The organism is Bacillus luti, assembly GCF_001884105.1.
In the GTDB taxonomy this organism is placed as follows: domain Bacteria; phylum Bacillota; class Bacilli; order Bacillales; family Bacillaceae_G; genus Bacillus_A; species Bacillus_A luti.
In genome coordinates, this window is record NZ_MACI01000094.1 from 56569 (window position 1) to 112561 (window position 55993).

The window sequence follows — 55993 nt, forward strand, 5'->3', positions numbered from 1 at the left end:
GCGTACCAATTTGTGCTTTTGGAACAATTCCATCTAGAAATTTATGTTCTTCCGCATTAGACACAGTAATGATTGTAGCATCTTTTGGTGCTTTCATTTCTTTTAACAGATCTTGTTTTTGTTGTTCAGATAAGTTTTCTCCTAGTGTAACAATTGATTCTCCCTCAATGATGTCTGCAAATGAAGCTGTAGGCATCATAAATACCGTAACAGCTAATAGCAGAGCTAGTAATTTCGTTTTCACGAAAAATCGCTCCCTTTCTCTTTCTGAAATTTTCGGGCAACACAGTTATTATAGTATATATTTCTTATTTGTCACCTAGCTTTTGCCACATTTCAAAAAAGAACGGTGTAGATTGTCGGATTCTTTTTGTTTCTAGTCATGAATGTGGTAATATAATGCTGAGATAGTTGAAAGGAGACATATACGTATGAAAACTTTAGGATACATATTAATGGAAAATGGCGAAAAAATCGATTTAGAATTCTTCCCGGAGGAAGCGCCAAAAACAGTAGAAAACTTTAAAAAATTAGCAGAGCAAGGATTTTATGACGGTGTGACATTCCACCGCGTTATTCCTGGTTTCGTAAGCCAAGGTGGAGACCCAACAGGCACAGGTGCAGGTGGCCCAGGTTACTCTATCCCATGTGAAACTGATGGAAATCCTCATAGACACCTTGTAGGATCACTTTCTATGGCTCATGCTGGCCGTAACACAGGTGGTAGCCAATTCTTTGTTGTTCATGAGCCACAGCCGCATTTAGATGGTGTGCATACTGTATTCGGTAAAGCGACAAGCGGTATTGAAACAGTATTAAACATGCGTCAAGGCGATGTAATGAAAGAAGTTAAAGTTTGGGAAGAATAAGTTATGGGAAAAGAGAGCTTTTGCTCTCTTTTTTATTTTTAAAATAGGAATGGGTATTTCCATTGCGTTACATGATACAAGTAGTACTGTTATTGTTGTTAAAATATATTACTTATGAGAACAAACTTTTAACAAATTACATAGAATACTTTAGATTATATGTTCCAATAAATATTTTTTGTTATATAAATTTTGCTAGAATTACTCTGCTCTAAGGTGAATAGTAATGAAGCGGTAATAAGTAGTGGATGTTTCTTTTAACTTTCATAGAACATTGTCTCTTTTTTTAATTTATTTAGAAAGAAATAGTACTGAAACATATATTTGACTTTCTTCTTTTCACTTTGTATGATTATCAAGTTGTTTTAAGCACTTCTCACTCTGTTGAAAATATTGTAAAATGAATGTGATATGAAAAGAGTGGTTGAGGGGATTAATAGTTTGTAACTTTTGTAAGAAGGGATAAGGGTTATGTTAATTCGTTTTAAAAAAAGTTATGAAAAGATTGCAATGGGGCTTCTCTCATTTATGCCAACAGAAAAAGATGTGAAAACATTACAATTGACTATGAAAGAGTATGAAGCAAAGGATGATTGGCAATTGTATTTGTGGAAACAAAATGAAGATTTTGTTGGGATAATGGGGATTGTAAAAAAAGAGAATCAAGTACTAGAAATTCAGCATTTGAGTGTGAACCCGTCTCACCGTCATATGGGGCTTGGGACGAAGATGGTTCAAGAGTTAAAGAGTAAATTTCTTGAGTTTACAATTTGCGGAAACGAGCAAACAGCAAGTTTTTGCGAAAAGTGTAAAGGGCTTGAACAAAATATACATTCGTGAAAGCAGAGATAAGTATTTTATTATCTCTGCTTTCTTTTTTGTAATTGTTCGTTTCGTTCAGTAATGACTTCTGTTCGATCACGCAATGTATGCTTATGAATGATATATTCACTAGGAGTAGCGTTCACATCTTTCCAAGGAAGGTTTTGTTGCTGACATAATTGCATGCATTCCTTTTCTAATGATGTGTCCGATAAAGGTAAAAATAACGGTGTAAAACTTTCTTTTTTTTGTATAGATTGTACTCTTTCATTGAGTAAGGATAAAAGTTGTGTCTGATTGATTCCTAAACGTTGTAAAGGTGCACTGTTTTTTTCTAAAATTGTGATTGCACTTTTCATCATCTTTGTGGAACCATTCCAGTTAGAGCGTCTTTGATGGTATAAGGAAACTGCAATTTGAATGAGACCAACTAAGTAATGATCACGATTTCCTCTAGGTTTTATTTTCCAATACTCTTCCAGTATTTCATGGCATTCAAAATAATCATAATCTCCGTGAAAATGAATTAAAAATTGTATGTATTCAGTAGGATACATTTTTTTCGCCCCTGTCTAACGGTTATAAATACAAGTGTATCATAGAAATACTAACAATAAACGGCTAGGGGATTTCCCTAGCCGTTATTGTTCATATTAGCAGAAGCAAGCTGCTCCTACAATAATTAGTAAAATAAACAATACAACAAGTAATGCGAACCCACCGCTAAAACCGCAATCAACGTGACCCATAGTTTTTTGACCTCCTACATTGTTCTTACTACACTGTTATCATATGAAGCGATGGGCATGATGACATAGGCATAGGTCTATTTTCAATTAAATTTCTTAAAAAGGTTGGATAGAACATGAGTATGCTCTATACTTATGTTGTTATAGAAAAAATGTGGTGGGATGCTTTGTGCAGTATAATTTTAAAGTAGAGGCTTTTGAAGGGCCTTTAGATTTATTGTTACATTTAATACATCGTTATGAAATTGATATATATAATATTCCTGTAGCGGAAATTACAGAGCAATATTTATCATATGTTCATACGATGAAGGAACTACAATTAGATGTTGCAAGTGAGTATTTAGTAATGGCTGCAACGTTATTACAAATTAAAAGTAAAATGTTGTTGCCGAAACATGAAGAAGATGTACTTGATAACGGTGATGACTTTATAGATGATCCTCGTCAAGAATTGATGGAGAGGTTAATTGAATATAAGAAATATAAGCAAGTTGCTACTGAGTTAAAAGAAAGAGAACAAGAAAGAGCACAGCTATATACACGTCCGCCAATTGATTTTACATCGTTGCAACAAGAAGAGGAGACAAGCTTGCCTCTTGATGTTACGTTATATGATATGCTAGCGGCATTTCAAAAACTAATGCGCCGTAAAAAAGCGAAAAACCCTGTAACGACACGTATAACTCGTCAAGAAATACCAATTGAACAGCGAATGACTGATATTTTAAAGCAGTTAGAAATACAAGGTGGTCGTCAAAGTTTTTATGATTTGTTTGCTGATGATGAACGTGAAATAATGGTTGTAACATTTTTAGCGGTTCTGGAGCTTATGAAAAATCAACAAATCATAATTGAGCAAGAACATAATTTTGATGAAATTTTCGTATCAAGCTCTAATAAATCCGTATAGAGTTGGTATAGAAAAATAAGGTGGAAACATTTTATCTCATGTTACGCTTTAATGTATCGTTTGGAACAAGAAAAGAAATATTGAACCGAACGCATTGACTGTGATTCGGTTTTTTGATGTGTATTTTTATGGAAACCAGGAGAAAGGAGCTTGTAAAATGGATAGAAAAGAACAGAAATCAATTATTGAAGGGCTTTTATTTGTTTCAGGTGATGAAGGGATTTATCCAGAACAAATAGCGAAAGTTCTTGAGATTGAAATGAAAGAAGTAATTGATACTTTAGAAGAGATGCAAAAGGACTGTGAAGAGTCACATCGTGGTTTGCAAATTGTACAGTATGCAAAAGTATATCGTTTTGCAACAAAGAAAGAACATGCTTCGTATTATCAAAAATTAATAGATATTCCAACAGCTGCTTCACTCTCTCAAGCTGCACTTGAAACGTTAGCGATTGTTGCATATCGCCAACCGATTACAAGGACTGAAATGGAAGAGATTAGAGGGGTAAAAACTGATAAGGCGTTACAAACGTTAGTCTCACACTTACTTATAAAAGAAACAGGAAGAGCGGAAGGTCCTGGGCGCCCTATTTTATATGGAACGACGAAAGAATTTTTGGACACATTCGGATTGAAAACATTAGATGATTTACCATCGCTTTCTGAAGAAAACGAGCAAACGAATGAAGCGGATTTATTCTTCGGTTCTTTACAAGAAATATCAAAATAAAAGCTTAGCATTTTGCTAAGCTTTTTTTGTATATCAATTATATCCCGTGCCATACTAAGTGAAAAAAGGAGACGGATTATGAGAGGTATGCGAAGTGTTTTAATATTAGTTGCAGTTTTGTTATGCTTTTCTTTAAATAGTGCATCGGCTAAAAGATATATGATGTCTATTCATGCTGCGTCTCCTTTACATATGCAGCGGCAGCATCTCGGTAAAATGAAAGTGAGTTTTTTAAAAGTTGGGCAAGGGGATGCAACACTTATCACTTTGCCGAATGGACAAACGCTGTTAATAGACGGTGGACCTTATGAAGCAGGAGAGGTCATTATTCAAAAATTAATTGAGAAAGGGATTAATCATTTAGATGTTATTGTCAGTACACATCCTGATATGGACCATATAGGTGGCTTGATTCCGATTGTAGAACAAATGCCAGTTGCACTAATATTAGATAGTGGAAAAACATATAGCTCTTTTACTTATCATACGTATCGGAATCATATTAAAAAAAGAGGAATACCATTTGTATCAGTAAAAGAAGGACAATACATACCGCTAGATCCGCATGTTTCCATACAAGTATTAAACAATGGGACATCAAAAGATGAAAATAATGAATCTTCCATCGTGTTAAAGGTACGATATGGAAAAGCAGATTTTTTATTAATGGGTGATGCAGATGTGCGGACGGAACATGAAATATTAAAGCAATTTGATGTACATGCGGATGTGTTAAAGGTGGGACATCATGGCTCATATACTTCAACAAGTGAAATGTTTATAAAAAAAGTAGAACCACAGTTCGCTATTCTTTCATATGGGAGCAGTAATCCGTATGGACATCCACACCAAAGTGTAGTAAGACGATTAAGACAGCATGGTATAATGATATATGGAACAAATAAACGTACAGTAGAAATGGAAACTGACGGTGAACATATTACAATAGGCTCTAGTGGATTAATGCCTTTACTTAAGTAATTAATATTAATGGTGGATATTGCCCCTTTTTGGAAAAAATGAATAACATATATTATAATTGTGAGACACAAAAGAAGTTTCCTTTTTTGGTAAACAAAGAGGAAATTTCTTTAGAATGTATAGACAACTACTCGTGCATATATTAAGATGGAATTAGGCGAATAAGGTAATAATAACAAGTAGGTATTTAATGGGAAAGGATCGATGAAAATGAAAACGCAAGTTGTCATCAATGCCAAGATTTATACAGGTCAAGAAGTAGTGGAAAACGGATTTATTCGTTACGCAGAAACAATTAAAGAAATTGGTTTGATGGCTCAGTACGTACCACAAGAAAATGAAACTGTTTTTGATGCTACAGGGAAGATTGTTATTCCAGGTATGATTGATGTTCATATTCACGGTGGATACGATATTGATGCGATGGATGCAAATAGCGATGGGTTAGTAACTCTAGGTAAAGAAATGTTAAAAGAAGGAGTTACAACTTACTTCCCAACAACAATGACACAAGCTCCAGAGGCGATCGAAGCGGCGTTAAGTGCTGCGAAGGAAGCGAAAGAAAAAGGAGCACATTTCGAATATATTCACTTAGAAGGCCCATATGTTTCAAAAAAACGTGCAGGTGCACAACCACTTGAACATATTGTTCCTGCGGATATTGAACAATTTAAACAATGGCAGGAAGCAAGCGGGAATCTAATTAAATTAGTAACGTATGCACCAGAAGAAGAAGGCGCATTAGAGTTTGAACAGTATCTTGCTGAAACGGGTGTTGTTGGCACAATGGGCCATACAGATGCAATTGATGCGCAACTAAAAAATAGAAACATTACACATGCAACGCATTTATACAATCAAATGCGTGGATTACATCACCGTGAACCAGGAGTTGTTGGTCATGTGTTATTAAATCCAGATGTAATGGTTGAAGTAATTACAGATGGTATTCACATTCACCCTGATATGGTGAAATTAGCATATAAATTAAAAGGACCGAAAAAAGTAAGTGTTATTACTGACGCAATGCGTGCGAAAGGTCTTGAAGATGGATTATATGAGCTTGGCGGACAGCCAGTACATGTAAAAGATGGTAGTGCTCGATTAGAAGATGGAACGTTAGCTGGTAGTATTCTAAAAATGGATCAAGCTTTCCGAAATGTAATTGAATTTACAGGTTGTTCAATCGAAGATGCAGTGCTGATGACATCAGTGAACCAAGCAGAAGAGTTTGGATTAAATAATAAAGGTGCATTAGCGGTAGGAAAAGATGCAGACTTTGTTGTGATGAATGAAGATTTACATGTATATGATACGGTTCGTTTAGGAATTCATATGAAGGAAGGGAAGTAATTAAATGAATATTCTTGTTGTAAAAACTCCAGAAGAATTAGCAGAAGCAGGTTATAAATTAATTGAAGAAGTTGTAAAAACAAAAGAAAATCCAACATTAGGAATGGCTACAGGAAGCTCTCCATTAGGTATTTATGCAGAAATGCGAAAAAATAAACTTGATACAAGCCATACAACCACTGTAAACTTAGATGAGTACGTAAATTTACCACATGAAGATAAAAACAGCTATCACTATTTCATGCAAGAACAGTTGTTTGATCATCTTCCATTTAAACAAACTTATGTACCAAACGGGATGGCAAGTGATTTAGAGGAAGAGTGCAAACGTTACGAGAGCATTCTAGCTGCTAACCCAGTTGACCTACAGATTCTTGGAATCGGTGAAAACGGTCACATCGGATTTAACGAGCCAGGAACATCGTTTAATTCTCCAACGAACATTGTTGAATTAACAGAATCTACACGCCAAGCAAACCTTCGTTTCTTCGAAAAAGAAGAAGATGTGCCAACTCATGCGATTACAATGGGAATAGGAAGTATTATGAAAGCGAAACAAATTCTACTTGTTGCTATGGGTTCTAAAAAGGCGGAAGCTGTTAAAGAGTTATTACAAGGCGAATATAATGAAGCGTGTCCTGCTACAGTTTTACAACGTCATCCGAATGTAACCGTAATTGCTGATCAAGAAGCTCTATCTTTATGCAGTGAGGCGATTGCTGATGAACATCGACAAGTATTCACCATTTCCGATCTATTATCAGATTCAAGAGTGGGTGAAACAGCTAATTGAGGACGGCGAATGGAAGCCGGGAGATAAAATCCCATCTGAGAATGAACTTTGTGATAAGTTCGAAGTGAGTCGTATGACAATCAGACAGGCGATTAATAATTTAGTGGAACAAGGCTATTTATATCGGAAGCGTGGAATTGGAACGTTTGTTCAACTTCCGAAAGTAGAGCAAAAATTGCAAGGAATGACGGGATTTACAGAAGATATGATTTCTCGCGGGATGAACCCAAGTAGTCAATTACTTAGTTTCCGCCTAGTTCCAGCTACTGCGAAAATAGCAGACCGGCTTAGAATACAGGAGGGAGAATCGGTTTATGAAGTAAGGCGTATTCGCTTAGCTGATGATGAGCCGATTGCTTTTGAGACGACATATTTGTCGCCAGCTCTTGTAAAGGATATTAACGAAGAAATATTGCAACAATCTTTATATGAACATTTAGAGAAAAAACTGGGCTTTAAGCTTGTTAGCGCTACTCAATCAATTGAAGCTTCAATTGCAACGGATAGTGAAGCGGAACATCTGCATATTCCTAAAAAGGCGCCTGTACTTGTAATGCGTCAATGGTCATATTCAGAAGGTGAGATACCGTTAGAGTATGTGAAATGTATTTATCGTGGGGATCGTTATAAATTTATTACAAACATCGCACGTAACAAATAATATATTTCAGTTTGTGAAGTACAGTAAATTTAAAATTGTTAAACATGTAAAGAAATAAAAATACGACTCATCCTTATAAGGAGTGAGTCGTATTTTTATTATGAGCAATCACGTGGTTAACGGCATCTTTAACCGCATCTACTACATAGTGAGCGTGTTTTTTTACTGCGTCATCTGCTTGAGACATAGCAAAACTGTGAGGAGTTAAAGAAAACATTGGAATATCATTGTAAGAATCGCCTATGCAAGCAACTTCCTCTGGTTGTAATTGAAATTCTTTTAATAAAACAGAAATAGCAGAACCTTTACTAATATTTGGTGGCATTACATCTAAACATTGTTCTGCGGAAATGAACGTACTAACTTTTCCATGGAATTTTTCATCAATCTTTTTCTGAAGGAGTTGTAAGCTTTCTTTTGTTCCTCCAACAGAAATTTTATTTGGAAAAATTGTATCATCTATTTTCTGTAATAAATTAGGTTCTTCAACAGAAGTCATAGTTACTTGTTGTTCAAGTTCATGAATAAACGGTGTTTTCTCTTCAATGTAATAATTATGCTCATCACTTACATAACGGAAATAAGGATCTTCATTTGTCATTGCTAGCAAATCAGGTAAAATACTCGAATCGAATGTTGCAGATAATAGTTGCTTATTTTCGTACGTATATACGAAAACACCATTTACACTAATGCGATGGAAATTTGTATTTACAGCTTGCATTAAATTTGCAATTTCATTATCAAGTCGTCCAGAAGCGAAACAAAGAATCACATTTTGCTCAGCTAGACTACGAAGTGCAACGATATCTTGTTCGTCAATTAGCCCTCCGTGTTGCATCATTGTACCATCGATATCACTCACAAACATTTTTATCATATTGCGGTCTCCTTTCTATGTACAGTTGCCCTTACATTATACGCATCATGTACAAACATGTCTAAAAAATGAATTTTTATTAAATGGTAGATGTTTTACATTGACGACAAATAAGAATGTTCTGTAACATAAAAGCAGGCTATTTAAGTACGAGGGTGGTGTTATATGAGTAATTATCTAGAAATTAAAAAAGTTTTAAATAACAATGTTATCATTGCTAGCCATCCCGAACACGAGGAAGTAGTGGTGATTGGTAAAGGGATTGGCTTTGGGAAAAAAGCGAAAGATGTATTGGAGCAAGAACAAATTGAAAAAATGTTTGTTTTAAAAAATGAACGTGATCGTGAACAATATAAATTGTTAGTACCGCATGTGAGTGAAAAATTAATTGAACTAATGAACGACATTATGTTTTATATTCAAGAAAAGGCAAAGTCGCCATTAAATGAACATATTCACATCGCTTTAACAGATCATATTTCTTTTGCGATTAAGCGGTTAAAACAAGGACTCACAATTGATAATCCTTTTTTAGTTGAAACGAAAATGCTATATCCAGAGGAATATGAAATCGCTGAAGGTGTTGTAGACCTTTTAAATTCTCGTTTGCAAATTACATTGCCAGAAGGAGAAATTGGTTTTATTGCACTTCATATTTACAGTTCACTTACAAATTCAGATTTATCTTCAGTTAATCAAAACTCCCGTCTCATTGCACAGCTTGTATCTTTAATTGAGACAAACTTACAAATTACATTAGATCAAGAAAGTATTCATTATTTACGCCTTATTCGTCATTTGCAATATGCTATTGAACGAGTGAAAAAAGGGGAAAAGGTAGAGGAGTCACAAAGTTTTGCAGATTTATTAAAAGCAGAATATCCAATTTGTTATAATTTAGCTTGGAAGCTAGTTAAGGTCATGCAAAAAGAATTACGACTGCCTGTATATGAAGCAGAGAGTATATACTTAACAATGCACTTGCAACGATTAGTGAAAGCGGAGCATGTGTAAAAAGACATATATTCTTGTCTAAAATGAAAACGTTAGAAAAAATCATTGAATCGCTTACAATAGTTATGTATAATAACTATTGCAAAGTTATACATTTTTCGACAAACACATTAAGGTGAGTAACGAAAACGTTTGCCTTAATTATAGTGAAATTATACGTAAACCTATTTTTGACACGTGTTACTGATTCGATCAGGCATGAGTGGAGAAAAGTAAGGAATGTAAGCTAGAGAAAGGGATATACTACCCTTTGTATAGCTATCGTTCTATCTTTTTTTCCTCATGCCTTTTTGGCGTTTGTCGAAAAGTATCAATATAGATAAGAGAGGAAGGGTTTCCATGTTTAAGAAGATCTTTGGTGTTCTTCAAAAAGTCGGAAAAGCGCTTATGCTTCCAGTAGCGATTTTACCGGCAGCAGGTATTTTACTTGGATTTGGTAATGCGTTTCAAAATCCACAGTTAACAAATGTTATTCCTGCTTTAAAAGCAGATTGGTTCGTAATGGTTGCCAAAATTATGGAACAATCTGGTGATATTATTTTCGCTAACCTTGCATTATTATTCGCAGTTGGGGTAGCAATTGGTTTAGCTGGTGGAGACGGAGTAGCAGGTTTAGCAGCGTTCGTCGGCTACTTAATTATGAACAAAACGATGAGTGTGTTCTTAGAAGTAGATAAGTTAGTGAAAGTAACAAGTTCTGGAGCAGATCCAGTGAAGATTGGATTTGCAGATCCTGCATATGCCAATGTATTAGGAATTCCAACACTGCAAACAGGAGTATTTGGTGGTATTATCGTCGGTATAGTAGCGGCATATTGTTACAATAAATACTTCAATATTGAATTACCATCATACTTAGGTTTCTTTGCAGGTAAGCGTTTCGTACCGATCGCAACTGCAACATTCTCATTAGTAGTCGGTATTATCATGTGTTTCGTTTGGCCATACATTCAAGGTGGCTTAAATACGTTCTCACATCAAATGATTGATGCAAATAGAACGTTAGCAGCATTTATTTTCGGTTTAATTGAACGTTCATTAATTCCATTTGGACTACATCACATTTTCTATTCACCATTCTGGTTCGAATTCGGTCAGTATACAAATGCAGCTGGCGAATTAATCCGTGGTGACCAAAAAATCTTTATGGCACAGTTAAAAGATGGTGTAGAATTAACAGCAGGTACATTTACAACTGGTAAGTATCCGTTCATGATGTTCGGTCTTCCAGCAGCAGCTTTAGCAATGTACCATGAAGCACGTCCAGAAAACAAAAAATTAGCAGCTGGTATTTTAGGTTCTGCTGCATTAACATCTTTCTTAACAGGTATTACAGAGCCACTTGAATTTTCATTCTTATTCGTAGCACCAGTACTATTCGGAATTCACGCAGTATTCGCTGGTCTATCATTTATGACAATGCAAATTTTAGGTGTTAAAATTGGTATGACATTCTCTGGTGGTTTAATCGACTTTATGTTATTCGGTGTACTACCAGGCCGTACAGCATGGTGGTGGGTAATTATTGTTGGTCTTGTACTAGCAGTTATTTACTACTTCGGATTCCGCTTTGCAATCCGTAAATGGGATTTAAAAACACCTGGTCGTGAAGTAGCAAATGCAAATGACGGCGCAGGAAAAACAGAAGCTGGTGAACTTCCTCGTGAAGTATTAGTGGCACTTGGTGGTAAAGAAAACATTGCTTCTTTAGACGCTTGTATTACTCGTTTACGTGTTCAAGTTAACGAACAAAAGAATGTAAACAAAGATCGTTTAAAAGAGCTTGGAGCAGCTGGTGTACTTGAAGTTGGAAATAACATTCAAGCAATCTTTGGACCGAAATCTGACACATTAAAATCACAAATTCATGATATTATGTCAGGTCGTACACCTCATGTTGAAAAAGAAGAGCCTGTAAAAGTAGAGGAAGCTCCTCAAAAAGTTGATGAAAACGAAACAATCGTTTCACCAATTGAAGGAAAAATCTTACCGATTACAGAAGTACCTGATCAAGTATTCTCAGGAAAAATGATGGGAGACGGATTCGCAATTGAACCAACGGAAGGAACAGTAGTTTCTCCAGTTAACGGTGAGATTGTTAACGTATTCCCTACAAAGCATGCGATTGGTATTCAATCTGAAGGCGGAAAAGAAATTTTAATCCACTTCGGTATTGATACTGTAAAATTAAATGGTGAAGGTTTTGAAGCACTTGTAGCACAAGGTGATAAAGTGAAACAAGGACAACCATTATTAAAAGTGGATCTTGCATTTGTAAAAGAAAATGCACCATCTATCATTACACCTATTGTCTTTACGAATTTAGAACAAGGACAACAAGTTGAATTGAAAAAAGATGGAAATGTTAAGAAGGGCGAAAACGCTATTATTGACATTCAGTAGGAATTTGACGCAAAATGTTTATAATTATAATAGGCGATGTGGTTGACCGAACATCGCCTATTATATACAATAGATGATGTAGTACTCACGTCTATACAACTAAAAAAATACGTAATTTAAAGGAGATAAATTATCATGGAAAAAATCTTTAAAGTAACTAGCGACTCAGGAATTCATGCTCGTCCAGCAACTCTACTTGTAAACACTGCAAGCAAATTTGGTTCTGACATTAACTTAGAGTATAACGGAAAGAACGTTAACTTAAAATCAATCATGGGCGTTATGTCTTTAGGCATTCAACAAAACGCAGAAATTAAAATCACTGCAAATGGTGATGATGCAGCTCAAGCACTAGCAGCTATCGAAGAAACTATGAAAAACGAAGGATTAGGAGAATAATGACTCTTAACATTCAAGGGATCGCTGCATCAAGTGGGATTGCGATTGCAAAGGCTTTCAGACTTGAGAATCCTGAATTTAACATTGAAAAGAAATCAATTACAAACGAAGCTGCAGAAATTGCACGCTTAGACGCTGCGCTTGAGAAAGCAAAAACTGAATTAGAAGCTATTAAGGACCACGCTTTTGCTGAGCTAGGTGCTGATAAAGCTGCGATCTTTGAAGCACATTTATTAGTGTTAAATGATCCAGAATTAGTAAACCCAGTAAAAGATAAAGTAAATAGTGAAAAAGTAAATGCTGAATTTGCAATGGATGAAGTTGCATCAATGTTCATTTCTATGTTTGAGAACATGGATAACGAATATATGAAAGAACGTGCTGCGGACATTCGTGACGTAACAAAACGCGTTCTTGCACATTTACTAGGAATTAACTTCTCAAATCCTGGTACAATTTCTGAAGAAGTAATCATTATTGCTGAAGATTTAACACCATCTGATACAGCTCAGTTAAACCGTAAGTATGCAAAAGGTTTCACAACTGATATCGGTGGACGTACATCTCACTCTGCAATTATGGCTCGTTCTATGGAAATTCCTGCTGTTGTTGGTACGAAAGTTGTTATGGAGAAAATCCAAAACGGCGATATCGTTATCATTGACGGTTTAGATGGAGAAGTAATTGTAAACCCATCTGAAGAAACTCTTCGTTCTTTTGAAGAAAAGAAAGCGAAATTTGAAGAGCAAAAAACTGAATGGGCTAAATTAAAAGACCAAGCTACTGTAACAAGCGATGGACATCACGTTGAGCTTGTTGCAAATATCGGAACACCAAATGATGTACAAGGTATTATCGATAATGGCGGAGAAGGCGTTGGTTTATACCGTACAGAATTCTTATACATGGGCCGTGACAATCTTCCAACAGAAGAAGAACAGTTCGAAGCGTATAAAGCAGTTCTTGAAGGTGTAAAAGAAGGTCAACCAGTCGTTGTTCGTACACTTGACATCGGTGGAGATAAAGAGCTTCCATACTTACATTTACCAAAAGAAATGAACCCATTCTTAGGATACCGTGCAATTCGCTTATGTCTTGATGAGCAAGATGTGTTCCGTACACAACTTCGTGCATTACTTCGTGCTAGCGTATACGGTAACTTAAAAATTATGTTCCCAATGATTGCAACTCTTGATGAGTTCCGTCAAGCGAAAGCAATCTTATTAGAAGAGAAAGCGAAACTTGTAGAAGCGGGTACTACTGTTTCTGATTCTATTGAAGTTGGTATGATGGTTGAAATCCCAGCTTCAGCAGTATTAGCGGATCAATTCGCAAAAGAAGTTGATTTCTTCTCTATCGGAACGAATGATTTAATCCAGTACACAATGGCTGCAGACCGTATGAACGAACAAGTATCTTACTTATACCAACCATATAACCCATCAATTTTACGTCTTGTAAAAATGGTTATCGATGCTGCTCATAAAGAAGGCAAATGGGCTGGTATGTGTGGTGAGATGGCGGGAGATTCACTTGCTATCCCATTATTATTAGGATTAGGTTTAGATGAGTTCAGTATGAGTGCAACATCTATTCTTCCTGCAAGAACACAACTAAGCAAGTTGTCAAAAGCAGAAATGGAAACATTAGCAGAAAAGGCATTAATGATGTCAACTGCTGAAGAAGTTGTTGAACTAGTTAAAAGCATATAATCAATAAAAAAACCTGAGTCGATTTGAAATCGGTCTCAGGTTTTTTCTATGAGAAAAGTAAATCTTATTTTCTTACTATAGAGGATAAGGGACAGAATTAGATAGCGATAGCAACGATGTCAGTTGGGCATACACGTAAAATACCAGTAAAAGTATTTCGATTTTGGTTGTTCTTATCGTCTTTATTGTTATCTTTGTTATCGTTATTACGAGCTAAAGCAGAGAAAAGAGCAACACCGTTAGCGAAACCTTCAAAAATTACATTGTTGAAAGTGCCGTTACCTCTAATGCTTAAAAGAGAAAGCTCTGTTCCAACTGAAATGCTAGCAAGTACGTTACATACAGCTGGTTGTTGTGGTCTAACTACTTCTTTCTCTTTCTCTTTCTCATGATGTCTGCACTCTCTTTCATGATGATGACAGTCTCTAAAGTTATCACAGCATCCAAATGATCCAAACATAATCCTCATCACCCCCTTCACACTTATAATCTATGTAAGTTCGGTAGTGAGTGACTGGACAGAGAGTGGAATTTTTTCTAGGGTATTTTCTCATTTTAAAAGACTAGCTGGGTATTTAGTACGGAATGATGTTTAAAATAGGACAAATATCATAAAAAAAGTGTAAAGACCACCAAAATGAATGAATTAGTCTTTACACTTTTTTGCTTTTATATAAAACGATAATATATACAGGAAGAGCTAACAGTAATGGTGCAATGGATCGAGCAGTATGTTTTTCTGCTTCTAATTGGAACGCTTCTTCTTTTGGGAATTGTAACACTGATATGTTTGCAGCATCGCCAATAAAATATAGAAGTAGTACAGTCACTATGTAACTTAAAAGTGCGATAAAGCTTCCGTATGAACTCAATGAAAATCCCTCTCTTGTTATCTATTTGTTATCATTGTATCATAATTGTAACAAAAACACACGGTTATATTTCATTGTTTTAACAAATTTCGACATGAAACGCCATATATGTATATAAGAATGGCATAAGTTTTACTGTTTCTATATGTGTAGATGCCGAATAATCCATATTAATATTACGGATGTGTAACAGAATATAAAAAAACGAAGGTAATGAAATTACCTTCGTTTTTATCCCGCTATTTGTTGGGAGATAACTGTCCGATTAGTGAAGACTAATAATTAGTAGGGAACCCCACTGATTAAAGTTTCACTTTATTATTTCGCCCATTCACTCACTTGTTCTACGCTCATTCGTGGGGCAGGATGGCCTTTTAAAGTTGATTCACCAATTGTAATAAGCATAATTGGTACGTATCGAGATGAAACATTGAATTCTTCTGTAAGTGCTTGAGGATTGAACCCACCAATAGCACAAGTATCCCAGCCAGTTGCTTTAGCTGCAAGCATAAGTTGCATTGCTGCTAAAGATGCGTTTGAAAAGGCAGCATCTCTTGGGAATTGTTCACGAGCATATGCAGATTCAATATTATTAGCTAAACGTTCTTTTGCTTCTTCTTTCATAAACCCTTGTTCTACAATTGGACCATACACTGGTTCAACATTTTTATAAGCTTCTAAATCACCTAAAATGGCAACTACTGCAGAAGCATCAAGAATTTGTTGTTGGTTATAAGCAACTGGGTGCAATCGTTTTTGTACATCTTCGCCTTGGAAAACGAGGAATTTCCAGTGTTGTAAATTCCAAGCAGAAGGTGCTTGGGCAGCTGCTTTTAAAATTTCGTGTAACTCTGAAGATGAAATTTCTTTTTCAGGGTTGAATGCACGTGTAGATGTGCGTTCATATAGAACGTTAAAAAAGTTGTCGTTTGTCATTATATATCCTCCGAATTATATATCAAATATATTCTACTTACATTTTGTAAGTTATCGAACTTAAGAATATAATATCTGTATTTTAATTGTCAAGTTTTAAAGGGTAAGCTAGGGCATTCATACAAACGATACAATTCCAATAATCATACACTAAAAAAGGAATTTGTAGAGTCAAAAAAGAAAAGAGAACATTCTCAATTAGCTTGTTAACGTGTATCCCTCATTAATTAATATGTTTGGTATTATAAAATATTTGTGAGGAATTCAGTAGAACAAGATATATGAAGTGAGTGAAGACTAGTGATGAACATACTACATTTTTTATTAGAGAATACGGTTTTCCAAAATGTATTACAAGATCTTCAGTTAAATGTCCTTTATATAGAAAATGGGTGCACACATCAACAAACGATAGAAAATATCCATCCAAAATGTATGTTTATAGCAAATAGTTTTGAAGAAGGAGAAGTATTGTTTCATAAGACTAGGCCGCATATTGTAATTATGTATGTAACGGATTTTTCTCAAATAAAATATATAAAGAATATGTATAATCCGCATAGTACATTCATTGTCATTTGGGATCAACAGATAACAAGCGAGTTTGCAGAGGTGCTTACGTTAGGAATACGTAATATCGTGATAGCCCCTGTGACTCCACAAATGGTGTTAGAGGAAGTAAATAAGAGTTTGTATCAGCTTTCTTTAGTACGACAAGTAAGTTTGCAACAAGAACTACTTCAAACGATGTTTGATTTTCAAAATGACCTATTATTCATAGTAGAAGACGATGAGATTGTTGATTGTAATACGAATTTTTTAGCGTTTTTCGGATATGAAAATTTGTTTGCCTATCGTGAGCAACATTTAGTATTTGCTGAACATTTTATTAGAGAAAATGGATACTATTCGACGACTCATGATATAACATGGCTAGATGATACATTATCATATGATAGAAGAATTAAGATGTCCAATTATGAAGGGATCGTATCAACTTTTTTATTACGTGCGACACCATTGCCAGAAGATTTATCGAGATTTATTGTAAAGTGTACAGAGATTACAGAATTAGATGAAATCTATCAACAACAAGAAAGGCTTGCTATGATAGATTCGTTAACAGAGATTTATAATCGTTTGAAATTCCAACAAATACTAGAGGCAGAATGGGATAATGCGATGCGTAACAATGAAAACATAGCACTTATTTTATTTGATATAGATAATTTTAAAAAAGTAAATGACACGTATGGTCATGATTTTGGTGATTTAGCATTAATTCAGCTTGCAGAACTTATGAAATCTAAAGTGGAGCATCAACATGTATTTGCAAGGTGGGGTGGCGAAGAATTTATTATATTAGTGACAGATACAGTAGAAAAAGAAGCATTTCAAGTTGCGGAGTCACTACGATTTTTCATTGAAACAAAGCAATTCTCTGGAATTTCGAAATTAACAGCGAGTTTTGGAGTTGCGTTATATGAAAAAGGGATTACAAAGGAAGAATTAATGCAAAGAGCGGATATTGCATTATATGAAGCGAAAAAAAATGGAAAGAATCAAGTATGTGTGTATAGAAAAGAAAAAATGTGATTTTTCGCAACAAATTGTTGCGATTTTTTTTTATTGTTTGATAATAGAATATGGGGGCACTTTGAAAGAAGGAATTATGGAGGAACAACATGATAAAAAAAATAATGATAATGGCCTCACTGTCTGCTGTAGTTTGCGGTGGAGTATACTATTTTCTCTATAATCCCAATATAAAGGAAAGCACTTTATTAACCACTAAGGTGAATCCTACTATTGAATCAGAAGTACAAGAGAATATAGAAGAAAAAGAACAACAAATTGATTATGCTAGTATATCTCAAAAGTTAGATCAGTATTTAATAGGAAAGCAATTTAATGGAACAGTTTTAGTAACCGATAAAGAGCGTGTTATATTGAATAAAGGATATGGATATGCTGATATTCAAAATAAAATAGAGAATACGCCTCAAACAAAATATCGTATCGGTTCTATTACGAAAACAGTTGTTGCTACATCTATTTTACAGCTGCAGGAACAAGGAAAGTTAAATATTCAAGATAATGTAAACAAATATATACCTTCTTTTCCAGCAGATAAAAATATCACTTTATATCATTTGTTAACGCACACATCAGGTTTACCAGAAAAAGGGGAAGGGAAAGTGAATGCGTCTTCCCGTATAAACTTAGTAAATTGGATTGGAAGTCAAAAATTAGCGTTTCAGCCAGGGGAAGGTTGGAGATATACAGATTATAATTATATGGTGCTTGCCTATATTATAGAAAGCATATCAAAAAAAACTTTAGGAGATTACATAAAAGAAAATATATTTACTAAAGCCGAAATGCATGAATCTGGTATGGGAAATACGACTCCAGGTGATCAGCATTTTACTAAAGGGTATGTAAAGAAAGACAATGTACTTGAACCTGCACAAAAATTATCAATGGATTGGTTATATGGTTGTGGTGAGATGTATACGACAGTTGGAGATATGAAGAAATTAGACGAAGCGATTATAAATGGGAAACTTCTCTCTGAACAAAGTATACAAGCGATGTTTTCACCTTCAGCAGAACGGAAATATGCATTTAGCTTTTATATATATCCGGATTATTTTCATAATCATGGTGTACTATCTGGTTGGAATACTTTCAATAATTTTAATAAAGAAAAAGGGACTTTTGTTATTTTATTTTCAAATGTGAAAAATAGTATGGATGATGATTTTAATAAAGAGTTTCGGAAGATGGTAAGTGATTTATTAGAGCAAAGGGGATAAGAATATGGAAAACAAAATTTTATCAATAGGTTTTATCGGTATTGGTGTAATGGGAAAAAGTATGGTTCATCATTTAATGCAAGAAGGTCATACAGTATATGTATACAATAGAACAAAAGCGAAGACAGATTCTTTAGTGCAAGATGGTGCTAATTGGTGTGATACACCGAAAGAGTTAGTGAAGCAAGTTGATGTTGTAATGACTATGGTTGGATATCCACATGATGTAGAAGAAGTATATTTTGGGATAGATGGAATTTTAGAGAATGCAAATGAAGGCACGATAGCAATTGATTTTACAACATCTACTCCAACATTGGCAAAACGTATCAATGAAGTGGGTAAAAGAAAGAATGTATATACACTGGATGCACCTGTATCTGGAGGAGATGTTGGTGCTAAAGAGGCTAGACTCGCAATTATGGTCGGTGGAGAGAAAGAAATATATGATAGATGTTTACCGTTATTTGAAAAACTAGGAACAAATATTCAGTTGCAAGGGCCAGCTGGTAGTGGACAACATACAAAAATGTGTAATCAAATTGCGATTGCTTCTAACATGATAGGAGTATGTGAGGCTGTTGCTTACGCGAAAAGGGCTGGACTAGATCCAGATAAAGTATTAGAGAGCATTTCAACGGGTGCAGCAGGTAGTTGGTCATTAAGTAATTTAGCTCCTCGCATGTTAAAGGGAGATTTTGAACCAGGATTTTATGTGAAACATTTTATGAAAGATATGAAGATTGCTTTAGATGAGGCTGAAAAATTACAATTACCAGTACCAGGTTTAAGCTTGGCGAAGGAATTGTATGATGAGTTAATTAAAGATGGAGAAGAGGATAGTGGAACACAAGTGTTATACAAAAAATACATCAGGGGGTAAACAAGATGGACCTTCAAAAGTTTGACGAAATTATTGATACTGTGCAGCGAACAACTTGTGTGCCGATTAATGATAAGCAAAAAGAAGCTTTTAAACAAAAATATGATTTTGAACCAAGTTTCGAATATGGAAGAGATGAGAAGAGCCATTATGTTATACGAACTTCGAAAAAGATGTTAGAGGAAATGGAGTTTTATTTGGCACTGAAATATGATCGGGATGGTATTTCCCTTTATATGCATGCTGAGATTGAAGGGACATGTTATGTATCCGTTAGCTATAGTGAAGATGCGCTTCATTTACAAGAATTATTTCAATTCCTAGAAGAAAATAAATAAAAGTCCTCATTTGAGGACTTTTATTTATTTAGATATATTTAATTTTTATCATTATAAGTTGGAAGCCCGGCGGCATCGCTCAATCGGGAATGGAATCACTTGCGCGAGGTGATTAGGACCAAATTGTTTTGTACGAGCATGGCGTAATATATAAAATGCACACAGAATTGAAACAGGAATAGCGCCGAATAAACCAAAAAATAAAGCGCTTACACAAGATGCCACAAAACCTAAAACGCCAACTTCTAATTCTTCCATAATAGCTCCTAAAATAACAGGAATAGCTCCGCATGAAACTCCTAGTATAAGTGCGATAAGTATACTCATGATTATCCCCCTCTGTTTGCAATATTATTTTCCTTATTAGTAATTGTAGTATATCACACATAAAACAGAATTTTCAGAAAAAGTTCAAAAAAAGTTCAATAAATGTTCGAAAAGTGTTAAAAAATCGAAGAGGGTAATTCCACCTTAAAAAGGAAAGAAAGAGATTTTTGAGTGAATAAAAAATCAGACTTATTTCAAAAAATGAAATAAGTCTGTTCTATAGGAGGATGTATATATGTAGAGTGAATAAAAGGTTGGAAAAGGGGGTCCATGTCCTTTTATTCAACTAGCTACCTTAATAGATTGGAACCCAGCCTTCAGTTGTAACAAAAATACGGATAGCTACAACTTGGCGATCATCTTGCAAGGTAAAATAATGTCTTGCATTTTCAGGAACAGAGATTAGATCGCCTGGCTCAAGTTCAACGTCAAAGAATATCCCATCTTTGCCTTCAATAGCAAAGATGCCATGACCACTGACAATAAAGCGGACTTCATCATCAGTATGATGGTGTTCTTTTTGGAAATTAATTAACAATTCGTCAAGGTTGGGTGTACTACTTGAAAGTGAAATTACATCATGTGCTTTATAACCTCGACGCGCTGAAACATCAGCGATTTCTTTTGAAAACACTGCTAATATTTCAGCTTTGTTTTCATCTGTTAACGAATAATTTTCATTTAAATGAGTAGGAAGTTTAGAAATATTCCATTTCTCATATAAAACGCCTTCTTCTTGTAGAAATTTTGATACTTCCACCTCATTTTCAATGCGAGTATTTACTTCATGAATACGAATTTGCGCCATTAGAAACGCCTCCTTGAATTGATAATAGTTTTATATGAAATTGGAATAAAAACTCATAAGCTTCTAATCTTTTCTTTGCATCAAAGCTATCTCGACCCCATACGGTAATACCATGATTACGGATTAATACTGCTCCCGAATCTCCTTGTATATGCTTTCGGAAATTTTCTCCGAGCGTTGGGATATGGGCATGGTTTTCGATAATAGGAATGTGAATTGTTGCACCTTCTTCCCAAATATCAAGGGCTTTAATAATTTCTTGATTTTGAAGTGTGACTGCATCACTATATAAATTTGTGATGACATTGTTATCAGTTGTATGAACATGAAGTACGCACCCGGCATTCGTATTGTTATAAATATGTGTATGCAATATTGTTTCTGCTGAAGGGCGTAATTCGGTATCTAATACGGGAACCCCTAGATGATCTACTAACAGAAAATCATCTGGAGTAGTTTTTGTTTTATCTTTACCGCTTGCGGTAATAAGAAAAGTAAGTGGCTCATGACTAACTTTTATAGAAATATTCCCACTTGTTGCTGGAAACCAATTTCGTGTTGTTAACTCTTTTTTAATCTCGCTTAAGTCATACCATTGACGAAAAAGTTGTTTCATAATTTCACCTCCAACAAATGTTTTAATTCAGCTAGAACATCGTGAAATGTTCCAAAGGGTGTATAAGCAATATGATTTTCTTCACACTTTGTAATAAGGAAGTCGCGAGCAAACACTTTATCAGCTTGTTTCGCTGCTTGTAAATCAGTAATAGAATCTCCAATTACAATATGAAAATCATTTGTATCACTTAATTTACGGATTAGTGACGATTTACATAACCCGCAATGGTTTTGACAATGCTCATCACAAGGATGAGGCCAATTAACTGTAATAAATTCTGCTGAAAAGTCTGTTTCATTACAGTAAATTTGCTCTTTTGGAATGATCCCTTGTAAGAGTGGATAGACGAAAAAATCCATCCCACCTGATATAACGTAAAAAGAAATATTATTTTCATTTACAAATTGTATAAATTCATGAAATCCAGTACGAATTTCGGCAGTTTCTATTAAAAACTGAATTATTTCATTCTGCAAATTAGTAGGTAGCAATTGAAATAATTGAGAAACACCTTCTTGAATAGTAAGCTCTTGTGATAAAATTCTATTCTTTACTTCTTCTGCTTCTGGTGGTGCGAATTTTTCCATAATGGACATGATATTATCGTTATTTGTAATCGTACCATCGAAATCACAAAACACTTGAATACTCATAATTTCACCTCATGTGAGGGATTTCCCCATATTTGTAGTGCGCTATGCAAATTTATGTCGTCTACTTCATGGAGTGGTTTTCCTTGCAAAGTAGCTTCAATTGCAGTACGGAATGCTTTCCCGCCGCCTTGCGCTCCATTTGGATGTCCGTGTATCCCGCCGCCAGCATTAATAACAACATCTTTACCAAAATCCCGTAGAATAAAGGGAACGAAACCAGGATGAATGCCAGCAGACGGAACAGAAAAACTCTTCTTGAAAAATGCATCATCTTCAGTTAAATGTTTTGAGATGGCAAGAGCCTCTTCTTTTTCTAGCGCAACACTTCCATATGGAGATGGGAATAATGAAAAATCAGCCCCAGCATAACGAAGCAGCTTTCCAAGTAATAATGGAGATGAGATTCCATATAACTGTGAGGCTGAATAAGCACCACTTACAGCAGGGTGTGCCATAATAGGAACTGAAATTTCATCATCTTCTGCAAGTGATTGCAGTACATCTAGTCCATAAGCGAATGCGTTAAATAATAGAATATCAGCCCCAGCTTGCACTGCGCGTTTCGCATTTTCTTTTAAGTCAAAAGTTCGTCCTGTTAAATTTACGGCATATAACGTTTTATGGCCGTGTGTTTCATATACGGATTGTAAAACTTCTTTTCCAGATACAATTCGCTTCGTTAGTGGTGTTAATGCATTCTCAAATAAAATTTCATCATCTTTTACGATATCCACACCACCACTTGCTTGATCACGTAATTGAGTTTTTAAATATCCAATATTTCGCCCAATCATGCCTTTAAAAATACTCATTAAAAGAGGACGGTCATACACTTGTAAAAGGTTTCGAATACCATCTATACCGAACTTAGGACCAGGAAAATGCTTTTTTAACTCATCTGAAAAAGTTAAATCAATCAATTTCACTTCACCATCAAGTGATAGTTTTCCGAATGTAGTTGTTAAAATCGCTGGTAAGTCTGGACTGAAATTTAATAACGGGTATTCGATTTTAATAACCCCGCGTTTTACTTTTTTACCTAGATACGAATTGATATGTTCTTGTTCATCTAATTCCTCAACATGAATGACATTGCCTTTATGCTGCTTTAATTGTTCTTGTAATAAGTGTGGCAAATGAGTCCAAGAGCCAATTGTTAAACCGAGTGCAATTTGCTCAGCTTTTTTTTCTAAGTTATGTGAACCATCATGGATTAAATACGTCGCTATTATTCCGCTCATTGTTATAACCTCCTAGTTAAATAAAAAAACCTCTCAGCTAAGGAGAGGTTTTTTTACAACCAGCTCCTTATCTGTCAGCATAATGCTGCGAGAATTAGCACCGTGTCTACGATTGTAGATCGGTTGCCGGGTTTCGTCGGGCTCGTCCCTCCACCTGCTCTTGATAAGAAGTATTTAGAAATGTTTAAATTTTTAAGATAACTGAATTTTGTCAGATATTTTTTATGTTGTCAATGGCTTTTTGAAAAAATTTAATTTATCAATTCGATTAATGGCTTCTCGTAATCTATCTTCTGTATGCAAGAGACCAACGCGGACATACCCTTCGCCGTGCTCGCCAAACCCAATACCAGGAGCAACTGCGACGTGTGCTTTTTCTAGTAAAATATCAGAAAATTGCTCAGATGTATAACCTTCTGGTACAGGAAGCCATGCAAAGAATGATCCGGTTGGAATATCTACATTCCACCCAATTGAGTGACAAGCTGAAATAAGAGCGTTTCTCCGGGATTCGTAACTATTTACAAGATCTACTACACAAGACTGTGAACTTAATAGTGCTTCACGAGCAGCATCTTGAACTGCACCAAAAATACTAACATACATATGATCTTGTAATAAGTTAATTGTTTCGATAACACTTTCATTCCCTACTGCAAAAGCAATACGCCATCCAGCCATATTGAAAGTTTTTGATAAAGTATAAATTTCAATTCCTGTATCTTTGGCACCGTCTGCTTGTAAGAAACTAACCGGCTTTTGACCATCAAACCCAATAGCGCCGTAAGCAAAATCATGAACAACTAATATATTATGTTTATTAGCAAAATGAATGGTTTCATCAAAAAAATCTTTTGATGCAGTAGCACCAGTAGGATTGTTTGGATAGTTTAAAAACATTAACTTTGCACGCTCAGCGATAGTATCATCAATTTTCGTGTAATCTGGTAAAAATTTATTTTCTGCAATAAGCGGCATTGTTTTAAATTGTGCTTTTGCTAAAGCAACTCCTGATAAATAATCTGGATAGCCTGGATCTGGAACGAGAATAGTATCACCAGGGTTTGTAAAACACATTGGTAATTCTACTAATCCAGCCTTTCCACCAAACAAAATAGCAACTTCAGTTTTTGGATTTACTACTACATCATATTCACGTTGATAGAATGTTGCCACGGCTTCTTTTAAGCTCTCGTGTCCGCGAAATGGCGGATATTTATGATGAATGGTCTTTTCTGCAGCATCTTGTAAAGCTTTTACGATATGCTGCGGGGTTGGTTGATCTGGATTACCTTGACCTAGATTAATAACATCGTGACCAGCTGCAACGACCTTGTTAACTTTTGCAACAAGTGAAGCGAAAAATTGTGTAGGCAATGATGTTACTATCTCAGAAGGTTGAAATAATTTCATACTTTCCACCTCTTTTGAAAGTTGTTACAATTCTAGTGACAAATGATATAATCTTTCCAGTATTTTGTAAAGAAAAAAATGAGAATGGGGCTGACAAAATGAAAGTCGCATGTATTCAAATGGATATTGTCTTTGGAGATGTAGAAAAAAATATTGAAAACGCTAAAAATAAAATAAGTGAAGCGATGAAGGAAAGACCAGATGTTATCGTCTTACCAGAACTATGGACGACAGGATATGATTTAACGAGACTTTCTGAAATTGCAGATAAGGACGGAGTAGAAACGAAAGAAACGTTGAAAGAATGGTCGAAACAATATGGGGTACATATTGTTGGTGGTTCCATAGCGAAGCAAACAGAACAAGGTGTTACAAATACAATGTATGTTGTAAACAAAGAAGGAGATCTAGTCAATGAATATAGTAAAGTGCATTTATTTCAGCTGATGGATGAACATAAATATTTAGTCGCTGGAAATAGTACAGGCGAATTTAAGCTAGATGATGTAGAATGCGCCGGCACAATTTGTTATGATATTCGTTTTCCAGAGTGGATGCGCGTTCATACTGCTCAAGGGGCAGAAGTTTTATTTGTTGTAGCAGAATGGCCATTAGTACGTTTAGCACATTGGCGCTTGCTGCTGCAAGCAAGGGCAGTTGAAAACCAATGTTATGTTGTTGCGTGTAATCGGGCAGGAAAAGATCCGAATAATGAATTTGCAGGTCATTCTTTAATTGTGGATCCTTGGGGGGAAGTTGTGGTAGAGGCAAATCAAGAGGAATCCATTTTGTTTGGAGAGCTTACATTCGAGAAAATTCAAGAGGTTCGTAAAGGGATTCCAGTTTTTGCGGATCGTCGTCCAGAATTATATAAATAAAATATTGACAAGTGATTTTTATTCTTGGTATAGTCTTCAACATAAAGTTAAAAATTCAAAAAATTATACAACTCTTATCAAGAGCAGGTGGAGGGATTTGGCCCGATGAAGCCCAGCAACCGACCGTAATACCATTGTGAAATGGGGCGTATATTTACGACGCCAAAAGGCACGGTGCTAATTCCAGCAGAAAGTATACTTTCTGGTAGATAAGAGGGGAGAAGATAAACTTCAAACCTCTTTCTTTGTGGAAAGAGGTTTTTCTTATGCTAGAAAAACCTCTGAATTAAAAAAGGGGGAGAAAACGATGGGATATTATTCATTAACAGAAGTAACTGCTGTACAATATGCGAAAGAACATGGCTATTTTGAAAAGAAAGCGAATGTAGTTTGTCATGAAATTGGAGATGGAAATTTAAATTACGTGTTCAAATTAGATGATGGAGTGAAGTCGATTATAATAAAACAAGCGTTGCCATATGCGAAAGTAGTTGGTGAGAGCTGGCCATTGTCTATAAAAAGAGCAACGATTGAAAGTAAGGCACTGCAAATTTTTGCGAAGTATGTGCCTGAATATGTGCCGGTAGTGTATAGTCATGATGAAGAATTAGCGGTAACAGTCATAGAAGATTTATCACGGCTAACAATTACAAGAAAAGGATTAATAGATGGAGAGGAGTATCCACTTTTATCCCAACATATTGGTCGTTTTCTAGCAAATGTTTTGTTTTATACTTCAGATTTCGGGTTAGAGTCAGAAGAAAAAAGGATACTAGAAGGTGCATTTGTAAATCCAGACCTTTGTAAAATTACAGAAGATTTAGTGTTTACAGATCCGTTTGGCCATTACGATACAAATGATTATGAGCCGGAGTTACAACTAACTGTTGATGAACTTTGGAGTGATAAAACTTTAAAACTAAAAGTAGCGCAATATAAATATAAATTTTTAACGAGAAAAGAAGCGCTTATTCATGGTGATTTACATACTGGTAGTATTTTTTCATCACCTTCTGAGACGAAAGTGATTGATCCAGAATTTGCAACATACGGTCCATTTGGATTTGACATTGGTCAATTTATTGCAAATTTATTAGTAAATGCTTTATCTAGAGAAGAAGAAAAGAGAAGTGTACTATTTTTCCATATAGAAAAGACATGGAGTTATTTTGTAGAAACTTTTACGAAGTTATGGATTGGAGAAGGCGTAGAAGCATATACGAAAGAAAAACAGTGGTTACCGATTATTTTGCAAAATATCTTTACTGATGCTGTCGGATTTGCAGGATGTGAGATTATCCGAAGAACAATTGGCTTAGCACATGTAGCTGATTTAGATGAAATAGCAAATAAAGAAACGAGAATTCAAGCTAAGAAACAAGCGCTATCCTTAGGTAAAGAACTAATAAAATATGAATCTAAGAGCGCTGATATTCAACTGTTCCGAACACTATTTCAGCAGACAGTTTCTGGAGGAGTAAAAGCATGAGTACAATTGTTACTATTCCGAGATCTGTCAGTTGGAAAGGTGATGCAATTGCAGTATTAAATCAAACAAAGTTGCCGCATAGCACAGAATACAAAACGTTAACGACGATTGAAGAGGTTTGGAAAAGTATTGTCATGCTAGAAGTACGCGGAGCACCTGCAATTGGAATTGTAGCTGCATTTGGCTTGGCGCTTGCATCAAAAAAATATAACACTACGCATTTGGAAGAATTTCAAAAGAAATTTAATAGAGATTGTAATTATTTAGGAACATCACGCCCGACGGCAGTGAATTTATTTTGGGCAATCGATCGCATGAGAGAATCTATTCGAGAGATTACTACAATAAAAGAAGCGCAAAAAATATTAGAAGAAGAAGCGCTTCTCATTCAGCAAGAAGATGAAGCGATATGCCGGAGCATTGGGGAATATGCGTTAACATGTTTTACAGACGGTGATAACATTTTAACAATTTGTAACGCTGGAAGTATCGCAACTGCTAGATATGGTACTGCATTAGCACCGTTTTATATTGGGAAAGAAAAAGGTGTACGTTTACATGCGTATGCGTGTGAAACGAGACCCGTTTTACAAGGTGGACGTTTAACGACTTGGGAGTTGAAGCAAGCGGAAATTGATGTAACGCTTATTACAGATAATACGGCAGCTCATGCAATCCGTACGAAAGAAATTAATGCGATTATCGTAGGAGCAGATCGAATTGTGGCAAATGGAGATACCGCAAATAAAATCGGAACAATGAATTTAGCTATATTAGCAAAGTATTTCGATATCCCATTTTATGTTGCAGCTCCGTTATCTACATTTGATATTAAGAAAGAAACTGGAACTGAAATTGTTATTGAAGAGAGAGATGAAACAGAAGTTACGAAAATCTTTGGGAAACAAGTAGCACCAATTGGAGTTGATGTTTATAATCCTGCATTTGATGTAACGCCGAATGAATTAATTACAGGTATTATTACTGAGAAAGGTATTATACGTGGAGATTATAAGCGAGAAATTGCATCATTGTTTGAAAAACAAGCTAATATATAATAGCTTGTTTTTTTATGCCTAAATTGACTAGTCTCTCTTATTTATATAATGAAAGGGGGAGAAAAAGATGGAAGAGTGGATCAAGATGATAGGTAATGTAGGGTTTCCGATTGTTGTAACATTATATTTACTCCATCGAATTGAAAGTAAATTAGATGGGATAACTGTTGCAATAGAGAAACTGCCGCAGCAATTACTAAAGTACGACGATCCTCGTGATAAAAAATAAAGTTTGCTCTTCGTGAGCAAACTTTATTTTTTATTGAGCAGTATAACCACCATCGATAACGACAGCTTGGCCAGTTATACCTTTAGCTTTTTCGCTCGCTAAGAATATAGCATAATCAGCAATTTCTTGTACTTGTAATAAGCGTTTTTGTGGTACAAGTGGATAAATAACATCTTCTAAAACATTTTCAAGTGGTACATTTCGTGTAGTAGCTAAGTCTTGTAGTTGATTACGTACAAGAGGGGTATCGACATAACCAGGGCAAAGGGCATTTACAGTAATACCATCGGTAGCACCTTCTAAAGCTGCCACTTTTGTTAATCCAATTACACCATGTTTGGCGCTATTGTAGGCGGATTTTCCTGCAAATCCAACAAGGCCATTAATGGAAGCAACATTAATAATTCGGCCATACTTTTGCTTTTTCATAATCGGAAAGGCATGTTTAATGGCGATAAATGGAGCGATTTGCATGATTTTAATGAGTAGCTCGAATTTTTCGGTTGGAAACTCTTCAATCGGTGAAACATGTTGCATTCCTGCGTTGTTAATTAATATGTCTAATGAACCGAAATGAGTAACTGTTTGAGAAATTGCTGCTGCAATTTCTTCCTCAGATGTAACATCACATTTTAAACCAATTGCTTGAAATCCCTCTTTTTGTAATTTTTCAGCAGCTTCTTTCGCACGCTCTTCAAGTCGGTCACTAATAACAACTTTTGCGCCTTCTTTTGCAAAAGCATTCCCCATTTCATAACCAATACCACTCGCGGCACCTGTTAAAAAGACAACTCGATTTGTAACCATGACGAAAAACATCCCTTCATAATAAAGTTTGCATATTGCTCTATTTAGAGAGGATATAATAAAATTCCTGCAAACATTTGGAAAAATATCGTTAGCTATCTTGTTTTGCAAAATAGTCTCTGCTATACTATGTTGTAAAGCAAGATACTTACGCTTATCTATCTTGTAAAACAAGATAGCAGGAGGATTTTAATATGTCGACAAGTCAAATGCTGAAAGGAATTCTAGAAGGGTGCTTACTTGCTATTATTTCTGAAGGTGAAATATACGGTTATGAAATGAGTGAAAAGCTAGCGAAGTATGGCTTTACAATGGCGAGTGAGGGAAGTATTTATCCGTTATTGATACGTATGCAAAAGGAAGGATTAATAACAAGTGTGATGAAGGAATCTCCATCTGGCCCAAAGCGAAAATACTATACATTAACAGAAAAAGGCGAAGAAGCACTAAATGAATTTATGGATCGCTGGGAAGCGATGCAAAGTAGTGTAGAGCGTCTACTTGAGGGGAAGGGGAGAAGAAAATAATGCTATCAAATGAAGCACGAAAGTTTTTATTAGATATGAGATTATTTTTGGCGGCAAAGAGCGTGAAAGAAAGTGATATTGAAAATTTTATAGAAGATGCAGAACTCCATTTAATTGAGGGGGAGAGTGATGGGAAAAGCGTAGAAGAAATTTTCGGAAGCTCACCGAAAGAATATGCAAATGAACTTGTAAAAGTAATGGAAAGAGATAGACAAGAAACGTGGAAGCAAATTGGCTTTACGGTAATGAATATCGTATCGTTTTGGATCATTGCTTCTATCTTAATAGTGAATAACGGATTATTACAGATGTCGCTTATTCAGTGCGTTGGGTATAGTTTGTCATTGATTTTGGTTGTTATGGGTCCTAATTTTCTACTTCGCAAAATGACCTTCGTAACAAGTTTTACAAAAACATGGTTTTCTATGTGGTTTTTAGTTATGATCGCGCCAATGTTTTTAATGGGGGTTGTTACGATATTAGATGTGATCTATCCTACCAAAATGTTTACATTCACCGAGTTGCAAAGTTATATATTAGCTGGTGGGATTTTTGGCATCACAGTAGCTATAAATATGTATTTTGAAGGGTGGTTTAAAAACTTATATTTAATCATTCCACTTTTTATAATGTTCATATTTAAAGCATTTACATCGGAAGATCTTATGCCAATGCTATTTCAAATTATATGTTTATACGGAAGTTTATTTATTTTAATTTTTATTGAAATTATGATGAAGACGAATAGAAGAGAAACGGTTAAATAAGGGAGGGGTTATAATGAAGGTTTCTAAAGAAGGCGAAAAGTTTTTAATCGATACGAAAGTGTATTTAATAACAAAAGGGATTAAAGAAGAAGATGTGGATGCCTTTTTAGAAGATGCAGAACTTCATTTAATAGAAGGTGAGAAAGAAGGAAAGACGGTAAAGGATATATTTGGTGATTCACCAAAAGAGTATGCGGAAGAGTTGGCGAAAGAGATGGAGAAGGATAAAAGCGGGAGTATAAAGAGCATTTTAGGAATGATAATTGGGATAGGTGGATATTGGTTACTTACAAATATCTTATTTGAAAGTCCTAATCATGAATTTGTATTAACGAATGTGCAGTTGATTGGATATCCAATTGTATTAATGGTTACTGTTGCAGGAATTATATTTGCTTTTAAAATGTCATCATTTAAGAGCAAAATAAAAGAATTTAGCATTATTTATGTAGCAGCTTTGCTACCGATTTTATTACTAGTATTATTAATGTTTATGAATAAATGGTACGGGACACCTGTATTACAATTAACTACTATGCAAAGTTATATATTAGCTGGAACTATCTTAATTGTGCTGTTAGTTGCTGAAGCATTTATACTTGGATGGATTGGAATATTAGCTGTTATCATACCGCTATTAATTATGTTTGTATTTAAGGAATTAGGGAAACAAAACCCATATTGGGGAATGCTAGAGCCTTTACTTCTGTACGGAAGTTTATATGTATTAATGCGATGGTCTTTCAAAAATGAAGAACGAAAAAGTGTAAACTAGGAGTTCCATAGAAAAAAGGCTGCCTTGAATATACAAAAATTATTTCCAAAGAAATACTATATTTTGATTTTTAGAAGGATTACATTTATGTTTAGTTGGTTATTTGTATTTCTAGCAGCCGGGAATGGGTTTATTGATTAAATAAGGTGTTTTAAACAGTAACATGACAGTTACTGTTTTTTTCTTTGTAATAAAGAGCTTTGTAAAGAGAGTGCTTTTTGTTCGTTCGTTAATAGGGACTGAATATGGACATTTTCAGGGCGAGGTACGATCGGATACATAAGATTTGCTGGAGAAGGGTGGTGCTCCGAACCGGTTGGAGAATGAGGATCTGCGTGAGTAAGTTTTCCGTGAACACGTCTTGTAAATAAAATATGACCAATTTCGTGAGCGAGCGTATATATATTTTTCATAGGAGCAGCTGAATTTGTTAAAACGATATAACCAGTAAGTTGCTGTTGTTTTGCTAAAGAGTAAGCACAGGCAATTACTGCTGTTTCTTTGAAATAATCACTGCCAATATAACAAATGTAAAGGTCGCATTCAGGAGCTTCATTTACACACGTTTGGAAAAAGGATGCTAATTTTTCCTGACTTTGAATAGAATTTTTATAACTAATTTCACGGTCAGAAAAACGGAAAAGTTCATTTAAAATAATTACTTCTTTAATTTGAAAAGTAATCGGATGCCAAACTGATTCTGCAACTGCTAAATCTTTTGCAATGCGGTCATCAGAAATATCGGCGCCTGGAGTAATGCAAATACATATATTGACGTATGGATCCATAAGGAACACCTCAACTGAAAAAATTCTTCCTATAATATATGTGTGAAAAAGGTGCTATGTATGGATAAATGCCTTCTTTATTACATGAATATATAGATGACAAGTCGAAAAAAATTCATAGTTCGATAACATGGTGTGGTCGCCTTTTTGATATAGTAAAGGAAAGGGGGAGAATATATGTATACATTAAAAATCGTTTCAGACAGAGAAGCGCTATATCAATTTGCGAGTTATGTAAGAGTTGTACAAGGGATTGAAGATGTATATGTAGAGGTGGGAGAACCTTTATATGAACATCCGTTAATGAAGTTTTATGTACATATTAAGCTGAAGGAAACATATGAGCAGCATAAAGCGTTACAGGAAATAGCAAGATTAGTAGAATTGGGTCGTTTTACATACGTCCATTATCGTAATGATGAAATTGAGGAAGCTTTTGAAGCTGTAAAATATGAAAGTTTTAAGAAATAAAAGATGAAAAAAGGGGGCGAAAGCTTCCTTTTTTTTCTTTAAAATTACATCAACAAAAGGAGAAAAATTTTGTTATGATAAGGGAGGGTGAGGAAAGGAGAGTTTACATATTGGGGTATATTGAAGATTTACGCAAAGTCGTTGGTACAAGGCCGCTTATTCTAGTAGGGTCAGCAATTATTATATTAAATGATAATCAAGAAGTATTGCTTCAATATCGTTCAGATACATATGATTGGGGTGTGCCTGGTGGAGCGATGGAGCTTGGAGAAACGACAGAAGAAACTGCTCGTAGAGAACTATTCGAGGAAACGGGACTAACTGCAAAAATAATGCAATTTCTTGGTGTCTTATCAGGAAAGGAAGTATATTTCCGTTATCCAAATGGGGATGAAATTTTTAATGTCATTCATCTGTATCAGGGGCATCATGTGAGTGGTGAATTGAAGCTCGATCATGAAGGGTTACAACTTCAATATTTTCCAGTAGATAAGTTACCAAAATTGAATGAAACGACAGAGAAAATTTTACAAAAGTTTTTATATGCGTTGACAGAATAGAAGGTTAATTCCTTCTATTTTTATTATATTAAATATTTTGATTTTTTAGTATGTTTATAGTATGATAGTTGTAGACATACATCTTATGGAATTTCACCTAAAAACTGACTAGTGTACATAAGAGAGGGGCAAGTTTAAAATGCATAATGTTGTTATTACAGCTGCAGTTCGTTCGCCAATTGGAACTTTTGGGGGAGCGCTAAAAAATGTAACGCCAGTAGAATTAGCTGTTCCTGTACTTCAGGAAGCTGTAAAACGAGGCGGGGTAGAACCGCATGAAGTTGATGAAGTAATTTTAGGTCATTGTATTCAAAGAACTGATGAAGCAAATACGGCGAGAACGGCTGCATTAGCGGCAGGATTTCCTGACACAGTTACGGGGTATACAATCCAACGCCAATGTTCTTCAGGTATGCAAGCAATTATGTCAGCTGCAATGCAAATTCAATTAGGTGTAAGTGATATTGTTGTTGCAGGTGGAGTAGAAGCGATGAGTTCGAGCCCTTATGCATTAAAACAGCACCGCTGGGGACAACGTCTACAACATGGAGAAATTCGTGATACGGTGTGGGAAATATTAGAAGATCCATTGCATCATATTATGATGGGTGAAACAGCGGAAAATTTAGTTGAACAATATGAAATTACAAGAGAGGAACAAGATGAAGTTGCGCTTCGTAGTCACACACTAGCACTACAAGCAATCGAGTCTGGATACTTTGACGATCAAATTGTTCCTATTACAATAAAAGAGCGTAGAAAAGAAGTTGTATTTTCGAAAGATGAACATCCACGTGCAGATATTACAGCGGAAAAATTAGCAGGATTAAAACCAGCATTCCGTAAAGATGGATCTGTAACTGCAGGGAATGCATCTGGCCTGAATGACGGAAGTGCAGTTCTAGTATTAATGAGCGAAGAAAAAGCGAAAGAAAAAGGCTTACAACCGTTAGCTAGAATTGTTGGATATTCAGTAGCTGGGGTAGACCCGAAAATTATGGGTATTGGACCAGCACCAGCAATCCGAAAAGGCTTAGAAAAAGTAGATTGGTCATTAGAAGATGCAGATTTACTTGAAATTAATGAAGCTTTCGCAGCACAATATTTAGCTGTAGAAAAAGAATTAGGTTTAGATCGTGAGAAAGTGAATGTAAACGGTAGTGGTGTAGGACTTGGGCATCCAATTGGTTGTACAGGAGCTCGTATTACGGTAAGTTTAATTCACGAATTAAAGCGACGCGGCTTAGAAAAAGGAATTGCTTCTCTATGCGTCGGCGGCGGTATTGGGGTAGCATTATTTATAGAAGCACTATAAAAAAGAAGCAGCAATCGCTGCTTCTTTTTTTTACGATTCAAATAGATGATGGAATAATCGATCACGATTTTCAAAGAAAAGTTTCGTCGTTTGATAATGCTCGGTTTCTTCTAATCTGGATTCGTGAATCCCCTCTTGTGTTAAAGAGTATATAGTGGATTCAGGGTAAGCCATTAAAATAGGAGAATGCGTCGCAATAACAAATTGTGAACCTTGTTCCGCTAGCTCATGCATTCGAATGAGCATGGAAAGTTGTCTCATTGGTGATAGAGCGGCCTCAGGCTCATCTAAAATGTATAAGCCTTGTCCTGAAAAACGATTCATAAATAATGAGAAGAACGATTCACCGTGTGATTGTTTGTGTAATGAGATACCACCATAGGAATCAATAACTGGATTTCCACGTGCTTCTGGAGCAGCATCTATTTCATCAATATAAGAAGCGACGTTATAAAATGATTCAGCGCGAAGAAAGAAACCGTCGTTGGGTGTATTGAAACTTTTGGAAATTCGAAGGTATTCATGTAAAGATGAGTGTGAATCGTTTGTGCTAAAGCGGAAGTTTTTTGTTCCGCCTTCTGCATTAAAACCTAAAGCGATTGCAATTGCTTCAAGTAATGTTGATTTACCCGTTCCGTTTTCGCCAATAATGAATGTTACATTTGGATGGAAAGCTAGTGATTGTAATGTTCGGATAGCGGGTAAGCAGTAAGGATATGCGGAAAAACTAGGGATATTTTCTTTTTTTAATGTGACATTTTTTAAAAAGGGTACGTCAATCAATATATAAACCTCAATTCATAACGGATTTTGATTCTAACAAAGCAGCAAATACAAGGCTGAGACAACTTGCTAATAGTATTGTATACTGAAGTGCGCCAAAACCGAGACCTTCCCAACCGAAAGAAGTCTTCTTCCACATAAAAATGAAAAGAAAGCTCATAAAGCCAACGAGAGTGGGCGTATATTTTATAATCTTTAAATGCTTCCATAGAAAAAATCCAATGTATGTACTTAAAAACAAGGTAAACAGAATAAGAAAAAAGACAAGTGTTAATGACACGTGAGCCCCTCCTTATTTTCTGAATATTTATGTGGATTATAACATGTAAACTATCATATTCCAATGTGAAAATAAATATTGCATGAAGAGCAATTCTCTCGTTATGATAGATGGTATTCTATTGAAAATATGAAAAGGAGTAAGCATATGCCGTTTACATTCGCACATCCAGCAGCGGTGCTTCCTTTTGCGAAAAAGTATTCTACATATATTTCAGTAACGGCTCTTATATTAGGTAGTATGGCGCCTGATTTTGAATATTTTTTACATTTTAGACCGTATGGTGTTCTTGGGCATACATGGCTTGGTTTTTTATATTTAAATATGCCGCTTGTCTTTTTGTTTGCATACATATATCATCACATTTTAAAAAAGCCTTTTATAACACATTTACCTAAGCCATTTGCTGGTTACTATATATATGCAGTTGATGATAGATGGGTACTTCATACGTGGAAAGGTTTTTTTGTATTTTGCTATTCTGCATTATTTGGTATGCTCACACATGTAGTTTGGGATGCGTTTACTCATAAGACAGGCTATTTTGTTATGAAAATACCATTGTTGCAACGAGAACTGCATAGTATCCCAGTTTATAAATATATGCAGCATGGGAGTACATGTATTGGTTTTCTATTACTAGTATGCGTATTTTGGAAGTATAAAAATGAAATGGGGAAAGATCTTATTGTAGCTTCGGAAAAAAGAAAGTATTGGATTTCAGTAATTGTTGTGGCAGCTATTATATTTATTGTGCACGCGTTAGTAGATCCCTATTTTCATATTTTCCAAATTGGAGGTATAATAGTATCTGGACTGACAAGTTCATTTTGTGGACTTCTCATTGTTTCTATAGTTTACAAAGCAAGGGACTAATTTATATTCATGAATGATAGCGTTAGGAGAAATTAAATGATGAAAGCATGGAAAAGTATTTTTGTTTTATGTAGTTTTCTTCTTATGTTAAGTGGTTGCTTCCATCAAGAAGAAAAGAAAGCTGAACCGAAGAAGAAAGAAGCTATTCCTGAAACGAAAGAATATGGTGGACGTGAGCTAAACAAAGTAGGACAAAAAGTGAAAGAAACAGGATGGGGTACTTTCAAGTTAGAACAGATGCATTCTGTTAATCAAACATTTGAAGTAGCGCCCATGAAAATTCACGTGCAAGATGTGAAAGTAATCTCTTTATCACAGATGAGTGAGGATGCAAAAAATACGTTGAAAGCATATACGGCATTAACTCCTGAAGAAGTAAAGCGTAGATTAGGCGATAAAGTAAGTCAAGATGATGCAGAATTATATGCATCGCTAAGTGGAACAGAGATTAGTGATACGATTCGTTACGTTGAGATTACATATAAAGTGGAAAATAGCGGGAATAAAAATATGCAATTTTTCTCTATGAATGATGTTACGATTAATGATAAACAACATTTTAAAGTAGCGACGCAAAACTTTTTATATGATGAAGATACGCTCGTTGGTACAAAAAATGTATCTAGAGAAGACTATAAGCCTGGTGAAACAAGAGATGGAATTATCGGTTTAATACTTGATGATGGAAAAGAAAAGGTGAAGGATGTTAAGTTTACAACGGATGATTTAATTGCAGGAGATACAGAGACACAGGATGTTGTTAAAGAATCACAAACTTTTACTATCTCACTTTCTGAGTAAGTTTTTTTAAAAATGTAAGTAAAAACAGTCAGCATTCAAAACATTATGCTGACTGTTTTTTTATTTCTTTTATGTATGAATCTACATTTTGAAAAGGTACCTTAATTTTAAACGCATCTTTTTGTTCGTTAAATTGTTTTTCATTATAGGGACCAAAACGCTTATTGTGTTTTACGTCAATAATCCAATAATGTTCACTTTTTTTATTTGCAATCGCCCCATCAGGATTATTTGGATCGGACTTTTCCTCAGTTTGTTTTGCAATAATGTATTTATCATCCCAACCAATGTCTGTAATTTTTGCAGGGATGTATTGTGTGGCATATACAGCATCTTGCGTCGGGAAAAGCTCAAAGGCATTTGCAGAAGTACGTATGAGTTCGTATTCATCGTTAATCGTATAAGTTAAGTGGCTTGTATTCCCTGCACAACCAGCTAATAGGAAGGCGAAGAATAGGATTATCCATTTTTTCAATATGGGAACCTCCTTTACAATGCTGTTGTAACACATTGTACAAGAAAAGTAAGAGAAACGCTAGTTTACAATGTTTTTTAGAAGTGGTACGATGAAACGGGTAAAAAAGGATATGAAGGAGTCGACATAAAATGAAGTTAAAGATGCATCGTCCAGCGCTTGTAATGAATCGCATAGGTGCTTCCCTAATTGACATGTTTTTAATCTCGGTTATGTATGGTGCAGTAGTAGCTGTTATGACCGGAAACTATAGTGCTATTTTTAATCGTTTTAATATAAGTTTTGGTGACTACAAATATGATCTTACAGTAGTTTTCATATTGATGGCCCTATATTTTATTTTGTTACCTTTTATTTGGAATGGTACTACACTTGGTAAAAAAATAACGAGAACAAAATTAATTTCATTGACGAGTGAAAAGTTAACGCTACAAACATTAATTATACGATTTTTTGTATTGTTATTACCAAACATATTGCTACTTGGAATTCCGATATTATGTAACGTATATATGATGTTATTCCGTAAAGATAATTGTGGTTTTCAGGATTTAATTACAAAAACGAAAGTGATAAGTCTTGTATAGTAAAAAGAGACCTTTTATGCATAAAAAGGTCTCTTTTTACTATACAAATATATTTTAAAGGATATATTTGTAAGGGAAAGTTAATCCATATCATTTTTGATTTTAATAGATTGAAAATTGAGAAAATGTTATAATGATTAAAATAATATCTTTATATAATAAGGGGGAAATTGAAATGACTGGAGGTAGCGTAATCTTTTGGGGGATTTTAATTTTCATCGGTTTAGTTTTCGATCAGCGTAATAGTAAGAAAAAAGAAGGAGTAAAAAAATAATCGCTTACAAATGAATAAGCAACTTTTCTTGCTTGCAGACTAATCTCATAAAGCAGTATACTGAATGACGGTAAGACTTAAAGAAGGGGTAATGAAAATGAAGCTTGCAGGAAAAGTTGCCATCGTAACTGGCGGTGGCATCGGTATTGGACGTAATACAGCTCTTTTGTTGGCTAAACAAGGCGCAAAGGTAATTGTGACGGACATTGATCAAGAAAGTGGACAAGCAACAGTGGAGGAAATTACGAATCTAGGCGGAGAAGCACTTTTTGTATCCTATGATATGGAAAAGCAAGGAGATTGGCAACGTGTAATCAGCATTACTTTGAATGCATTCAGTCGCATTGATATGCTTTTTCAAAATGCTGGTTTATATAAAATAGATTCTATATTTTCACGCCAACAAGAGAACGATTCCAATGTACTTTGTATTAATGACGTATGGATAGAGATAAAACAATTAACGTCATCTTTTATGAAACAGCAAGAAGAAGTGGTGCTGAGTGACTTACCGATTTTCGGTATTATTGGCACGAAAGGACAATCATTTCATACAGTAGAAGCCCTCGTATAATAATGAAAACCGCCCTCAATATATGTGGACGGTTTTTTTGTATGTTATATTGTAGAAAATTATTTTTTAACGAATACGTTGTTCGGTTTGGCTATCAAAGAAATGCGCTTTATTCATATCAAATGCTAGTTTAATTTGGTCACCAGGTGAGAATGTATGTCTTGCATCAACACGTGCTGCGAAATCTTGATTTCCAAGTTTCATATATAAAATAGATTCGGCACCTAACAATTCAGCAACTTCGATTTTTGTTGTAAAGGCAGTAGATTGTGAAGCTTCTAAAAACAATAGTTCATCATGAATATCTTCAGGACGAATACCTAAAACAATGTCTTTATTTACATATCCTTGTTCACGTAACATCTTCATTTTTCCTTCAGTTACTTTGACCTTTATTGCATTGTCTATAACGAAATCGGTTTCAGTTAATTTACCACGGAAGAAATTCATCGCTGGAGAGCCGATAAATCCACCAACAAAAATGTTTTCAGGTGTTTCATATACTTCTTTTGGAGTACCAATTTGTTGGATCTTTCCGTCTTTCATAACCACAAGACGAGAAGCCATTGTCATTGCTTCAGTTTGATCATGCGTTACATAAATTGTTGTCGTTCCAAGGCGGTGGTGTAACTTAGAAATTTCTGAGCGCATTGCAACACGGAGTTTTGCATCTAAGTTAGATAAAGGCTCATCCATTAAGAAAACTTTCGCATCTCGAACGATCGCTCTACCTAATGCAACACGTTGACGTTGGCCACCTGATAATGCTTTCGGTTTTCTATCTAAATATTGTTCAAGCCCTAAAATTCGTGCTGCATCTTTCACACGACGATCGATTTCATCTTTTGGTATTTTTCGAAGTTTTAATCCAAATGCCATATTATCATATACACTCATATGTGGATAAAGGGCATAGTTTTGGAAGACCATTGCGATATCACGATCTTTTGGAGGAACATCATTCATTAGCTTACCATCAATTGAAAATTCTCCTTTTGAAATATCTTCAAGTCCAGCTACCATTCGTAAAGTAGTAGATTTTCCGCATCCAGAAGGACCAACAAATACGATAAACTCTTTATCTTGAATGTGTAAATTAAAATCTGTTACAGCTGTTACGTTATTATCATATATTTTATAAATGTTTTCTAATTTCAGTTCTGCCATGGTATTTCCCCCTAGAAATAATTATGCAAACGTTTTCTTTGAATTCATTATAAACTAATAGATTCAAAAAATAAATAAAAAAATAAAACGTTTTCATTTATTCGAGTAATATTAGTAGTTTTCTCATTATTTCTTAGAAAAAGAAGAATAAAAATTGTAAGCGCTATTTTAAATTAGGATAGAATCTGTTATCATTCATTAATGAAAACGTTTGCGCCTTGAGAAGAATAAAGATTATAGTATAGATGAAATGGGGTAGCGTAATGGAAAAACAATGGTGGAAAGAAAGTGTAGTATATCAAATTTATCCTCGCAGCTTTATGGATAGTAACGGTGATGGTATAGGTGATCTTCGTGGTATTATTTCAAAGCTAGATTATTTAAAAGAATTAGGAATTAATGTAATTTGGTTGTCGCCGGTTTATGAATCTCCAAATGATGATAATGGTTATGATATAAGTGATTACTGTAAAATAATGAATGAGTTCGGAACAATGGAAGATTGGGATGAGCTATTACATGAAATGCATGAACGTAATATGAAACTTATGATGGACTTAGTTGTTAATCATACTTCTGATGAACATAATTGGTTTATTGAATCACGTAAATCAAAAGATAATAAATATAGAGATTACTATATGTGGCGTCCTGGAAAAGATGGGAAAGAGCCGAATAACTGGGGAGCAGCTTTTAGTGGATCTGCATGGCAGTATGATGAAATAACAGATGAATATTATTTACATCTGTTTTCTAAAAAACAACCAGATTTAAATTGGGATAATGAAGAAGTAAGACAAGATGTTTATGAAATGATGAAGTTTTGGTTAGAAAAAGGAATTGATGGATTCCGTATGGATGTTATTAATTTCATTTCTAAAGAAGAAGGTTTACCAACTGTTGAAACGGATGAAGAAGGGTATGTTTCAGGACATAAGCATTTTATGAACGGCCCAAATATTCATAAATATTTGCATGAAATGAATGAAGAAGTATTGTCTCATTATGATATTATGACAGTTGGTGAGATGCCAGGTGTAACAACGGAAGAAGCCAAATTGTATACAGGGGAAGACCGTAAAGAATTACAAATGGTATTCCAATTTGAACATATGGATTTAGATTCAGGAGAAGGCGGGAAATGGGATGTAAAACCATGTTCACTTCTTACTTTAAAAGAGAATCTAACAAAGTGGCAAAAAGCATTAGAGCATACAGGATGGAATAGCCTTTATTGGAATAACCATGATCAGCCTCGTGTTGTATCCCGTTTTGGTAATGATGGAATGTACCGCATTGAATCAGCAAAAATGTTAGCGACGGTGCTTCATATGATGAAGGGAACACCGTATATTTATCAAGGAGAAGAAATCGGAATGACGAACGTTCGATTTGAATCAATTGATGAATATCGAGATATTGAAACGTTAAATATGTACAATGAAAAAGTGGTCGACCGTGGTGAAGATAAAGAAAAAGTAATGGAATCTATTTATATAAAAGGCCGAGATAACGCTAGAACTCCAATGCAGTGGGATGGTAAGAAACATGCTGGATTTACAGCAGGTGAACCATGGCTTGCGGTAAACCCTAATTACAAAGAGATTAATGTGGAGCATGCAATACAAGATGAAAACTCAATTTTTTATTACTATAAAAAATTAATTGAGCTACGTAAAAATAATGAGATTATTGTGTATGGATCATATGATTTAATATTAGAAAATAATCCATCTATTTTTGCGTATGTAAGAACATATGGAGCTGAAAAACTTCTTGTTATTGCAAACTTTACTGCGGATGAAAGTGTATTTAAATTGCCTGAGGATATTAGTTACAGTGAAGTAGAGTTATTAATACACAATTACGACGCGGAAAGCGAATCGATAGATAATATTACATTACGCCCATATGAAGCGATGGTATTTAAATTAAAATAAGAAAAATCCTTATGCCACATCTTGGCATAAGGATTTTTTATTACCATTTTAAGATTGAGAATCCATATGGGGGAAGTGTAACTTGTAATACACTTGCTTCCGCTGAAAATTCTTCTTTTGTATATATATTGACTATTTTCTTCCCTGTAATATGAATAGGGAGTGAAGTTGTAACTTCATCATTAGTAGGATTTAAAACGAAGAAGATAGTTTCATCTTCATATGTTTTCGTATAGGAAATATAATTATGTTCATCATTTGCTTCGATGAATTGGAAAGTACCATGTCCACCAAATGCTTTATATTGCTTTCGTAATGAAATTAATGTTTGTATATGTGTAAATAATAGATGATCTTGTTCTTTCGTATCCCAAATCATACATTTGCGGCAATCTGGGTCCATACCGCCATCCATACCAATTTCGTCTCCATAATAAATACAAGGAGAGCCGATGAAAGAAAGATGGAATACATAAAGTAACTTTAACTTATTTTTATCTCCGTTACACGTTGTCAATATTCTTGGTGTATCATGACTGTCTAATAAATGAAACGCTGCTTCATTTACATTCATAGAGTAGGAATGTAGAGATTCTGTAATTTGTTTCATAAATTCATTTGCCTTAATCGAATCGTTAGCAAAGTAAGACAGTAGAGCGTTTGTAACAGGGTAGCTCATTACAGCGTCAAATTGATCTCCTTGGAGCCATGGAAGTGCATCGTGCCAAATTTCTCCTAAAATATATACGTCAGGGTTTAATGCTTTTATCTCACTTCGAAATTCTCTCCAAAAGCTGTGGTCGACTTCATTTGCTACATCAAGGCGCCAACCGTCTATATTAAATTCTCTTACCCAATAACGCCCTACTTCAAGTAAGTATTCTTTTACATCAGGGTGTGCTGTGTTTAATTTCGGCATATACGGTGTAAACGCGAAAGTATCATAATTAGGAAGTGGTTCGGTAATAATCGGGAATTCATGAATGTGGAACCACTCTTTATAAGCAGAATTTTCTCCGTTTTCGAGTACGTCTTGGAATTTATCAAAAAAGTATCCGCTATGATTAAATACAGCATCAAGCATTATTTTTATACCGTGTGTATGACATGCCTGAACGAGTTCTTTAAATGTTTCTTTTGTGCCAAATTGCGGATCGATTTCCATGTAGTCAATTGTGTCATATTTATGGTTTGAATGTGCTTTGAAAATAGGTGTGAAATATATTCCTGAAATGCCAAGCTTAACAAGGTAATCAAGGTTTTGAATAATACCAGCAAAATCTCCACCGAAAAAATTAGTTGGAGTCGGTTCAGCGTTGCCCCAAGGAAGGGTATTTTCTGGATTTAGTGTACGATCGCCATTCGCGAACCGTTCTGGGAAGATTTGATACCAAACAGTATCTTTAATCCAGGAAGGTGCTTGAAATACATCATTTGCATGAATAAATGGAAAACAGAAAAAGTTACCAACGTCATCATTTGGAATACTGGAAAAAAATCCTCGCTCTGCATAAATAAGCGTTTCTGTCTCCGTTTTTAATTCAAATCCATAACGTAAGCGCTTAAATTTTGGCTCGATGGAAATGGACCAATAATCAAACAATGCAGTAGAACCAGTTTTTTTCATCGGTGTACTGGATGTAATCCACTTCCCGTCTTTCCATTCATAAGGATCACCGTAAATAAGAGTGGAGCTTTGAAGATCGTCTTTTTTAGTACGTATTCGGATGTGAATCGTTTTTTCATCGTAAGCGTATGCATAATTATCTTTTGGCCTATGATAAACGGCTTCTTTAAGCATATAGAAAATCCCCCTTTAATATCTCCATGCATATTGTTCCCTTAAGTATAATAATAAAGTCTATGTTGCAAACGATTGCTTTTTGCATAGCTTTAATATTGCTTATAAGAGTAGTATTCATTTTATATAAAGTCAATGTATAAAGCGTATAGTAATAATATTTTTAAATTAATATTTGCAAAATGAATAAAAGAATGTATAATGATAGACAAATAGCGCAAACGTTTTCATAGATTGAGATATCGTTTGCGCTTCTATTAAACTATTCAATGCAAACGTTTTCAATTATTAAGGTACATATACAACTTAGGGAGGTTTTTGGGATGAAGAAAGCATTATCATTATTAACAGTTTCAGCATTATCAATTGGTATGTTATCTGCATGTGGACCGAAAGATTCAGGGAAGAAAGAAGAAAGTAAAGCAAAGAAAGATTACGATCTTCTCGTTTGGGAAGATGATAAAAAAGGTGTTGGTTTAGAACCAGCAGTGAAAAGCTTTGAGGAAAAATATAAAGTAAAAGTAAAAGTTGTTGAAATGCAAATGACAGATCAAGTGAAGAAGTTACGCCTTGATGGACCAGCGGGGACTGGACCAGATGTTGTAACATTGCCACATGATCAAATCGGAAACGCAGTAACAGAAGGTTTACTTTCTGAAGTGAAAGCTGATGATGCTGTAAAGAGTAAATTTACTGACTCATCAATAGCAGCACAGACATATAACGGAAAATTATATGGTTTACCAAAAGCAATTGAGACACCAATCTTTATTTACAATAAAAAATTAATGCCAAAAGCACCAGAAACGATGGACGAGCTGTTTAACTTCTCAAAAGAATTTACGAAGGATGGCAAGTACGGATTTTTAACACTAGGAGATAACTTCTACTTTGCGAATGCATTTATGGCAGGTATGGGTGGTTATGTGTTTGGTGAAAAAGATGGAAAGCCAAATGCAAGTGATGTTGGATTAAATAATAGCGGAGCAGTACAAGGGGCGGAATACCTTCAAAAATGGTACAAAGAAAAGTTATTCCCGAAAGGTATTATTGGTGAATCTGGTGGACCTGCTGCTGATGGACTATTTAACGAAGGAAAAGCAGCATCTATCATGAACGGTCCGTGGGCGTTCCAAGCAATGGAAAAGAACGGAATTGATTATGGTGTTGCTCCAATGCCGAAATTACCAAATGGTCAACCAATGAAAACGTTTGTTGGGGTTAAAGGATGGCATGTAACAAGTTTCTCTAAACAAAATGATTTAGCTACAAAGTTCACTGAATGGGTAACGAATGAAGAAAACGCAAAAATTCGATTTGAGAAAACAAAAGAAATTCCTCCAGTAAAATCAGTAATGGAGGATCCAATTATTAAAGATAATGAAGCTGCAAAAGCAGTTGCAACGCAATCTGAAAATGGAATTCCAATGCCAAACATTCCAGAAATGCAAGAAGTATGGAAACCAGCTGGAGATGCGCTTCAATTAGTTGTTACGGAGAAAGAGGCACCAAAAGCAGCACTTGATAATGCAGTGAAGCAAATTAAAGGTAATATTGAGGCAAATCATAGTAAGCAAAAATAAGGTGAAATTCGTGCCTCTAACATGAGAGGCACGAATTCTCTCCCAGAAAAAAGGGGGAAGGAACATGCAAACATCTATGGAACCAGCAAACGGCTTAAATGGTTCAAAGCATAGGAAAATGGCAACCATGTTATCAATCATTCCAGGCATGGGCCAAATGTATAATAAACAATTTGTAAAAGGTCTTATTTTTCTAGTATTAACAGGTTCATTTATTGTAGCCTTTGCTGATTTATTAAATATGGGATTATGGGGAATTGTAACGCTTGGTACAGAAGTTCCACGTGACCATTCTGTCTTTCTATTAGTAGAAGGAATCTTGGCACTCATCGTCATCGTGTTTGGACTTGGAATATATGCATTTAATTTATATGATGCATACCAAAACGGAAAGAAACGTGATATAGGAACACCGTTAAACTCTGTAAAAGAGCAATACCGTAATTTACTAGATCAAGGTTTTCCATATTTAATGGTTTCACCAGGTTTTCTATTACTTATCTTTGTAGTTGTATTTCCAATCATCTTCGTAATTTTAATTGGATTTACGAACTATGATTTATATCATTCTCCTCCAGCTAAATTAGTAGATTGGGTAGGGTTTAAAAACTTTATTGATATCTTTACATTACCGATGTGGAGAGAGACGTTTTTAAGTGTATTTTCTTGGACTGTCATTTGGACATTCGTTGCAACGACATTACAAGTTGCGCTTGGTATTTTCTTAGCGATTATCGTAAACCAGCCTGGTATTAAAGGAAAGGCGATCATTCGAACAATTTTCATTTTACCGTGGGCGGTTCCGGCATTCGTATCTATTCTTGTTTTCTCTGGTATGTTTAATGAAACATTTGGAGCAATTAACAATCAAGTATTAGCTTTATTCGGAATTGAAAAGATCGCTTGGATGACAGATCCATTTTGGGCGAAGATTGCTTTAATTATGATTCAAACATGGCTTGGATTCCCATTCGTCTTTGCAATGACGACAGGTATACTGCAATCGATTCCAGGAGAATTATATGAAGCAGCTACAGTAGATGGAGCTACAGCTTGGCAACAATTCCGTAAAATTACATTGCCACTTGTTTTATATGCAACAGCACCAATATTAATTACGCAATATACGTTTAACTTTAATAACTTTAGTATCATCTATCTATTTAACGGCGGAGGTCCTGCTGTAGCTGGACAAGACGCAGGTGGAACAGATATTTTAATTTCATGGATTTATAAGTTAACGATGACTTCGGCGCAGTACGGTAAAGCAGCAGCTCTTACAATGATATTATCGTTAATCGTTATTACAGTTGCGTTATGGCAATTTAAGAGAACAAAATCATTCCAAGAAGAGGATATGATGTAAATGAATATTAAAAGACAAAAGATGTTACGTCTCTCATTAAGTTATCTCGTTATTTTCATAATGTGTGCCATCATTTTCTATCCATTATTATGGATTATTGGCTCATCGTTTAATCCGGGTGATAGTTTATCAGGATCAAGTATTATTCCGCAAAATGCAACGTTAGATCATTATCGTAAGTTGTTAGATTTAGAGAATAGTAATTATTTACTATGGTATAAAAACACATTAAAAGTAAGTGTTTTAACGATGATTTTCTCAGTGTTAGCAATTAGTTTTACTGCTTATGCATTTTCGAGATACCGTTTTGTTGGAAGAAAAAATGGTTTATTAACATTTTTAATTCTGCAAATGATTCCAAACTTTGCAGCGTTAATCGCTTTATACGTATTAGCACAGTTAACAGGATTAATTGATACGCACCTTGCATTAATTTTAATTTATGTGGGCGGGGCAATCCCGATGAATACATGGCTTATGAAAGGATATTTTGATACGATTCCGAAAGAATTGGATGAATCAGCTCGTATGGATGGGGCAGGACATTTCCGTATTTTTTGGCAAATCATTATGCCACTTGCAAAGCCAATCGTAGCAGTTGTAGCGTTATTCACTTTTATCGGTCCATTTACAGATTTCATTTTAGCGAGTATTATTTTGCGCACACCAGAAAATTATACTTTAGCAGTTGGTCTATATGAAATGGTAGCGAAGAAATTTGGTAATGAATTTACAACGTTCGCAGCGGGTTCAGTATTAATTGCAATCCCAATTTCAATTTTATTCCTATCATTACAAAAATACTTTATCTCTGGTTTAACTGCTGGGGGTACGAAAGGATGAAAAATGGGACATTACGTCCCATTTTTCTTTTCATCTCCCTATAAAAAGTTTTATAGGGAGATGAAAAGAGATTTGACATCACATGTGAAAAGAAGTGAAATAAATAGTATATTATAGTATAGGAAAAAAGAGCTATATCCCTTACAATACATGGAGAGGGAGAATATGATAGGTTTTGCAAGATAGAATCAATGAAAGTTTATGACTTCTCCTATTACTTGCAACGGGTGCAAGATGAAAATATATATAATGGCAGAGAAGTGAAAGGAGGGGGATTTTTATGACAGTTACAATTAAAGATGTGGCGAAGAAGGCGAATGTAGCACCATCTACCGTTTCTCGTGTAATTGCTGATAATCCAAGTATAAGTGAAAAAACAAAGCGTCGTGTTCGGAAAGTAATGAGTGAACTAGGGTATCATCCAAATTTAAACGCAAGAAACCTAGCTAACCAAACAACGAAAACACTTGGTCTTGTTATGCCAAGTTCTGCAAGTAAAGCTTTTCAAAATCCGTTTTTCCCAGAAGTTATAAGAGGAATTAGTTCATTTGCACATGTAGAAGGGTATGCGCTTTATATGTCGACAGGTGAAACGGAAGATGAAATTTTTAATGGTGTTGTAAAGATGGTACAGGGGCGCCAAATTGGTGGCATTATTCTTTTATATTCAAGAGAGAATGATCGGATCATTCAATATTTGCATAAACAAAATTTCCCGTTCGTATTAATTGGGAAACCATATGATCGTAAAGAAGAAATTACATATGTAGATAATGATAATTATACTGCTGCCAGAGAAGTGGCAGAATATTTAATTTCATTAGGGCATAAGCAAATTGCGTTCATTGGTGGGGGATCAGATTTACTTGTAACGAGAGATCGTTTAGCTGGTATGAGTGATGCTTTAAAACTAGCAGACATTGTATTACCGAAAGAATATATTTTACATTTTGATTTCTCAAGGGAAAGTGGTCAACAAGCGGTCGAGGAATTAATGGGACTGAAGCAACCGCCGACGGCGATTATGGCGACGGACGATTTAATTGGATTAGGTGTGTTAAGTGCTCTTTCTAAAAAAGGATTCGTTGTACCGAAGGATGTTTCTATTGTAAGCTTTAATAATGCTTTATTATCAGAAATTGCGAGCCCTCCACTTTCGACAGTTGATGTGAATATTTATCAGCTAGGATATGAGGCAGCAAAAGCTTTAGTTGATAAAGTAGAGAATGCTGAATCAACTGCAAAATGTATCATTATTCCGCATAAATTACTGAAGCGTCAAACTTGTGATCAGTATGCATAAAAAAAGCTAAGAGTTTAACTCTTAGCTTTTTGTTGTAGAAAGGTCTCTAATCGATCGCAGCCTTCTTTTAAAGTTTCGATACTATATGCATAGGATAAGCGAATGTAGCCTTCACCATATTCAGAAAATGCTGTTCCAGGAACGACGGCTAGCCCAGCTTCTTTTACAAGGTCAAGCGCAAAATCGAATGATGAAGTTGTTAGGTGGCCAACATAGGGGAATAAGTAAAATGCACCTGTTGGCTTTTCAACCTTTAATCCCATTTGAATGAGTCTGTTATATACGTAATCACGGCGTTTTTTGTACTGATGGCGCATCATTTTTGGTGCATCTTTAGCAGCTGTTAATGCTTCGATTGCAGCATATTGAGCGATTGAAGTGGCGCACGTTACATTGTATTGATGAACTTTTAAAATGTGCCCAGCTAAATAGTTTGGCGCGAATAGAAGGCCGATGCGCCAGCCGGTCATAGAATGGGATTTTGATAAACCGTTAATAACAATGGTTTTCTCGCGCATTTCTGGGAAATTAGCAATAGATGTATGCTTTTGTCCATATACAAGTTCGCTATAAATTTCATCAGAAAGGACGAAAATATTTTTATCTTTTAAAACATCTACAATATCTTTTAGTTCTTCTTTTGATAATGTTACACCAGTTGGGTTAGAAGGATACGGCAAAACAACACATCTTGTTTTGTCTGTAATAGCATTTTCTAGTGCTTCGGCAGTTAAACGGAAGCCGGTTTCACGAACATCTATAAAAATAGGCGTTGCACCACATAATCGAATAATGGGCTCGTATCCTGGATAAATAGGGGCAGGTAAAATTACTTCCGTCCCTGGTTCTAAAATTGTTCGGAACGCAACATCAATTGCTTCACTAGCACCGATTGTAACGATGGTTTCGTTTTCAGGTGAATAATGTAAATCGTAGTTATCTTGTAAGAAGCTACAAGCTGCCTTGCGTAATTCTAGTAACCCAGCGTTATGTGTATAGCTTGTATAATTTTCTGTAATGGCCCGTTTTGCCGCTTCTTTTACGAGAGAAGGTGTAGGAAAATCAGGTTGCCCAATTGTTAAAGAGATAAGATTATCATAGTTTTGAATCAGATTAGAGAATTGACGGATTCCAGAAATTTGGATGTCCTTCACTCTAGGATTAATGAATTGTTCCATTGTATCTCCCTTTCTTCCGTTTGAAAATTAAGTTCATTTTATCATATTTTTTATGATTACGCTTTGTATATGTTATGTAGAAAGGGAGAGAAAAGAGAAAAAAGCCGCTGTAAGCGACTTTTTAATATCCGTATTCCCAATCTATTTCATCTTCATTCCAAAGCACAGAGGATACTTTGCCAAGGTGAACAACTGATTCGTTCACAGCACATGTGCAATTTTCATCTCCTGCTTTATGCTGTAACTCTTCATATACTGATTTTTCAACATTTTCTAGAACAACCAAATTTTCTTCTTTTAAAACAAGCGTAGTACCCGCCATATTTATCTTCCTCCTACTAAAGTAATGATCACTTATTTGTAAACATAGATAGTATGGATTATATGCTGTATTTTGCTATAGTTGTCCGTATCATGAAGTATTTTTATATTTTCTTTGTAATCCGTATTCATTGTATACTGCCCGAAGGAAATTTGGTACAGGGTTTACAATCATTTCGAAAATCTGTAACAATTATTATGTGCTGTTAACAAAGAATTAACAAATATGTTAAGAAAAATCAAAATTTTAAAACAAATCAACTTATAAAATGATATAATCATATCAAAATACATATAGGGGATGAGAGGCTATGGAGCTTATCCGTGATTTAATGATTCAAATTGCCATCATTATATTACCGCTATTTTTATATGAAGCTATTCGTTTAAATCGTTATCAAGAAATGCCTCCGAAGCCGAACCGCTACTTTATTATGTTTTTATCTAGCGTGACACTTGTTCTTTCCATGACATACTCTATTTGTTTTGGCAACGTTTGCGGGTATAACTTTCATCCAATCCCAATTGTTAGTGGTTTTTTATATGGTGGGATTGTTGGTTTAATTCCAGCCATTATTTTTGTTGCATATGAATGGGTACTAAAGGGAATGAATATTCTCCCGGTCGTAGAAGTTATGTTTCTATCGATAGTGCCATTATTCTTATCCAAGAAGTGGTCTCTTTTTTCAAGAGACAAGAAGCTAATTTTAGCATTTATGATTTCATCATTTTACGTACTTGTATCTTTATTATTTGGTATGGTGAATGTACTGTTAGAGACAGGTTTTACACCATATGTTTCTCAACTATATAACGGATTTATATTTGCTTCGCTTATTATGGTTATGACTATGGTATTTCAAGTGTACTTAACGGAATATTTAAATGAAAACGCATTATTACGTACAGAGATGCAAAAATCGGAAAAGCTTAATATTGTTAGTGAGTTAGCAGCAAGTGTTGCACATGAAGTTCGAAATCCGCTCACTGTTGTCCGTGGATTTATCCAATTGTTAGAAAGCACAGAAGATGTGAAGAATAAGGATTATATGCGTCTCGTGTTAGCTGAATTGGATCGGGCGGAGCAAATTATTTCAGATTATTTGAATTTAGCAAGGCCGCAAATTGAGAAAAAAGAACATATTTGTTTATCCGCGCAATTAATAGAAATGACCACCCTTATGTCATCATTTGCAGCGATGCAAGGTGTATATTTACAAGTTGAGATTTCTGAGAGCCTTTATACGATCGGTGATAAGACAAAATTGAAACAAGCTATTATGAATGTTGTTAAAAATGGTATTGAAGCAATTCAAGGAAATAAAGGATATTTAAAGGTAACGGCTATTCAAAAAGATGAAACAATTGTAATAAGAGTTAAAGATAGTGGTGTTGGAATGACAAAAGAACAGTTAGCAAGACTTGGACAACCATATTATTCTTTAAAAGAAAAAGGGACAGGATTAGGACTTATGGTAACATTTAGTATTTTACAAGCGCATAATGGTACACTGGAATATAAAAGCGAAAGTGGAAAGGGAACTGAAGCGATTATTATATTGCCAGCTGTAAGAAATAAGGAATAAAAGTTACCGATGGAAGGTAACTTTTTATTTTATATAGGAAATTTTATTCATTTGTTTTTTCTTGTTTTGTTCGGCTAAATAAACTTTTAAATGATTGAAAGAAACTTTGTTCTTTTGATGCGGCGACTAATCTTTTTGTCTCTTGAATTTCACGGATAACTTGCATAAGTTGTGCATCGCGGTTGCTGTCTTTATTATAAATTTGATTTACTAGTTTGTTCATTTTTTCTTCTTGTTTGGATTCACGTTTATACATATGATTCATTAATAAGTCCATCTTTTCTTTTTGAAGTTCATCTGTTTGAGCGGCATGATCAACTAATTCTTGTAACATTTTTTCTTGAGAACCTTCTTTTACATAAACTTGTTGCATCAATTCATCTAACTTTTCATCTTTCAAACGATTTTGTGTAATAAGGGTAGAATTTTGATGAATAATTGCTTCATTTAATTGAGCGAGCATTTCTAGTTTTAACATGAATTCTTCAAAGTTACGCCCATCTTCTTTTTCTGTTGATTGTACTTCTTGTTTCTCTTGAATAATAGGTACCGGTGGAGCTTCTTTCTCTTTTAAAATAATAGGTATTGTTTCTGAAATATCTTCTTGTAATGTAGCGGCTCTTTCATGTATAGATTTTAATAGTTTTAAATCATCCAATTTATAAATACGAGCATCAGCTGTTTTGGAAATCATATAACCATGTTCCTCTAACAGTTGACTATATTTGCGGACTATATGTTTTGGGATGCCTGTTTTATTCGTGACATCTTTCGTTTTATAGGTAGCTTCCATGATATTTCCTCCCCAAAAAGTATCGTATATATCATTTCAATCTTTTATGATGACTTCCTTTGAAAAAGAATGTCGGAAGGTTATTAGTTTTCTACAGCATTAGTGAAAAGATGAAGAAAAATGAGAGTTTTTGGCGGAATAGCGAAGAAGAGCTAAGATAATGTCTGAAAACATATACAGGAGAAGTTTGTTATAATAACTGAGGAAAAGAAACTGGTAGAATCACGGAGGTATACATGAAGCAATTAAAAGGTATTATCATTTCAATTATTGCAATTCTTTCTATTGTAGTAGCGGTTTATGAAGTACTTGTTCCAGAGGAAACAAGTATCAAAAAAACAAATGCGTATGATCAAGTTCTAGAATTTCCGAAAGAGCGATATCCAGAGACAGGGAAACATATTACGAATGCTATAAAAGAAGGACATTCAGAAGTTTGTACAATTGACCGCGGTGGTGCTGCAGATAGAAGAAAATTATCGTTAGCGCCATATCCATCAAAAAAAGGGTATGACCGCGATGAATGGCCAATGGCAATGTGTAAAGAGGGCGGCAAAGGAGCCCATATTGAATATATAAGTCCAGCAGATAACCGCGGAGCAGGTTCTTGGGTAGGAAATAAGTTAGATAAATATCCAGATGGTACGCGTGTGAAATTTGATGTGAAGTAGTAGTTGCATATTTCATAATGAAGGAGAAGGGAACTATGGAGTTAACAATTTCTTATTCGCAATTAATGTTGATGAACTATGACGGTGATCAGCCTTACGTTGACTGGACGGATGCAGATTTTGAAAGAGGTTATGCGAAGGCGGATGGAGCTGTTATTTTTGAAGCACTCTCTGATTATACTTGTGAAGTAAAAGTGACTTGCGGGAAACATATTGAGAAAGAAGAAGTGATTAGAACGGTTACAGTTCCTTTTTCAGTTGAAAATGAATGTATCGTTGTAACAAGTATTCTTTCAAATAAATTTCAAATCCCTATTCCAAATGGTGAGTATACAGTTGTATTACAGGCAACGCCTCTTGAAGAACCAACGGATGATGAATTATATAAAATACAATACGAATTCTTTTTTGAAAGTAAAGAATAAAAAATGGGTTATCCTGAGAAAAGGATAACCCATTTTTGTTATGCGTTTGTTTTTAACAAGGAACGAGCATCTTTTGCTGCTTGCACCATGTGCTCTAAAGCCGGAATAACTTCTTCTGTTCTTCTCGTTTTTAAACCGCAGTCAGGATTAATCCAGAAATATTTAGGATCGCATACTTCTAAAGATTGTTCTACGATTTTATACATTTCATCTTTACTCGGTACACGTGGGCTATGAATATCATATACACCTAGACCGATGCCTTTTTCATATGTTGTATGTTTTAATGTATCAATAAATTCACCGTGACTTCTTGATGTTTCGATAGAAATCACATCTGCATCTAATGCGCGAATCGCATCAACAATATCTTCAAAGTTACTGTAACACATATGCGTATGAATTTGTGTTTCATTTGCTACAGAAGAAGTTGCTAAAAGGAAGGATTGTACTGCCCATGTAATATAAGCGTCCCAATCTTTTTCTTTTAGTGGCATTCCTTCACGAAGTGCTGGCTCATCGACTTGAATTACTCGAATTCCGGAAGATTCAAGTAGTTCAATTTCATGACGAAGAGCTAATGCAATTTGATACGAAACTTCTTTTCTTGGAATGTCATTTCGAACGAAGGACCAATTTAAAATCGTAACAGGTCCAGTTAACATTCCTTTTACAACTTTCTCTGTTAAGCTTTGTGCATAAACAGTTTCCTTAATAGTCATTCCATTAATAAAGGCTACATCACCATAAATAACAGGTGGTTTTACGCAGCGGGAACCATATGATTGTACCCAACCGTTTTTAGTGAATGAGAAACCAGCAAGGCGCTCACCAAAATATTCGACCATGTCAGTTCTTTCAAATTCACCATGTACAAGGACATCAAGACCAATTTCTTCTTGGTAACGAATCCATTTTTCTGTCTCTTTTTCAATAAATTGTTCATATTGTTCATTTGAAATAATACCGTTACGCCATTCTTTTCGCGTTTGACGAACTTCAGTTGTTTGCGGGAAGCTACCGATAGTCGTTGTTGGTAACAATGGTAACTTCAGGGCAACTTGTTGTAATTCGTATCGTTTTTCAAATGGAAGAGGACGTGAAAAATCTTCTTCTTTTAGTGCTGTTCTTGCTGCTTTGACATCTTCTCGGTTACGTGCAGCAGATGAACGAATTGTATGATGTACGTTTCGATATGTTTCCAGCTCATTACTAATGCTTTCTGTACCTTGAGTCAGAGCGGAATGGATAAGAACTAACTCTTCTAATTTTTGATTTGCAAATGCCAACGCATCAAATAGCTCAGTCGATAAGTGAGTTTCTTCTGTTTTATCGATTGGTGTATGCAATAAGCTACAAGAAGGCTGAACGATGAAATCTTTCGTTAGGACTTGTTTTTGTAACGTTGTAAATAACGTAAGAACTTCATCAAGATCAGCTCTCCAAATGTTACGGCCATCTATACAACCAACAGCTAAAGTTTTATCAGCTGGGAATCCATATTTTGAAATAGC

General features: G+C 35.0%; 63 protein-coding genes and 2 riboswitches (2 of these 65 running past the window's edge). Of the genes, 39 read left to right on the forward strand and 24 right to left on the reverse strand.

Translation table 11 applies throughout. From position 1 onward, the window contains the following. Nucleotides 1-244 carry the 5' portion of a DUF1002 domain-containing protein gene (locus tag BAQ48_RS24255; RefSeq protein ID WP_071713116.1) on the reverse strand. 623 nt of this gene lie to the left of the window's left edge, so the window shows 244 of its 867 coding nt (coding positions 1-244); it begins with the start codon at nucleotides 242-244; the stop codon falls past the left edge of the window. 187 nt (nucleotides 245-431) lie between these two features. Between BAQ48_RS24255 and BAQ48_RS24260 the strand changes: the two genes are divergently transcribed. Together BAQ48_RS24260 and ribT are read left to right on the forward strand one after the other, a co-directional pair. Beyond that, on the forward strand, nucleotides 432-869 hold the full coding sequence (locus BAQ48_RS24260; protein WP_000853785.1) for a peptidylprolyl isomerase: 438 nt from the start codon (nucleotides 432-434) through the stop codon (nucleotides 867-869). 471 nt (nucleotides 870-1340) lie between these two features. Next, nucleotides 1341-1709 carry a GNAT family N-acetyltransferase RibT gene (ribT, locus tag BAQ48_RS24265; RefSeq protein WP_000908402.1) on the forward strand — a complete coding sequence of 123 codons (369 nt, stop codon included), beginning with the start codon at nucleotides 1341-1343 and terminating at the stop codon, nucleotides 1707-1709. Between the two features lie 20 nt (nucleotides 1710-1729). Here the strand turns inward: ribT and BAQ48_RS24270 are convergent, their stop codons facing one another. After that, nucleotides 1730-2248 carry a DUF309 domain-containing protein gene (locus tag BAQ48_RS24270; RefSeq protein ID WP_000283576.1) on the reverse strand — a complete coding sequence of 173 codons (519 nt, stop codon included), beginning with the start codon at nucleotides 2246-2248 and terminating at the stop codon, nucleotides 1730-1732. A gap of 96 nt (nucleotides 2249-2344) precedes the next feature. Then, nucleotides 2345-2440: a YjcZ family sporulation protein gene (locus BAQ48_RS24275; RefSeq protein ID WP_000510194.1), complete on the reverse strand. Its 96-nt coding sequence runs from the start codon at nucleotides 2438-2440 to the stop codon at nucleotides 2345-2347. Between the two features lie 169 nt (nucleotides 2441-2609). On the opposite strand from BAQ48_RS24275, the gene scpA reads away from it, so the two are divergent. From scpA to BAQ48_RS24310, 6 genes are all read left to right on the forward strand, one after another. Beyond that, the gene (gene scpA, locus BAQ48_RS24280; protein WP_001199763.1) at nucleotides 2610-3353 is read left to right on the forward strand and encodes a segregation/condensation protein A; all 744 of its coding nucleotides are present in this window, start codon (nucleotides 2610-2612) and stop codon (nucleotides 3351-3353) included. Nucleotides 3354-3510: 157 nt separating this feature from the next. After that, nucleotides 3511-4083: a segregation/condensation protein ScpB gene (gene scpB / locus BAQ48_RS24290; protein WP_000375165.1), complete on the forward strand. Its 573-nt coding sequence runs from the start codon at nucleotides 3511-3513 to the stop codon at nucleotides 4081-4083. A 78-nt stretch (nucleotides 4084-4161) separates the two neighbouring features. Next, nucleotides 4162-5064, forward strand: a complete 903-nt coding sequence (locus tag BAQ48_RS24295; protein WP_071713117.1) for a ComEC/Rec2 family competence protein — start codon at nucleotides 4162-4164, stop codon at nucleotides 5062-5064. A 210-nt stretch (nucleotides 5065-5274) separates the two neighbouring features. Further along, a complete protein-coding gene (gene nagA, locus BAQ48_RS24300; RefSeq protein WP_071713170.1) occupies nucleotides 5275-6417 on the forward strand; it encodes an N-acetylglucosamine-6-phosphate deacetylase in 1143 nt (380 codons plus the stop codon). A 4-nt stretch (nucleotides 6418-6421) separates the two neighbouring features. Further along, a complete protein-coding gene (gene nagB / locus BAQ48_RS24305) occupies nucleotides 6422-7210 on the forward strand; it encodes a glucosamine-6-phosphate deaminase (protein WP_001024203.1) in 789 nt (262 codons plus the stop codon). Beyond that, a complete protein-coding gene (locus tag BAQ48_RS24310; protein ID WP_071713118.1) occupies nucleotides 7140-7871 on the forward strand; it encodes a GntR family transcriptional regulator in 732 nt (243 codons plus the stop codon). The genes nagB and BAQ48_RS24310 overlap by 71 nt, the downstream gene beginning before the upstream one ends. Before the next feature lie 73 nt (nucleotides 7872-7944). Here BAQ48_RS24310 and BAQ48_RS24315 read toward each other — a convergent pair whose 3' ends face one another. Further along, nucleotides 7945-8751 carry a Cof-type HAD-IIB family hydrolase gene (locus BAQ48_RS24315; protein ID WP_071713119.1) on the reverse strand — a complete coding sequence of 269 codons (807 nt, stop codon included), beginning with the start codon at nucleotides 8749-8751 and terminating at the stop codon, nucleotides 7945-7947. Between the two features lie 165 nt (nucleotides 8752-8916). On the opposite strand from BAQ48_RS24315, the gene glcT reads away from it, so the two are divergent. The 4 genes from glcT (at nucleotide 8917) to ptsP (ending at nucleotide 14279) form a co-directional block, all read left to right on the forward strand. Further along, the gene (glcT, locus tag BAQ48_RS24320; RefSeq protein ID WP_071713120.1) at nucleotides 8917-9765 is read left to right on the forward strand and encodes a glucose PTS transporter transcription antiterminator GlcT; all 849 of its coding nucleotides are present in this window, start codon (nucleotides 8917-8919) and stop codon (nucleotides 9763-9765) included. Nucleotides 9766-10104: 339 nt separating this feature from the next. After that, nucleotides 10105-12168 carry a PTS glucose transporter subunit IIABC gene (gene ptsG, locus BAQ48_RS24325; RefSeq protein ID WP_071713121.1) on the forward strand — a complete coding sequence of 688 codons (2064 nt, stop codon included), beginning with the start codon at nucleotides 10105-10107 and terminating at the stop codon, nucleotides 12166-12168. 135 nt (nucleotides 12169-12303) lie between these two features. Next, complete coding sequence (gene ptsH, locus BAQ48_RS24330; protein WP_000411080.1) at nucleotides 12304-12567, forward strand: phosphocarrier protein HPr; 264 nt, start codon at nucleotides 12304-12306, stop codon at nucleotides 12565-12567. After that, a complete protein-coding gene (gene ptsP / locus BAQ48_RS24335) occupies nucleotides 12567-14279 on the forward strand; it encodes a phosphoenolpyruvate--protein phosphotransferase (RefSeq protein WP_000174216.1) in 1713 nt (570 codons plus the stop codon). Before ptsH ends, ptsP begins: the two co-directional genes overlap by 1 nt. Before the next feature lie 97 nt (nucleotides 14280-14376). Here ptsP and BAQ48_RS24340 read toward each other — a convergent pair whose 3' ends face one another. The 3 genes from BAQ48_RS24340 to BAQ48_RS24350 all read right to left on the reverse strand — a co-directional run bounded on the left by BAQ48_RS24340 (nucleotide 14377) and on the right by BAQ48_RS24350 (nucleotide 16087). Continuing rightward, entirely contained in the window at nucleotides 14377-14739 is a 363-nt protein-coding gene (locus tag BAQ48_RS24340; protein WP_071713122.1) for a DUF3915 domain-containing protein, read from the reverse strand. A gap of 193 nt (nucleotides 14740-14932) precedes the next feature. Then, a complete protein-coding gene (locus BAQ48_RS24345; protein WP_000100490.1) occupies nucleotides 14933-15151 on the reverse strand; it encodes a hypothetical protein in 219 nt (72 codons plus the stop codon). 318 nt (nucleotides 15152-15469) lie between these two features. Continuing rightward, on the reverse strand, nucleotides 15470-16087 hold the full coding sequence (locus tag BAQ48_RS24350) for a nitroreductase family protein (RefSeq protein ID WP_071713123.1): 618 nt from the start codon (nucleotides 16085-16087) through the stop codon (nucleotides 15470-15472). Between the two features lie 303 nt (nucleotides 16088-16390). Here BAQ48_RS24350 and BAQ48_RS24355 point away from each other — a divergent pair, with 303 nt between their 5' ends. The 4 genes from BAQ48_RS24355 to BAQ48_RS24370 all read left to right on the forward strand — a co-directional run bounded on the left by BAQ48_RS24355 (nucleotide 16391) and on the right by BAQ48_RS24370 (nucleotide 20127). Continuing rightward, on the forward strand, nucleotides 16391-17683 hold the full coding sequence (locus BAQ48_RS24355) for a GGDEF domain-containing protein (RefSeq protein WP_071713124.1): 1293 nt from the start codon (nucleotides 16391-16393) through the stop codon (nucleotides 17681-17683). An 89-nt stretch (nucleotides 17684-17772) separates the two neighbouring features. Beyond that, nucleotides 17773-18906, forward strand: a complete 1134-nt coding sequence (locus BAQ48_RS24360) for a serine hydrolase domain-containing protein (protein WP_071713125.1) — start codon at nucleotides 17773-17775, stop codon at nucleotides 18904-18906. A 4-nt stretch (nucleotides 18907-18910) separates the two neighbouring features. Beyond that, nucleotides 18911-19789: an NAD(P)-dependent oxidoreductase gene (locus BAQ48_RS24365; RefSeq protein WP_071713126.1), complete on the forward strand. Its 879-nt coding sequence runs from the start codon at nucleotides 18911-18913 to the stop codon at nucleotides 19787-19789. Nucleotides 19790-19794: 5 nt separating this feature from the next. Next, nucleotides 19795-20127 (forward strand): DUF3909 family protein, encoded by a 333-nt coding sequence (locus tag BAQ48_RS24370; protein WP_071713127.1) that lies wholly within the window; start codon nucleotides 19795-19797, stop codon nucleotides 20125-20127. A gap of 51 nt (nucleotides 20128-20178) precedes the next feature. Here BAQ48_RS24370 and BAQ48_RS24375 read toward each other — a convergent pair whose 3' ends face one another. The 6 genes from BAQ48_RS24375 to BAQ48_RS24400 all read right to left on the reverse strand — a co-directional run bounded on the left by BAQ48_RS24375 (nucleotide 20179) and on the right by BAQ48_RS24400 (nucleotide 25188). After that, a complete protein-coding gene (locus BAQ48_RS24375; RefSeq protein ID WP_000025444.1) occupies nucleotides 20179-20454 on the reverse strand; it encodes a hypothetical protein in 276 nt (91 codons plus the stop codon). 295 nt (nucleotides 20455-20749) lie between these two features. Beyond that, complete coding sequence (locus tag BAQ48_RS24380) at nucleotides 20750-21262, reverse strand: 1,2-dihydroxy-3-keto-5-methylthiopentene dioxygenase (RefSeq protein WP_000057320.1); 513 nt, start codon at nucleotides 21260-21262, stop codon at nucleotides 20750-20752. Then, nucleotides 21240-21878: a methylthioribulose 1-phosphate dehydratase gene (locus tag BAQ48_RS24385; protein ID WP_071713128.1), complete on the reverse strand. Its 639-nt coding sequence runs from the start codon at nucleotides 21876-21878 to the stop codon at nucleotides 21240-21242. The genes BAQ48_RS24380 and BAQ48_RS24385 overlap by 23 nt, the downstream gene beginning before the upstream one ends. Further along, the gene (locus tag BAQ48_RS24390) at nucleotides 21875-22534 is read right to left on the reverse strand and encodes a 2-hydroxy-3-keto-5-methylthiopentenyl-1-phosphate phosphatase (RefSeq protein WP_071713129.1); all 660 of its coding nucleotides are present in this window, start codon (nucleotides 22532-22534) and stop codon (nucleotides 21875-21877) included. The genes BAQ48_RS24385 and BAQ48_RS24390 overlap by 4 nt, the downstream gene beginning before the upstream one ends. Next, on the reverse strand, nucleotides 22531-23775 hold the full coding sequence (gene mtnW / locus BAQ48_RS24395; RefSeq protein WP_071713130.1) for a 2,3-diketo-5-methylthiopentyl-1-phosphate enolase: 1245 nt from the start codon (nucleotides 23773-23775) through the stop codon (nucleotides 22531-22533). Before mtnW ends, BAQ48_RS24390 begins: the two co-directional genes overlap by 4 nt. A gap of 64 nt (nucleotides 23776-23839) precedes the next feature. After that, nucleotides 23840-23945, reverse strand: a riboswitch (SAM riboswitch). A 52-nt stretch (nucleotides 23946-23997) separates the two neighbouring features. After that, a complete protein-coding gene (locus BAQ48_RS24400; RefSeq protein WP_071713131.1) occupies nucleotides 23998-25188 on the reverse strand; it encodes a pyridoxal phosphate-dependent aminotransferase in 1191 nt (396 codons plus the stop codon). A gap of 14 nt (nucleotides 25189-25202) precedes the next feature. On the opposite strand from BAQ48_RS24400, the gene BAQ48_RS24405 reads away from it, so the two are divergent. The 4 genes from BAQ48_RS24405 (at nucleotide 25203) to BAQ48_RS24420 (ending at nucleotide 28842) form a co-directional block, all read left to right on the forward strand. After that, a complete protein-coding gene (locus BAQ48_RS24405; protein ID WP_071713171.1) occupies nucleotides 25203-26066 on the forward strand; it encodes a carbon-nitrogen family hydrolase in 864 nt (287 codons plus the stop codon). A 71-nt stretch (nucleotides 26067-26137) separates the two neighbouring features. Continuing rightward, nucleotides 26138-26282: riboswitch (SAM riboswitch) on the forward strand. Between the two features lie 91 nt (nucleotides 26283-26373). Beyond that, complete coding sequence (gene mtnK / locus BAQ48_RS24410; RefSeq protein ID WP_071713132.1) at nucleotides 26374-27555, forward strand: S-methyl-5-thioribose kinase; 1182 nt, start codon at nucleotides 26374-26376, stop codon at nucleotides 27553-27555. Continuing rightward, a complete protein-coding gene (gene mtnA, locus BAQ48_RS24415) occupies nucleotides 27552-28613 on the forward strand; it encodes an S-methyl-5-thioribose-1-phosphate isomerase (RefSeq protein WP_071713133.1) in 1062 nt (353 codons plus the stop codon). The genes mtnK and mtnA overlap by 4 nt, the downstream gene beginning before the upstream one ends. 67 nt (nucleotides 28614-28680) lie before the next feature. After that, nucleotides 28681-28842 (forward strand): YvrJ family protein, encoded by a 162-nt coding sequence (locus BAQ48_RS24420; RefSeq protein ID WP_000393325.1) that lies wholly within the window; start codon nucleotides 28681-28683, stop codon nucleotides 28840-28842. A gap of 30 nt (nucleotides 28843-28872) precedes the next feature. On the opposite strand, the gene BAQ48_RS24425 is transcribed toward BAQ48_RS24420, so the two are convergent. Then, nucleotides 28873-29649, reverse strand: a complete 777-nt coding sequence (locus tag BAQ48_RS24425; RefSeq protein ID WP_071713134.1) for a 3-hydroxybutyrate dehydrogenase — start codon at nucleotides 29647-29649, stop codon at nucleotides 28873-28875. A 194-nt stretch (nucleotides 29650-29843) separates the two neighbouring features. On the opposite strand from BAQ48_RS24425, the gene BAQ48_RS24430 reads away from it, so the two are divergent. From BAQ48_RS24430 to BAQ48_RS24440, 3 genes are read left to right on the forward strand one after another with little or no spacing between them, the layout of a single operon-like run. After that, nucleotides 29844-30176, forward strand: coding sequence for a PadR family transcriptional regulator (locus BAQ48_RS24430; protein ID WP_000107988.1), 333 nt, complete (start codon nucleotides 29844-29846; stop codon nucleotides 30174-30176). Next, nucleotides 30176-30943, forward strand: coding sequence for a DUF1129 domain-containing protein (locus BAQ48_RS24435; RefSeq protein WP_071713135.1), 768 nt, complete (start codon nucleotides 30176-30178; stop codon nucleotides 30941-30943). The genes BAQ48_RS24430 and BAQ48_RS24435 overlap by 1 nt, the downstream gene beginning before the upstream one ends. A 13-nt stretch (nucleotides 30944-30956) precedes the next feature. Next, nucleotides 30957-31718, forward strand: coding sequence for a DUF1129 domain-containing protein (locus BAQ48_RS24440; protein WP_071713136.1), 762 nt, complete (start codon nucleotides 30957-30959; stop codon nucleotides 31716-31718). 170 nt (nucleotides 31719-31888) lie between these two features. On the opposite strand, the gene BAQ48_RS24450 is transcribed toward BAQ48_RS24440, so the two are convergent. Beyond that, nucleotides 31889-32506, reverse strand: coding sequence for an ImmA/IrrE family metallo-endopeptidase (locus BAQ48_RS24450; RefSeq protein WP_071713137.1), 618 nt, complete (start codon nucleotides 32504-32506; stop codon nucleotides 31889-31891). Between the two features lie 177 nt (nucleotides 32507-32683). Here BAQ48_RS24450 and BAQ48_RS24455 point away from each other — a divergent pair, with 177 nt between their 5' ends. From BAQ48_RS24455 to BAQ48_RS24465, 3 genes are all read left to right on the forward strand, one after another. Continuing rightward, nucleotides 32684-32977, forward strand: coding sequence for a DUF3928 family protein (locus BAQ48_RS24455; protein ID WP_016111246.1), 294 nt, complete (start codon nucleotides 32684-32686; stop codon nucleotides 32975-32977). Nucleotides 32978-33087: 110 nt separating this feature from the next. Next, on the forward strand, nucleotides 33088-33537 hold the full coding sequence (locus BAQ48_RS24460) for an NUDIX hydrolase (RefSeq protein ID WP_071713138.1): 450 nt from the start codon (nucleotides 33088-33090) through the stop codon (nucleotides 33535-33537). A 139-nt stretch (nucleotides 33538-33676) separates the two neighbouring features. Beyond that, the gene (locus BAQ48_RS24465; protein ID WP_071713139.1) at nucleotides 33677-34852 is read left to right on the forward strand and encodes an acetyl-CoA C-acetyltransferase; all 1176 of its coding nucleotides are present in this window, start codon (nucleotides 33677-33679) and stop codon (nucleotides 34850-34852) included. Between the two features lie 30 nt (nucleotides 34853-34882). Here BAQ48_RS24465 and BAQ48_RS24470 read toward each other — a convergent pair whose 3' ends face one another. Continuing rightward, a complete protein-coding gene (locus tag BAQ48_RS24470) occupies nucleotides 34883-35635 on the reverse strand; it encodes an AAA family ATPase (RefSeq protein ID WP_071713140.1) in 753 nt (250 codons plus the stop codon). 10 nt (nucleotides 35636-35645) lie between these two features. Continuing rightward, a complete protein-coding gene (locus tag BAQ48_RS24475; RefSeq protein ID WP_071713141.1) occupies nucleotides 35646-35915 on the reverse strand; it encodes a hypothetical protein in 270 nt (89 codons plus the stop codon). Between the two features lie 147 nt (nucleotides 35916-36062). Between BAQ48_RS24475 and BAQ48_RS24480 the strand changes: the two genes are divergently transcribed. After that, a complete protein-coding gene (locus tag BAQ48_RS24480; protein ID WP_071713142.1) occupies nucleotides 36063-36791 on the forward strand; it encodes a DUF4184 family protein in 729 nt (242 codons plus the stop codon). Nucleotides 36792-36827: 36 nt separating this feature from the next. Next, nucleotides 36828-37592 carry a hypothetical protein gene (locus tag BAQ48_RS24485; RefSeq protein WP_071713143.1) on the forward strand — a complete coding sequence of 255 codons (765 nt, stop codon included), beginning with the start codon at nucleotides 36828-36830 and terminating at the stop codon, nucleotides 37590-37592. A gap of 43 nt (nucleotides 37593-37635) precedes the next feature. Here the strand turns inward: BAQ48_RS24485 and BAQ48_RS24490 are convergent, their stop codons facing one another. Further along, on the reverse strand, nucleotides 37636-38067 hold the full coding sequence (locus tag BAQ48_RS24490; protein WP_000758767.1) for a DUF3997 domain-containing protein: 432 nt from the start codon (nucleotides 38065-38067) through the stop codon (nucleotides 37636-37638). Nucleotides 38068-38198: 131 nt separating this feature from the next. On the opposite strand from BAQ48_RS24490, the gene BAQ48_RS24495 reads away from it, so the two are divergent. The 3 genes from BAQ48_RS24495 (at nucleotide 38199) to BAQ48_RS24505 (ending at nucleotide 39502) form a co-directional block, all read left to right on the forward strand. Further along, nucleotides 38199-38654 carry an RDD family protein gene (locus BAQ48_RS24495; protein ID WP_071713144.1) on the forward strand — a complete coding sequence of 152 codons (456 nt, stop codon included), beginning with the start codon at nucleotides 38199-38201 and terminating at the stop codon, nucleotides 38652-38654. Between the two features lie 175 nt (nucleotides 38655-38829). Continuing rightward, the gene (locus BAQ48_RS24500) at nucleotides 38830-38928 is read left to right on the forward strand and encodes a hypothetical protein (protein ID WP_000145657.1); all 99 of its coding nucleotides are present in this window, start codon (nucleotides 38830-38832) and stop codon (nucleotides 38926-38928) included. Between the two features lie 64 nt (nucleotides 38929-38992). Beyond that, nucleotides 38993-39502, forward strand: a complete 510-nt coding sequence (locus BAQ48_RS24505) for an SDR family NAD(P)-dependent oxidoreductase (RefSeq protein ID WP_071713145.1) — start codon at nucleotides 38993-38995, stop codon at nucleotides 39500-39502. Between the two features lie 66 nt (nucleotides 39503-39568). On the opposite strand, the gene BAQ48_RS24510 is transcribed toward BAQ48_RS24505, so the two are convergent. Continuing rightward, nucleotides 39569-40669 carry an ABC transporter ATP-binding protein gene (locus BAQ48_RS24510; protein WP_000818937.1) on the reverse strand — a complete coding sequence of 367 codons (1101 nt, stop codon included), beginning with the start codon at nucleotides 40667-40669 and terminating at the stop codon, nucleotides 39569-39571. Nucleotides 40670-40932: 263 nt separating this feature from the next. Between BAQ48_RS24510 and BAQ48_RS24515 the strand changes: the two genes are divergently transcribed. Next, entirely contained in the window at nucleotides 40933-42609 is a 1677-nt protein-coding gene (locus tag BAQ48_RS24515; RefSeq protein WP_071713146.1) for a glycoside hydrolase family 13 protein, read from the forward strand. Between the two features lie 40 nt (nucleotides 42610-42649). Here the strand turns inward: BAQ48_RS24515 and BAQ48_RS24520 are convergent, their stop codons facing one another. Then, nucleotides 42650-44410, reverse strand: a complete 1761-nt coding sequence (locus BAQ48_RS24520; RefSeq protein ID WP_071713147.1) for an alpha-glycosidase — start codon at nucleotides 44408-44410, stop codon at nucleotides 42650-42652. A gap of 323 nt (nucleotides 44411-44733) precedes the next feature. Between BAQ48_RS24520 and BAQ48_RS24525 the strand changes: the two genes are divergently transcribed. The 4 genes from BAQ48_RS24525 (at nucleotide 44734) to malR (ending at nucleotide 49505) form a co-directional block, all read left to right on the forward strand. Then, nucleotides 44734-45993 carry an extracellular solute-binding protein gene (locus BAQ48_RS24525; protein ID WP_071713148.1) on the forward strand — a complete coding sequence of 420 codons (1260 nt, stop codon included), beginning with the start codon at nucleotides 44734-44736 and terminating at the stop codon, nucleotides 45991-45993. Nucleotides 45994-46057: 64 nt separating this feature from the next. After that, nucleotides 46058-47359 carry a maltosaccharide ABC transporter permease MalC gene (malC, locus tag BAQ48_RS24530; protein ID WP_071713149.1) on the forward strand — a complete coding sequence of 434 codons (1302 nt, stop codon included), beginning with the start codon at nucleotides 46058-46060 and terminating at the stop codon, nucleotides 47357-47359. Further along, a complete protein-coding gene (gene malD, locus BAQ48_RS24535) occupies nucleotides 47360-48202 on the forward strand; it encodes a maltosaccharide ABC transporter permease MalD (protein WP_001022602.1) in 843 nt (280 codons plus the stop codon). It begins immediately after the preceding gene. Nucleotides 48203-48482: 280 nt separating this feature from the next. Continuing rightward, nucleotides 48483-49505 carry a maltose operon transcriptional repressor MalR gene (gene malR / locus BAQ48_RS24540; RefSeq protein ID WP_000219046.1) on the forward strand — a complete coding sequence of 341 codons (1023 nt, stop codon included), beginning with the start codon at nucleotides 48483-48485 and terminating at the stop codon, nucleotides 49503-49505. A gap of 14 nt (nucleotides 49506-49519) precedes the next feature. Here malR and BAQ48_RS24545 read toward each other — a convergent pair whose 3' ends face one another. Further along, nucleotides 49520-50683 carry an aminotransferase A gene (locus tag BAQ48_RS24545; protein WP_071713150.1) on the reverse strand — a complete coding sequence of 388 codons (1164 nt, stop codon included), beginning with the start codon at nucleotides 50681-50683 and terminating at the stop codon, nucleotides 49520-49522. 121 nt (nucleotides 50684-50804) lie between these two features. Next, a complete protein-coding gene (locus BAQ48_RS24550) occupies nucleotides 50805-51005 on the reverse strand; it encodes a hypothetical protein (RefSeq protein ID WP_000929277.1) in 201 nt (66 codons plus the stop codon). Between the two features lie 310 nt (nucleotides 51006-51315). Here BAQ48_RS24550 and kinB point away from each other — a divergent pair, with 310 nt between their 5' ends. Beyond that, entirely contained in the window at nucleotides 51316-52590 is a 1275-nt protein-coding gene (kinB, locus tag BAQ48_RS24555) for a sporulation sensor histidine kinase KinB (protein WP_071713151.1), read from the forward strand. A gap of 43 nt (nucleotides 52591-52633) precedes the next feature. Here kinB and BAQ48_RS24560 read toward each other — a convergent pair whose 3' ends face one another. Then, nucleotides 52634-53383, reverse strand: coding sequence for a DUF3967 domain-containing protein (locus BAQ48_RS24560; protein WP_071713152.1), 750 nt, complete (start codon nucleotides 53381-53383; stop codon nucleotides 52634-52636). 236 nt (nucleotides 53384-53619) lie between these two features. Between BAQ48_RS24560 and nucA the strand changes: the two genes are divergently transcribed. Together nucA and comJ are read left to right on the forward strand one after the other, a co-directional pair. Further along, nucleotides 53620-54054, forward strand: coding sequence for a DNA-entry nuclease (nucA, locus tag BAQ48_RS24565; RefSeq protein ID WP_071713153.1), 435 nt, complete (start codon nucleotides 53620-53622; stop codon nucleotides 54052-54054). A 35-nt stretch (nucleotides 54055-54089) separates the two neighbouring features. Beyond that, nucleotides 54090-54479: a competence protein ComJ gene (gene comJ / locus BAQ48_RS24570; protein WP_071713154.1), complete on the forward strand. Its 390-nt coding sequence runs from the start codon at nucleotides 54090-54092 to the stop codon at nucleotides 54477-54479. A 38-nt stretch (nucleotides 54480-54517) separates the two neighbouring features. On the opposite strand, the gene metE is transcribed toward comJ, so the two are convergent. Continuing rightward, nucleotides 54518-55993, reverse strand: the 3' portion of a protein-coding gene (gene metE / locus BAQ48_RS24575; RefSeq protein ID WP_071713155.1) for a 5-methyltetrahydropteroyltriglutamate--homocysteine S-methyltransferase. It continues 813 nt past the right edge of the window; only the last 1476 of its 2289 coding nucleotides appear in the window; the start codon falls outside the window, past its right edge; it ends in the stop codon at nucleotides 54518-54520.

What these genes read in the sequence shown, in the direction of transcription:
- BAQ48_RS24260 (WP_000853785.1), top strand. Translation starts at nt 432, where the DNA reads ATGAAAACTTTAGGATACATATTAATGGAAAATGGCGAAAAAATCGAT.
- ribT (WP_000908402.1), top strand. Translation starts at nt 1,341, where the DNA reads ATGTTAATTCGTTTTAAAAAAAGTTATGAAAAGATTGCAATGGGGCTT.
- BAQ48_RS24270 (WP_000283576.1), bottom strand. Translation starts at nt 2,248, where the DNA reads ATGTATCCTACTGAATACATACAATTTTTAATTCATTTTCACGGAGAT.
- BAQ48_RS24275 (WP_000510194.1), bottom strand. Translation starts at nt 2,440, where the DNA reads ATGGGTCACGTTGATTGCGGTTTTAGCGGTGGGTTCGCATTACTTGTT.
- scpB (WP_000375165.1), top strand. Translation starts at nt 3,511, where the DNA reads ATGGATAGAAAAGAACAGAAATCAATTATTGAAGGGCTTTTATTTGTT.
- BAQ48_RS24295 (WP_071713117.1), top strand. Translation starts at nt 4,162, where the DNA reads ATGAGAGGTATGCGAAGTGTTTTAATATTAGTTGCAGTTTTGTTATGC.
- nagA (WP_071713170.1), top strand. Translation starts at nt 5,275, where the DNA reads ATGAAAACGCAAGTTGTCATCAATGCCAAGATTTATACAGGTCAAGAA.
- nagB (WP_001024203.1), top strand. Translation starts at nt 6,422, where the DNA reads ATGAATATTCTTGTTGTAAAAACTCCAGAAGAATTAGCAGAAGCAGGT.
- BAQ48_RS24310 (WP_071713118.1), top strand. Translation starts at nt 7,140, where the DNA reads ATGAACATCGACAAGTATTCACCATTTCCGATCTATTATCAGATTCAA.
- BAQ48_RS24315 (WP_071713119.1), bottom strand. Translation starts at nt 8,751, where the DNA reads ATGATAAAAATGTTTGTGAGTGATATCGATGGTACAATGATGCAACAC.
- glcT (WP_071713120.1), top strand. Translation starts at nt 8,917, where the DNA reads ATGAGTAATTATCTAGAAATTAAAAAAGTTTTAAATAACAATGTTATC.
- ptsG (WP_071713121.1), top strand. Translation starts at nt 10,105, where the DNA reads ATGTTTAAGAAGATCTTTGGTGTTCTTCAAAAAGTCGGAAAAGCGCTT.
- ptsH (WP_000411080.1), top strand. Translation starts at nt 12,304, where the DNA reads ATGGAAAAAATCTTTAAAGTAACTAGCGACTCAGGAATTCATGCTCGT.
- ptsP (WP_000174216.1), top strand. Translation starts at nt 12,567, where the DNA reads ATGACTCTTAACATTCAAGGGATCGCTGCATCAAGTGGGATTGCGATT.
- BAQ48_RS24340 (WP_071713122.1), bottom strand. Translation starts at nt 14,739, where the DNA reads ATGTTTGGATCATTTGGATGCTGTGATAACTTTAGAGACTGTCATCAT.
- BAQ48_RS24350 (WP_071713123.1), bottom strand. Translation starts at nt 16,087, where the DNA reads ATGACAAACGACAACTTTTTTAACGTTCTATATGAACGCACATCTACA.
- BAQ48_RS24355 (WP_071713124.1), top strand. Translation starts at nt 16,391, where the DNA reads ATGAACATACTACATTTTTTATTAGAGAATACGGTTTTCCAAAATGTA.
- BAQ48_RS24360 (WP_071713125.1), top strand. Translation starts at nt 17,773, where the DNA reads ATGATAAAAAAAATAATGATAATGGCCTCACTGTCTGCTGTAGTTTGC.
- BAQ48_RS24365 (WP_071713126.1), top strand. Translation starts at nt 18,911, where the DNA reads ATGGAAAACAAAATTTTATCAATAGGTTTTATCGGTATTGGTGTAATG.
- BAQ48_RS24370 (WP_071713127.1), top strand. Translation starts at nt 19,795, where the DNA reads ATGGACCTTCAAAAGTTTGACGAAATTATTGATACTGTGCAGCGAACA.
- BAQ48_RS24375 (WP_000025444.1), bottom strand. Translation starts at nt 20,454, where the DNA reads ATGAGTATACTTATCGCACTTATACTAGGAGTTTCATGCGGAGCTATT.
- BAQ48_RS24380 (WP_000057320.1), bottom strand. Translation starts at nt 21,262, where the DNA reads ATGGCGCAAATTCGTATTCATGAAGTAAATACTCGCATTGAAAATGAG.
- BAQ48_RS24385 (WP_071713128.1), bottom strand. Translation starts at nt 21,878, where the DNA reads ATGAAACAACTTTTTCGTCAATGGTATGACTTAAGCGAGATTAAAAAA.
- BAQ48_RS24390 (WP_071713129.1), bottom strand. Translation starts at nt 22,534, where the DNA reads ATGAGTATTCAAGTGTTTTGTGATTTCGATGGTACGATTACAAATAAC.
- mtnW (WP_071713130.1), bottom strand. Translation starts at nt 23,775, where the DNA reads ATGAGCGGAATAATAGCGACGTATTTAATCCATGATGGTTCACATAAC.
- BAQ48_RS24400 (WP_071713131.1), bottom strand. Translation starts at nt 25,188, where the DNA reads ATGAAATTATTTCAACCTTCTGAGATAGTAACATCATTGCCTACACAA.
- mtnK (WP_071713132.1), top strand. Translation starts at nt 26,374, where the DNA reads ATGGGATATTATTCATTAACAGAAGTAACTGCTGTACAATATGCGAAA.
- mtnA (WP_071713133.1), top strand. Translation starts at nt 27,552, where the DNA reads ATGAGTACAATTGTTACTATTCCGAGATCTGTCAGTTGGAAAGGTGAT.
- BAQ48_RS24420 (WP_000393325.1), top strand. Translation starts at nt 28,681, where the DNA reads ATGGAAGAGTGGATCAAGATGATAGGTAATGTAGGGTTTCCGATTGTT.
- BAQ48_RS24425 (WP_071713134.1), bottom strand. Translation starts at nt 29,649, where the DNA reads ATGGTTACAAATCGAGTTGTCTTTTTAACAGGTGCCGCGAGTGGTATT.
- BAQ48_RS24430 (WP_000107988.1), top strand. Translation starts at nt 29,844, where the DNA reads ATGTCGACAAGTCAAATGCTGAAAGGAATTCTAGAAGGGTGCTTACTT.
- BAQ48_RS24435 (WP_071713135.1), top strand. Translation starts at nt 30,176, where the DNA reads ATGCTATCAAATGAAGCACGAAAGTTTTTATTAGATATGAGATTATTT.
- BAQ48_RS24440 (WP_071713136.1), top strand. Translation starts at nt 30,957, where the DNA reads ATGAAGGTTTCTAAAGAAGGCGAAAAGTTTTTAATCGATACGAAAGTG.
- BAQ48_RS24450 (WP_071713137.1), bottom strand. Translation starts at nt 32,506, where the DNA reads ATGGATCCATACGTCAATATATGTATTTGCATTACTCCAGGCGCCGAT.
- BAQ48_RS24455 (WP_016111246.1), top strand. Translation starts at nt 32,684, where the DNA reads ATGTATACATTAAAAATCGTTTCAGACAGAGAAGCGCTATATCAATTT.
- BAQ48_RS24465 (WP_071713139.1), top strand. Translation starts at nt 33,677, where the DNA reads ATGCATAATGTTGTTATTACAGCTGCAGTTCGTTCGCCAATTGGAACT.
- BAQ48_RS24480 (WP_071713142.1), top strand. Translation starts at nt 36,063, where the DNA reads ATGCCGTTTACATTCGCACATCCAGCAGCGGTGCTTCCTTTTGCGAAA.
- BAQ48_RS24485 (WP_071713143.1), top strand. Translation starts at nt 36,828, where the DNA reads ATGATGAAAGCATGGAAAAGTATTTTTGTTTTATGTAGTTTTCTTCTT.
- BAQ48_RS24495 (WP_071713144.1), top strand. Translation starts at nt 38,199, where the DNA reads ATGAAGTTAAAGATGCATCGTCCAGCGCTTGTAATGAATCGCATAGGT.
- BAQ48_RS24500 (WP_000145657.1), top strand. Translation starts at nt 38,830, where the DNA reads ATGACTGGAGGTAGCGTAATCTTTTGGGGGATTTTAATTTTCATCGGT.
- BAQ48_RS24505 (WP_071713145.1), top strand. Translation starts at nt 38,993, where the DNA reads ATGACGGTAAGACTTAAAGAAGGGGTAATGAAAATGAAGCTTGCAGGA.
- BAQ48_RS24510 (WP_000818937.1), bottom strand. Translation starts at nt 40,669, where the DNA reads ATGGCAGAACTGAAATTAGAAAACATTTATAAAATATATGATAATAAC.
- BAQ48_RS24515 (WP_071713146.1), top strand. Translation starts at nt 40,933, where the DNA reads ATGGAAAAACAATGGTGGAAAGAAAGTGTAGTATATCAAATTTATCCT.
- BAQ48_RS24520 (WP_071713147.1), bottom strand. Translation starts at nt 44,410, where the DNA reads ATGCTTAAAGAAGCCGTTTATCATAGGCCAAAAGATAATTATGCATAC.
- BAQ48_RS24525 (WP_071713148.1), top strand. Translation starts at nt 44,734, where the DNA reads ATGAAGAAAGCATTATCATTATTAACAGTTTCAGCATTATCAATTGGT.
- malC (WP_071713149.1), top strand. Translation starts at nt 46,058, where the DNA reads ATGCAAACATCTATGGAACCAGCAAACGGCTTAAATGGTTCAAAGCAT.
- malD (WP_001022602.1), top strand. Translation starts at nt 47,360, where the DNA reads ATGAATATTAAAAGACAAAAGATGTTACGTCTCTCATTAAGTTATCTC.
- malR (WP_000219046.1), top strand. Translation starts at nt 48,483, where the DNA reads ATGACAGTTACAATTAAAGATGTGGCGAAGAAGGCGAATGTAGCACCA.
- BAQ48_RS24545 (WP_071713150.1), bottom strand. Translation starts at nt 50,683, where the DNA reads ATGGAACAATTCATTAATCCTAGAGTGAAGGACATCCAAATTTCTGGA.
- BAQ48_RS24550 (WP_000929277.1), bottom strand. Translation starts at nt 51,005, where the DNA reads ATGGCGGGTACTACGCTTGTTTTAAAAGAAGAAAATTTGGTTGTTCTA.
- kinB (WP_071713151.1), top strand. Translation starts at nt 51,316, where the DNA reads ATGGAGCTTATCCGTGATTTAATGATTCAAATTGCCATCATTATATTA.
- BAQ48_RS24560 (WP_071713152.1), bottom strand. Translation starts at nt 53,383, where the DNA reads ATGGAAGCTACCTATAAAACGAAAGATGTCACGAATAAAACAGGCATC.
- nucA (WP_071713153.1), top strand. Translation starts at nt 53,620, where the DNA reads ATGAAGCAATTAAAAGGTATTATCATTTCAATTATTGCAATTCTTTCT.
- comJ (WP_071713154.1), top strand. Translation starts at nt 54,090, where the DNA reads ATGGAGTTAACAATTTCTTATTCGCAATTAATGTTGATGAACTATGAC.